The organism is Streptomyces sp. NPDC052101 (genome assembly GCF_040680235.1).
GTDB lineage: Bacteria > Actinomycetota > Actinomycetes > Streptomycetales > Streptomycetaceae > Streptomyces.
Genome location: NZ_JBFAWH010000001.1, coordinates 170,965 through 228,635, shown reverse-complemented (window position 1 = coordinate 228,635; position 57,671 = coordinate 170,965). Strand labels below are relative to the sequence as shown.

Here is a 57,671-nt window from a genome sequence, read left to right as displayed (position 1 = left end):
CGAGAACTACGAGGCCGCGGTCTTCCATGCCGGGCCGCGGCCCCTGGCCGGCGGCGGGCTGCGGATCACCCGGCTGGAGTTCGCGCCGGCGGACGCGGATCTCGCCGTGGACACCTTCCATGCCGGTGTGCTGCCCCGGCTGGAGGCCCTGCCCGGATTCGCCGGGGCGGCCCTCTTCCTGGACCGCGAACGCGGCCGCGGCATGGTCGGGGTCCTCTTCGCCGATCGCGCCTCGCTCACCGCGTCCCGGGCCGGCCAGTCCGCGATCCGCCGCGAGGGCACGGCAAAGGCGCACGTCGCGGTGGTCGCGCTGGAGGAGTTCGAGATCGTCCACGCGGATGTACGGGGCGACTGAAGGGGCGGTGGCGGTGCGCCCGCCCCTGCGGGCCCCCTGAAGCGGCACTCCGTCGTCCCCGGAACAGCACGCTGCCGTCCGTCTCACTGTGCGGGTGGGACGGACGGCAGAGTGGCGTGGCGAGGGCGTCAGGCCATGTCGAAGGTGGCCGGGTCCGGGCCCAGGCGCCGGTCCTCGTTCAGCGCGCTGATCGCCGCGAGATCCTCGTCGTCCAGGCTGAAGTCGAAGACCTCGATGTTCTCCTTGATCCGCGACGGCGTCACGGACTTCGGGATCACGACGTTGCCGAGCTGGATGTGCCAGCGCAGCACGACCTGGGCCGGCGTACGGCCGTGCTTCCGCGCGATGGCGACGATCGCCGGTACCTCCAGCAGGCCCTTGCCCTGGCCGAGCGGCGACCAGGCCTCGGTCGCGATGCCCTGCTCGGCGTGGAACTCGCGGGCGGCGTGCTGCTGCAGATGCGGGTGCAGCTCGATCTGGTTGACCGCCGGGACGACCGAGGTCTCGGAGATCAGCCGCTCGAGGTGCTCGGGAAGGAAGTTGGACACGCCGATGGCGCGGACCCGGCCGTCGGCCAGCAGCTTCTCGAACGCCTTGTAGGTGTCGGTGTAGGTGCCGCGCGACGGCAGCGGCCAATGGATCAGGTACAGGTCGACGTGGTCGAGACCCAGCTTCGCCAGTGACGCGTCGAAAGCGCGCAACGTGGCGTCGTACCCCTGGTCGCTGTTCCAGAGCTTGGTGGTGACGAAGACGTCCTCGCGCGGCAGGCCGGAGGCGGCAATGGCCTTGCCGGTGCCCGCTTCGTTGCCGTAGATCGCCGCTGTGTCGATGCTGCGGTACCCGGCCTCCAGCGCCGTGGCGACGGACCGTTCGGCCTCGTCGTCCGGTACCTGCCAGACGCCATAACCCAGCTGGGGCATCTCGACGCCGTTGTTGAGGATGATCGGGGGGACCTGGCTGCTCACGAGCTTGTTGATCCTTCGGTTGTCGACAGGTGGTACTCCCATGGTCAACGATCACACACCCTGCTGCATTCCCGACCGGCCGATCGATCTCGACTGACCGGTCAGTCAGTCCTAGGATCGGGAGATTGGCCGGAAACGCATCCGACGTTTTCGGTCCAGACCATTGACCGTGGCTCGTCGCCCCGCGACTCTGTATCGCGCCACCGGACGTGTCGATGAACCCGGTGCATACATGTGAACCGGCCCTGACCGTGGCCGCGACATCACTCCTGACTCCCTTCTGAGACACCCCACCCTCGGGAAAGCGAGTACGCACCCATGAACGAGAGCCCTTTGCTGTCTGCTGCGACGCATCGCCTCGAACCCCAGGCATCGGATGAATTTGAACCCCAGACATCGGATGAAAGGGTCTGGCGAAGCCCTGGCTACCGCATCGTGGAGACCGCGCTGGAGGCAACCGCCTACGCGCTCGCCGACCGTCGTCCGCCCGAGCCGCCCCCGGCCGCATGACCGCGGCGCCACCCCGACCCGACGGCCGCGCCGCCTGGCCGGCCGCCGAGTTCACCGCGAGGCTGCGCGCGGTGACCACGACGCGCTACCACGACCGGCACCCCTTCAACCGGCGGATGCACGACGGCGAGTTGACCCCCGCCGAGCTGCGCCGCTGGATCGCCGCCCGCTTCCACTACCAGCGGCACATTCCCGTGAAGGACGCGCTGATCCTCGCGGGGCTCGACCGGCCCGAGGAGCGCCGCGCCTGGCTGCGCCGCATCCACGACCAGGACGGTACCGACGCCACGGGGGGCGGTATCGAGCGCTGGCTGCGGCTCGGCGAGGCGGCCGGGCTCGCCCGCGAGGAGCTGTGGGACGCCTCCCGGGTGCCGGCCGGGGTGCGGTTCGCGGTGGAGGCGTACGTGACCTTCTGCCGCAGGCGCCCGGTGCTGGACGCCGTCGCTGCCTCCCTCACCGAGCTGTCCGCCCCGGACCTGATGCGCACCCGCATCGCCGCCTTCGAACGCCACTACCCGTGGATCGACCCGGCGGGCCTCGCCTACTTCCGCACCCGCGTCACCCAGGGCGCCCGCGACGCCGAGCAGGCCCTCGCCCTGGTCCTCGCCCGCGCCCGCACCCCGAGGGAGCAGCAACGGGCGGTCGCGGCACTGGAGTTCAAGTGCGAGGTGCTGTGGGCCCTGCTGGACGCGGTGGACCGGAGCGACCCATGAGGGGCGCTCCGATGGCACCGGTGCCGAAACGGCCGGCCGGGTCATGGCGTCCCGTGCTCGCCCGAGGCGTGCTGTTCCGGTACGACCCGGTCCGGGGCGCCGGTCTGTTGCTGCTGCCGGAGCGGGTGGTGGTGCTCGACGGCAGCGCGAGCGGTGTGCTGCGGCTGTGCGACGGCGTCCGGGACGTGGCCTCGGTCGTCACCGAGCTGTCCGTACGCCACCCAGGCGCACCGGTCGCCGCCGAAGTCCCGGAATTTCTCCACCGGTTACGGAAGGAGGGCTGGCTGAGATGACTCCGTCCCCCGATCCTCCCTGGGCCCTGCTCGCCGAACTCACCCACGCCTGCCCGCTGCGCTGCGGGTACTGCTCCAACCCCGTCGAACTGACTGGCCGGTCAGCAGAGTTGACGACGGAGCAGTGGTCGGAGGTCTTCCGGCAGGCGGGTGCCCTCGGCGTCGTGCACACCCATCTGTCGGGAGGTGAACCGCTGCTGCGGCGCGATCTGCCCGAGCTGGTGGCCGCCGCGGACGGCGCGGGCCTGTACACCCAGCTCGTCACCAGCGGGGTGGGACTCGGCGAGCGGCGGCTGGCCGCGCTGACCGGGGCCGGGCTGCGCAGTGTGCAGCTGTCGGTGCAGCACGCGGACCCGACGGCCGCCGAACGCATAGCGGGGGCACGGTCGTACGCGGCGAAGGAACGTGCCGCCCGGCTGATCCGCGAGGCGGGACTGCCCCTCGGGCTGAACGCCGTCCTGCACCGCGAAAACCTGGACGACCTCGACGGTCTGGTCCGGCTGGCGCTCGACTGGGGCGCCGACCGGATCGAGCTGGCCAACACCCAGTACCACGGCTGGGCCGCCCGCAACCGCGCCGCCCTGCTGCCCACCTCCGCCCAGGTCGAGCGGGCCCGCGCCCGAGTGGCCCGCTGGCGTGAACGGCTCGGCGAGGCACTGGAGTTGGTGTGGGTCGCTCCCGATCTCGTGGACGCCACCGCGAAACCCTGCATGGGCGGCTGGGGCGCCATCTCGCTCACCGTCGCCCCAGACGGCACGGTGCTGCCCTGTCCGGCCGCCGGAACCCTGCCCGACCTGGATCCGCCGAATGCGAAGGACCGCCAACTCGGCTGGATCTGGCGGGAGTCGAGAACCTTCAACGCCTTCCGGGGCGAGGCCTGGCTGCCCGAGCCGTGCCGCGGCTGCGCCCTGCGCACGGTCGACCACGGCGGCTGCCGCTGCCAGGCGTACGCCCTGACCGGCGACGCCGCCCGCACCGACCCCGCCTGCCGGCACGCCCCGCAGCGCCACCTCGTCGACGCCCTGCTGCGCGGCGCCGCAGGTGCCGCGCACCCGCCCGCACCCGCCTACCGGGAAGGAGCACCATGAGACACCGACGCCGACGCCGACGCCTGCGCGCGGCGATGACCTCCGCCGTGCTCGCCACCGCCACCCTGGCCGCGCTGCCCGCCGCCGTCCCCCCGGCGAGCGCCGCCCCGGCCGCACCGGTCGGCGCGTCCCGCCCGGCCGCCGCCCGCGACTGGTCCACGGCCGTCGTCGACTCCACCATGGCGCGCTACACCCCGGCCACCATCGGCGGCTGGTCGTACCCGGTGGGCCTGTACCTCTACGGCCAGTACCTCGTCTACCGGCGCACCCACGACCCGCGCCTGCTGGCGTACATCAAGGCCTACGCCGACCGGTTCGTGCACAGCGACGGAACGATCGGCCAGTCCTTCGACAGTCTCGACAGCATGCAGGCGGGCCGGCTGCTGGTGATCCTGCACCACGAGACCGGCCAGGACCGCTACCGCAGGGCCGCGCAGCAGATCCGCGACCGTCTGAAGAGCTATCCGCGCACCTCCGACGGCGGCTTCTGGCACGCCGACACCGGCAGCCGGGCGCACCAGCTGTGGGCGGACGGCGCCTACATGGTGAACCCGTTCCTGGTCGAGTACGGCAAGGAGTTCGCCGACAGCGCCTACGCCGACGACGAGGCCGCCCGGCAGCTCTCCGTCTACGGCAGCCATCTGCAGGTGGCGAACGGCCTGCTGCGGCACGCCTACGACGAGTCGAAGTCGGCGAGCTGGGCCGATCCCTCCACCGGGCTCGCCCCCGAGCACTGGTGTCGTGCCGTCGGCTGGTACGCCATGGCACTGGTGAACGTTCTCGACGCGATTCCCGCGAACCAGCCCCGGCGACCCCAACTGCTCGGCATCCTGCGGACCTTGGCGTCGGCGCTGGAGAAGTACCAGGACCCGGCGTCCGGGCGCTGGTTCCAGGTGATCGACAAGGGCGGCCGGCCGGACAACTGGACCGAGACGTCCTGCTCCAGCATGTTCGCCTACGCCCTGTCCCGAGGCGCCCGACAGGGCTATCTGGACCCGCGCTTCACTGCCGTCGCCCGGCGCGGCCGCCAGGGCGTGCTGGCCCGGCTGTCGGTCGGCGCGGACGGCCGTACCGACCTGGCCGGCATCTCCGTCGGCACCGACGTCGGCGACTACGCGTACTACGTCGGCCGCACCCGGGCCACCGACGACTTCCACGGGCTCGGCGCCTTCCTGATCATGAACGAGCAGATGCGGGACGAGGGAATGTCATGAGCACATCTAGAAGGGCTGTGCTGGGTGCCGCGTTCGGCGGTGCCGTGGCGGCCGCGACCGGCCTGCCCGCGACCGCCCAGCCCGCCAACGCGGCCCACGCCGCGTCCTGGCAGCTGAAGTGGTCGCCGTCGGCGCGCTCCGACGGGCTCGGCGCCTTCGAGACCGTCGAGGACGACCGGGCCCACTCCCACCCGGCCGGCCATCCGCACATCTTCGCCACCGGCGACGACTGGCGCTTCAACATCCATACGGTCGACCGGGACATCTCCACCGACCGTCAGCGCCAGGAGGTCACCGGTCTGCGCACCGGCACGGACAGCTATCTGAAGTGGACCGAGGGCCAGACCTGGCGGATCACCTACTCGATGTACATCCCGAGCACGCTCAAGGCGACCACCGCCTTCACCCACATCATGCAGATGAAGCAGCCCGGCACCGGCACCTCGCCGATCGTCGTGCAGTCGCTGCGACGGGACGCCGAAGGCAGGCAGACCATCGAACTCCGGCTCGCCACCGACGACATCCTCGTCGGCCGCACCGGCCTCGACCCGCTGCACGACAAGTGGCCCGACGTCGACTTCCAGATCAAGGTCGGCAACGGCTCGGCCGGTTCCGTCCGGTGGATCCTCAAGAGCGGTTCGACCACCGTGATCGACACATCCAGGACCGGTGTCGACACCTTCCTCGCCGACCGGGTGCGCCCGAAATGGGGCATCTACCGCTCCCTCGGCGACACCTCCGGTTCCCTGCAGGACACCTACCTCCTGCTCACCGACCTGCGCGGCTACCGACTCGCCTAGAGGAGCCGTCCCGTGAAACCTCCCCGCACCGGCCCGGGCCGGGCGGCGGCGATCGTCCTGTGCGCCCTCGCCGTCGTCCTCGGCCTCGCTCACCCCGCCGCCCTCGCGGCGCCGCATCCCGCCACCCCCCGCCCCGTAACCGTGTACGACGTGCGCGACTACGGCGCCAGGGGCGATGGCTCCGCCAACGACACCCCCGCCATCGACAAGGCCGTATCTGCCGCGGCCGCGGCAGGCGGCGGCACGGTCCGCTTCCCGGCCGGCACCTACAAGTCCGCGAACACCATCCACATGAAGAGCCATGTGACGCTCCAGGTCGACCCGGGCGCCACGATCCAGGGCTCCTCCACGAACTCCTATGACCCGCCCGAGCCCAACCCGAACGACAAGTACCAGGACTACGGGCACAGCCACTTCCACAACGCGATGATCTACGGCGACAGGCTGACCGACATCGGCTTCACCGGCGGCGGGGTCATCGACGGCGCGGGCAGCCTGATCACCGGCAACCCGAGGTCCGGGCAGGCCGACAAGATCCTTTCGCTGACCCGCTGCGACGGGCTCCGGCTCGGCGACGGTCTCACCCTGCGGCGTGGCGGCCACTTCGCCGCCCTGATCAACGGCTGTAGGAACGTCGTCTCCGACCGCCTGACCATCGACACCGCGAGCGACCGCGACGGCTGGAACGTCATCTCCACCACCGACGTGACCATCACGGGCGCGCACATCGCGGCCAACGACGACGCCCTGGTCTTCAAGAGCGACTACGCCCTCGGCGCCAAGCTCCCCAACGGCCATGTGCGGGTGAGTGATTCGGTGCTGTCGGCGCGCTGCTGCAACGCCCTGATGTTCGGCTCGGAGACCTGCGGCGACTTCACTGACTACCGGTTCGAGAAGATCCGCATCGACGGCGCCGACAAGTCCGGGCTCGGCATGGTCTCCATGGACGGCGCGAAGATCTCCGACGTCCACTACCGCGACATCACCATGGCGAACGTCCACTCGCCGATCATGGAGAAGATCGGGACTCGTAAACGGTGTGGTGGCAGCCCCGGAATCGGATCGATCAGCAATGTCACGTACGACAACGTCACCGCCACCGGCGCCAGCCCCTCCTTCAGCCCGACCCTGTGGGGCGAGAACGGCCACCGCATCAGCGATGTCACCTTCACCGACGTCGACATCACCGTCCCGGGTGGCAGCGGCACCATGTCCACCGCCGTGCCCGGCAACGACCCGAAGGACTACAACCCGAAGAGCATCGGGATCCGGCCGGCCTACGGCTGGTATGTGCACAACGCCGACGGCATACAGTTCACCGACAGCGGGGTGCGGTACGGCGCCGACGACGGACGGCCCGCCTTCATCGCCGACGCGGCAAGCGATGTCCGGCTGACCCGGTTCACGGCCCAGCGGGGCACCGCGTCACCCCACGACATCGGCTTGCGGGACGTGACCGGTTACTGCCTGACCGACAGTCGCACCACCACCGGCGGAGCCCTGCGCGTCTCGGCGAGCGGATCGAGCCGGCACTGCGGTACACCGGTCCGTCCGCGCGATGTGGAGAACCCCCGCCAGGCCTTCCTGCGCGCCTCCGTCGGCGGCCTCTTCCTGCACTGGGGGCTGCGCACCGCGCCCGCCCACACCAGCTGCAGCGCCTGGGAGAAGGACGTCACCAGCGGCGGCTGGACGCCGGACTACTGGGTGAACGAAGCCAGAAAACTGCACACGCAGTACCTCGTGCTGGCGACCTTCCACAGCCGGCTCGGCTACGCCCGCCCCTGGCCGTCGAGGATCCCGGGCTCCTGCTCCACCAAGCGGGACTTCCTCGGCGAACTGATCGGCGCCGCCAAGGCCAAGGGCATGAAGGTCATCCTCTATATGTCGGACGACCCCCAGTGGCACGACGAGGGCGGCCACGAGTGGCTCGACTCGGCCGCCTACTCCGCCTACAAGGGCCGGCATGTCGACCTGACCACCCGCGACGGCTTCGGGGAGTTCGGTTACGACAACTTCTTCGAGGTCATGGACCGCTACCCGGACCTCGGCGGCTTCTGGATCGACAACGACAACGCCTACTGGGAGAGCCACCACCTCTACGCCCAGATCTATGCCAAGCGCCCCGCCTACACGCTCAGCAACAACAACGAGGACACGCCGATCATGGACATGATCAGCAATGAGCAGAAGACGGGGATGACGCCCGCATACGACTACCCGCAGGCGATCTACACCGCCCAACCCCGCCTGACCGAGGCCGACTTCAAACTGCCGTCGACCGGCGCCTGGTGGCACGACGGCTCCGACCCCACGGTCGACCGCAGGCTCGCCCTCGGCCGGCTCATCAGCAACGCCGGTTCCTCGGTGAAGGCCCTGATGGCCGAGACCGCCCAGGTCAACGGCAGGTTCCCGGCCAACCAGGCCGCCTTCAACACCTTCGCCGACGGCTACCTCGACCCCATCTGGGAGTCCCTGCACGGCACCGAGGGCGGCGGCTATATGTACGGCGGCCTCGAGCCCGGGTTCTGGAACGACGGCGCCCACGGTGTCACCACCCTCGCCAAGGACGACCCGGACCGCCAGTACATCCACGTCCTCACCCCGCCGAGCACCTCCACCCTGCGCATCCGCGACAACGGTTACCGCATCGCCTCCGTCACCGACCTGCGCACCGGCAAGCCCGTTTCCTGGTCGCAGTCCGGCGGTGTGCTGACCCTCACCGGCCTGGGCGGCTGGGACCCGTACGACACCGTCTTCAAGGTGATCACTGCCGGCCGCCAGGGCATCGCCACCGGCGTCAAGGTCACCGCGAGCGCTTCCGCGACCGGGCACCCCGGCTCCGCCGCCGCAGACGGCGATCACCTCACCTACTGGGACAACGACAAGGCCCTGCCCGTCACCCTCACCTTCGACCTGGGCGCGGCGCGGCAGGTGCAGTACCTCGGACTCAACCAGCGCGAGGACTCCGTCGCCTACGCCCGCTCGGCCACCGAACAGTCCGCGCGGATCAAGGCCTACAAGGTCTACCTCAGCGACGACGGCAAGCACTGGGGCAGCCCGGTCAGAACCGGCCAACTCCCCAGTGCGCGCGGTGTCCAGGACATCGACCTGACCGCCACCACGGCCCGCTACGTCCGCCTGGAGGCCGACTCCACCTGGGCCGTCTCCACGGACACCGCCCGCTACCAGCGGCTGCGGATCGAGGAGGCCTGGATCGGCACCTCCTACGCCACGCCGGCGGCCGCCTTCGCCGATGCGTACAGCGCGACGCCGCGGCCGGGCGGGGCCCGGCTGATCCGTGTGACCCCGGTCAACAGCTAGCCGAGAGGACCCTCGTGAAACACGAAAGAGCAGTCGTCCGCGTTCTCTGTCTGGCCCTCGCGGTGCCCCTCGTCGCGCTGAGCCGGGGCACCGCGAGCGCGGCCACCGACTACCAGGCCGAGGACGCGCTGATCTCCCAGGGCACCGTCGCCACCAACCACACCGGCTACACGGGAACCGGTTTCGTCGACTACACCAACGTCAAGGGCTCCTCCGTGGAGTTCACCGTCGGCGCGGCCTCCGCCGGACCCGCGTCGGTCACCCTGCGCTACGCCAACGGCACCAGCACCGACCGGCCGATGGACCTCTCCGTCAACGGGACCGTCGTCGCGCCCGCCGTCTCCTTCCAGGCCACGGCCGACTGGAACACCTGGGCGTCCAAGTCCGTCGGCGTCACCCTGAAGGCGGGCAGCAACAAGATCCGGGCGACCGCCACCACGGCCGGCGGCGGCCCCAACCTCGACCGCATCACCCTCGGCGCCCCGGCCGACACCCAGGCCCCCACCCGCCCCGGGCAGCCCTCCTGCTCGGACATCGGCGAGGACCGTCTGACCCTGACCTGGGGCGCGTCGACGGACGACGTGGGCGTCGCGGCGTACGACCTGTACGAGCACGGCAACAAGTTGGGCGAGGCGCCGGGCGACACCACCTCCAGGACGCTGACCGGGCTCGCCCCGAACACCACCTACGACCTCACGGTCATCGCCCGCGACGCGGCCGGCAACACCTCGCCCGCCAGCCCGGTCGTCGACTGCACCACCGAGCCCAGCTCCGACACCACCCCGCCGACCGCACCCGGCACATTGCATGCAGCCGACATCACATCGAATACAGTCGGCCTCACCTGGGGTGCCTCCACCGACGACCGCGCCGTCACCGCCTACGACATCCGCAGCGGCACGACCGTCTACAAGACCGTCACCGACGGCACGTCCACCACGCTCACCGGGCTCGCCTGCGACAGCCCCTACAACTTGAATGTCGTCGCCCGCGACGCCGCCGGCAATGTCTCCCCGCCGAGCAGCACGGTCTCCTTCACCACCAGGGCCTGTGCCACCGACGGCGGTGTCCCGTCCTCCATCGCCACCCTCTCCACCGGCTGGACCATCCCCTGGGGCACCTACTGGCTGCCCGACGGCAAGACGGCGCTGGTCACCGAGCGGGACGACTTCCGGGTCTGGAAGGTCACCAAGGACGGCACCAGGACCCAGGTCGGCACCGTCCCCGAGGCCGTCACCACCAACGGCGAGGGCGGTCTGCTCGGCGTCGCGGTCGACCCCAAGTGGGAGACGAACCACTACGTCTACTTCATGCACACCGCCGCCGAGGGCAACCGGGTCGTGCGCATGACCTACGACGGCACCGAACTCGGTGACTACAAGGTCCTGCTGCAGGGCATCAGGAAGAACCGCTACCACAACGGCGGCCGCCTCGCCTTCGGCCCCGACGGCTATCTCTACGTCTCCACCGGCGAGGCCCAGCAGCCCGACCTGGCGCAGGACAAGAACTCCCTCAACGGCAAGATCCTGCGCATGACGACCGACGGCAGGCCGGCCCCCGGAAACCCGTTCGGCAACTACGTCTACTCCTACGGTCACCGCAATCCGCAGGGCCTCGCCTTCGACCGCGACGGCCGATTGTGGGAGGCGGAGTTCGGCAACAGCTCCAAGGACGAACTCAACCTCATCAAGCCCGGCGCGAACTACGGCTGGCCCACCTGCGAGGGCAGCTGCAACGTCGCCGGCATGACCAACCCCAAGGCCACCTGGAACGTGAACGAGGCCTCGCCGAGCGGCATCGCGATCGTCCGCAACGTCGTCTACATGGCCTCTCTGCGTGGCGAACGCCTGTGGCGCGTCCCCATCGACGGCGACACCGAGAGCGTCGGCACCCCGACGGCGTACTACGTCGGCACCTACGGCCGGCTGCGCACCGTCACCAAGGTGCCGGGCGCCGACCAGCTGTGGCTGTCCACCACCAACTGCGACAACAACGGAGGCGCCGCGGACGGGTCCGACAAGATCTTCCGGGTGACCATCAGCTGACCGCACCGGAACTGACGTGGCGTCAGGTATGGTAGAGGGCCTCGACCTCGTTGCCGTAAGCCTTCTCGATCGCTTTCCGCTTCAGCTTCAACGACGGTGTGAGCAGGCCGTGTTCCTCGGTGAAGGGCTGCGCGAGGATACGGAAGGTGCGGATCGACTCGGCCTGGGAGACGAGGGTGTTGGCGGCGACGACCGCCCGCCGCACCTCCGTCTCCAGGTCCGCGTCGCGCACCAGCTGGGCGGGGGTCATCCGCGGCTTTCCGCGCATCTGCAGCCAGTGCTCGACGGCCTCCTGGTCGAGGGTGACCAGGGCGGCGATGTAGGGGCGGTCGTTGCCGACGACGATGCACTGGTTGACCAGCGGATGGTCGCGGACCCGTTCCTCCAGCACACCCGGGGAGACGCTCTTGCCGCCGGAGGTCACCAGGATCTCCTTCTTGCGGCCGGTGATGGTCAGATAGCCGTCCTCGTCGAGCGAGCCCAGGTCGCCGGTGGCCAGCCAGCCGTCGTGCAGGGTCTCGTCGGTGGCCTTCGGGTTGTTGAGATAGCCCTGGAAGACGTTGCCGCCGTGCAGCCAGATCTCCCCGTCGTCGGCGATGTGCACGGTGACACCGGGGATGGCCTGGCCGACGGTGCCGTAACGCGTGCGCTCGGGCGGGTTGGCGGTCGCGGCGGCCGTCGACTCGGTCAGCCCGTAGCCCTCGTAGATCTGCACGCCGGCGCCCGCGAAGAACAGCCCGAGCCTGCGGTCCATCCCCGAGCCGCCGGACATCGCGTTGCGGATCCGGCCGCCCATCGCCGTGCGGACCTTGGCGTAGACGAGTTTGTCGAAGAGCTGGTGCTGCATGCGCAGCCCCGCCGACGGGCCGGGTCCGGTGCCCCATGCCTTGGCCTCCACGGCCTCGGCGTACTTCACCGCGATGTCGACCGCCTTCTCGAACGGTCCCGCCTTGCCGTCCTTCTCCGCCTTCCGGCGGGCCGCGTTGAACACCTTCTCGAAGATGTACGGCACCGCGAGGATGAACGTGGGCCTGAACGCGGCGAGATCGGGGAGCAGGGCGGCGGCGTGCAGCTGCGGCTGGTGCCCGAAGCGGACCCTGCCACGGATCGCGGCGACCTCCACCATCCGCCCGAAGACATGCGCGAGCGGCAGGAAGAGCAGCGTGGAGGCCTCGTCGCCCTTCTTGGAGTGGAACACCGGCTCCCAGCGCTCGATCACGGTGTCCGCCTCGAACATGAAGTTGCCGTGCGAGATGACACAGCCCTTGGGGCGGCCGGTGGTGCCCGAGGTGTAGATGATGGTGGCGACCGACTCCGGGGTGACCGCCTGCCGGTGCCGGTGCACCAGCTCGTCGTCGAGGTGCGCCCCGGCGTCGTACAGCTCCTGCACGCAGCCCGAGTCCAGCTGCCAGAGCTGGCGCAGTTGCGGGAGCCGGTCGATGACGGTGGCGATGGTCATCGCGTGGTCCTCGTGCTCCACGATCGCCGCGGACACCTCGGCGTCGTAGAGCATCCAGAAGCACTGCTCGGCCGAGGACGTGGGGTAGACCGGGACCACCTGGGCGCCGATCGCCCACAGCGCGAAGTCGAACAGGGTCCACTCGTACCGGGTGCGGGACATGATCGCGACGCGGTCGCCGAAGCGGATGCCGCGCGCGAGGAGGCCCTTGGCGAGGGCCAGGACCTCGTCGCGGAACTCGGCGGAGGTCACGTCCCGCCACTGCCCGGAGGTGTCCTTGCGGCCGAGGGCGATATGGGTGGGATCCGTCCGGGCATGGTCGAAGACCACGTCGGCCAGACCGCCCACCGGCGGTGCCGACGTGACCGGCGGGTTGGTGAACTCGCGCAAACCTCGCTCCCCGATCCTTGCTGCTTGGTCACGCCCGTGATGCTCGGCACAGCGCGGTGAAAGCTACCCCACGCCGTCACCGGGCGGGAGGGGGTCGGAAACCGAGCAAACCTCACGTTTCCCTCCGATGATGGCCGGAAAATGCCCGCACATGGGGAAGGGCCGGACACAATACTGACGGGTCAGTAAGTTTCGGTGCCGTAATCTCCACCGAATCTGTACGCGGCGATTACGGCGCACACCCTCACAAAGAGCGTATACGGGGCATGTCCTGGCCGGGCGGAAAAGCAGGCGCGGGGGCGGTCCCGGAGCACTGTCCGGGACCGCCCCCGCGAAGACGCGCCGTGGTCAGCGGCGGGCCGGCACCGGCTGCTCCTCCCGCGCGCCGGACTCCTTCCGCGGCGCGGGCCGGTCCGTGCGCACCAGCAGCAGCACCAGCGCCCCCGCGACCAGGCCCGCCAGTCCCGCCGCCACCAGCGCGCCGTTCAGCCCCGAGGCGAACGCGGCGCGCAGCGTGTGCTCCGGGAAGCCGCCGCGCAGCGCCCCGGCGCCCCCGCCCGCCAGCGCGTGGGCCGCGCCGCTCGGCAGCGAGCCGGTCATCCGGGAGGTGAGCAGGGTGCCGAAGACGGCCACGCCGAGCGCGTATCCGAGCTGCCGGACCGTGTTCACCGCACCGCCCGCCATCCCGGCCCGCTCCGCCGGCACCGCCGCGAGCGCGGCCCCGGCGACCGTCGGCGAGATGAACCCGGTGCCGACGCCCACCAGTGTGAAGCCCGGCACCAGCGCGGTCCAGGAGGCGCCCGCGTCCAGTACGGCCTGGCACAGGCTTCCGGTGCCGATCAGCAGCAGGCCGCCACCGATGGTGAGCCGCGCCGGCACACCGTGCAGCAGCCGGCCCACCAGCACGGCGACGATCATCGCCGCGACCGTCATCGGCAGCAGCGTGAGCCCTCCGCGCACCGGCGACATCCCCAGCAGCGTCTGCATCCAGATCGACTCGTACGGCGTCACCCCGAACGCCACCCCGTTGAAGGCGAACGCTCCCAGCATCACCCCGACGAACGCGGGCCGCCGCAGCAGCGCCAGATCCAGCAGCGGATGCGCCGCCCGCTGCTCCACCAGCACGAAGACCACGAGCGCCAGCGCCGCGCAGCCGAACGACACAAGCGTCGCCGGCGCCGTCCAGCCGTCCTCACCCGCCCGCACCACCGCGTACGTCACACCGCCACCGAAGCCGGCGAACGCGGCCATGCCCGCCCAGTCGACGCGCATCCCGCGCGGCCCCCGAGACTCCGGCACCACCCGCAGCGTCAACCACACCTCGACCACGCTCACCGGCAGATTCACGAAGAAGATCCACCGCCAGCCAGGTCCCTCAGCCAGCAGACCGCCCACCACCGGACCGACCGCCGCGGCCCCGCCGCTCACCGCACCCCACACACCGAGCGCCGACGACCGCTGCCGGCCCTGGTAGACCGAGGCCAGCAGCGGCAGCGTCGTCGCGAACATCGCCGCGGCGCCCACACCCTGCAGCGCCCGCGCCGCGACCAGCACCGCCGGCCCCGTCGAGACCCCGCACAGCAGCGAGGCCACCGCGAACAGCACGACACCCGCCACATGCACCCTGCGGCGCCCGAGAATGTCGGCGGCGGCCCCCGCCGCGAGCAGCAGCGCGGCCAGAGCCAGCGCGTACCCGTCCACCACCCACTGCAGATCGCTCAGCGAGGCGTGCAGCGAGTCGGCCATGTCCGGCAGCGCCACCACCACGATCGTCACGTCCAGCAACAACATGAACGTGCCCAGGCACACGGCCGTGAGCGTCCCCCATCTGCGCATGTCCTCACTCCCTGCGTTCCTCCGGACCGATTGTCCGTCGCTCCGTACGATGGCCCGAGTGCGGCAGATTGGACGGCCACACTGTGCGTGATCGATGGAATCCGACTGGGGAGCACATGCTGAAGATGGAATCCGACACCTTCGACCAGGTCGATCTGCGGCTGCTCTCCGCGCTGGCCGTCGACGGCCGGGCCTCCTTCAGCCGGATCGCCGCGGTGCTCGGTGTCTCCGACCAGACGATCGCGCGCCGCTACCGGCGCCTCGCCGCCCAGGGCGGCCTGCGGGTCGTCGCGATGCGCGACGCCTCCCGTCTCGGCCAGGACCAGTGGATGCTGCGGATCCGCTGTGCGCCGGACAGCGCCCTGGCCATCGGGGAGGCCCTCGCCCGGCGGCCCGACACCTACTGGATCGGGCTCGCCTCGGGCGGCACCGAGGTGCTGTGCCTGACCCGGCCGCTCACCCCGGGCGACCACGACGAGCTGCTGCTCGGCAAGCTGCCCCGCACGCCGAACGTGGTCGAGATCCGCGCCCACCAGCTCCTGCACCGCTTCTACGGCGGTGCGGACTCCTGGATCAGCAAGTTCGCCGCGCTCACCGACGACCAGATCGCCGCCCTGCGCCCCGCCGGCGAACCCGTGCCCGGACCGGCCCGCCTCGAACCCGGGGACGAACCCCTGCTGGCCGTCCTGGAGCAGGACGGCCGGGCCGCCTACCCCGAACTCCAGCGGGCGACGGGCCGCTCGGAGTCCTCGGTCAAGCGCCGGTTGGCCGCGCTGCGGGCCTCGGGGGCGGTGTACATCGATGTGGAGTACCGCTCCGAGGTCCTCGGCCACCCCGTCGCCGCCACGCTGTGGGTCACCGCCGCGCCCGCCGCGCTGCACTCCGTCGGTGAGGCCCTGGCCCGGCACGAGGAGACCGCCTGGGTCTCCGCGACGGCCGGACCGTCCAACCTCGCCGTCACCGCGCTGTTCCGCAGCACGGCCGGCCTGTACGCCTACCTCAGCGGCCCCCTCGGCGGCCTGGCAGGCGTCCAGCACGTGGAGACCACGCCCTTCCTGCGCCAGGTCAAGAAACTCACCTACCCGATGCCCCGCTGACGTACCTCGGGCGGCGGACCTCAGCCGCCTTGCCGGCTGAGGCGTTCTCCGCCCGCCAGGATCGCCGCCGCCAGCGCGTTCGCGGCCTCCTCGGCGGCGGCCCGGCGGCGGCCGTGGACGAGCACGAAGTCGATCCGGCCCAGGTCGGGCAGGACCGCGCGGTCCGGGAGCCGGAAGAGGCCGGGCGGGATCAGCCGCCGGGAGTGGGCCATCACGCCGAGCCCGGCGCGGGCCGCCGCGATCAGCCCGTTGAGGCTGCCGCTGGTGCACACGATCCGCCAGTCGCGGCCCTCGCGCTCCAGCACCTCCAGCGCACGGGCCCGGGTGATGCCGGGCGGAGGATACACGATCAGCGGGACGGGCCGGTCGGCGTCCAGACGCAGCCGCTCGGCGCCGATCCACACGAGGTCGTCGCGCCAGACCAGTTCGCCGCGCTGGTCCTCCGGGCGCCGCTTGGCCAGCACCAGGTCCAGCTTCCCGGCGGCCAGCTGCTCGTGCAGGGTGCCGGACAGCTCCACCGTCAGCTCCAGGTCGACCTCCGGATGGTCGTGGCGGAAGCCCTCCAGGATCTCCGGCAGCCGGGTGAGTACGAAGTCCTCCGACGCGCCGAACCGCAGCCGGCCGCGCACCCGGGTGCCGGTGAAGAACGCCGTCGCCTGCTCGTGGACCTGCAGGATCCGCCGGGCGAAGCCCAGCATCGCCTCGCCGTCCCCGGTCAGCTCCACCGCATGGGTGTCCCGGGTGAACAGCTGCCGTCCCGCCGCGTCCTCCAGCCGGCGCACATGCTGGCTGACCGTGGACTGGCGCAGCCCCAGCCGGTGCGCGGCCTGCGTGAAGCTGAGCGTCTGGGCCACGGCGAGGAAGGTCCGCAGCTGCGTCGGGTCGTACACGCCAGGCAGCCTACCTCGGTCATCGCATTTCATGATGACAGTAAGAACGGTGTACGGGATTCCTGATCGATCATCCGAGGAGGACGATGGAGAGGGGCCCTGCGGGTCTGCCGGGGACGAGATGTCAACAGACGCGTACTGACACGCGCACAGCAATCGGAGCACTGTGAAACGCCTGCGCCGGCCGAGTCGGATGCCGATCGACCCGTACATCGTCCTGCTGCTCGCGACCGTGGGCCTCGCCGCGCTCCTGCCGGCCCGGGGCACCGCCGCCGATGCGGCCTCGGGCGCGTCGACGGCCGCGATCGCCCTCCTCTTCTTCCTCTACGGCGCTCGCCTGTCCACCCGTGAGGCGCTGGACGGACTGCGCCACTGGCGGCTCCATGTCACGGTGCTGGTCTGCACCTTCGTCCTCTTCCCGGTGCTCGGCCTCGCGGCGCGCGGACTGGTGCCGGCGCTGCTGACCCAGCCGCTCTACCAGGGACTGCTGTTCCTGACGCTGGTGCCGTCGACGATTCAGTCGTCCATCGCCTTCACCTCGATCGCCCGCGGAAACATCCCGGCGGCGATCTGCGCGGGCTCCTTCTCGTCCCTCGTCGGCATCGTCGTCACCCCGCTGCTGGCGGCCGGACTGCTGGGCAGCAGCGGGGGCGGGTTCTCGGCCGACTCACTGGTCAAGATCGTGCTCCAGCTGCTGGTGCCGTTCCTCGCGGGACAGCTGCTGCGGTGCTGCGAAGTCAAAAGGGGCCGCGCGAAGCGCGTCGAGCAGGGTGGTGGTGGGCGACGGGTGGGCGGATTCATCGTCCGGCACAAGAAGGTCCTCGGGCTGGTCGACCGCGGCTCGATCCTGCTGGTCGTCTACACCGCCTTCAGCGAGGGCATGATCCGGGGCATCTGGCACCAGGTCAGCCCCGCGCGGCTCGGCGCGCTGCTCGCCGTCGAGGCCGTTCTGCTCGCGGTGATGCTCCTGCTCACCTGGTACGGCGGCAAGGCGCTCGGCTTCGGCCGGGCGGACCGGATCGCCATCCAGTTCGCGGGGTCGAAGAAGTCCCTCGCCTCCGGGCTGCCCATGGCCGGCGTCCTGTTCGGCGCCCACGCCTCCCTCGCCGTGCTGCCGCTGATGCTGTTCCACCAGATGCAGCTGATGGTGTGCGCGGTCATCGCCAAACGCCGCGCCCGGGACCCGGAGCAGGCCCCGGACGCCGTCGCCGGTTCAGCCGCCCACCTGGTCCAGGGGCAGCCACAGGACCGTGTCCTTCGGTGACCGCAGTGCCCTCGGATCCGACAGCTCCTCGTCGCTCAGGGCCCGGTCCCAGACATGCACCTCGTCGATCGCGCCGGTGAAGGAAGCCCTGCTGTCCATGCGCTGACCGATGTGCACGCCGAAGGGCGAGTCACGGCTGACCGACCCCGGTACGTCGGCGACGGACGTCTCCGCGCCGTCCACGAACAACGACAGCCGGCCGTGTCCCCGGCGCAGCACGACGTGGTGCCACTCGCCGTCGTTGTATGCGGTATCCGTGCGCACATACGCGGTCTGCGGCGCGATGGCCCCGTCCCGTACCGTGATCAGTGCCTGGATACGGCCGTTCGCCGGCTCCCCGCGCATCCACACCTGCGGCTGGGTGGTGCCGGTCCCGCCCATCCACAGCAGCGGCTGCTCACCGCTCGTCGCCGTGTACCGGAACCACAGGGACGCCGTGAAGTCCTTGGTGCCGAGCGGTAGTTCGCTGCGGTACGGCAGGCGTACGGCGTCGTCGACACCGTCGAACTCCAGCGCGCCGCCGAAGACCCCCTCGGTCTCCGTGGCGCCGCCGAGCACCGCGGCCGGGCGGGTATGCGGGGACCGGTCCGGGGTGACCGGGTCGGGGCCGCGGCGCGGGGTGAGCCAGTCCTCGGTGAACCGGGCGAAGCGGATCTCGTCGCGGGCGTCCACCGCGCCGCCCTCGTAGACCAGACCCACCGTGTCGCCGTCGACGCGCGCCATATCCGAGTAGCCGGACCAGTCGGTGGTGACGACCGTGCCGTGGTCCACGCTGTCCCAGGTGCGGCCGCCGTCGTAGGAGGACCGGATCATCATCGTCCGCCGCCGGTCCGGATCCGCGGGGCAGGCCAGCAGCAGCCGGTCGCCGAGGCGCAGCAGCGAGCACTGCACCATCGGGGCGTACAGATCGGGCAGGCCGTGGAAGGGCGCGGTGAAGCTGCCGCCGCCGTCCCGGCTGACGGCCTGCGTGCGATGGCCCAGGTCGGTGCCGTCCTGCTCCCGGCCGCTGACCAGGATCGAGCCGTCCGCGCGCTCGGCCATGGTCAGCTCGGACGGTTTCTGCCGGAAGGTGCCGTCATCGGCTATGGGCCAGGTGTCCTGGGCGCCGATCCGCCAGTGGCCGCCGTGGTCGTCGCTCACGATCAGCGCCGCGTGATTGGCCGTCGTCCGGCTGCCGTCCCAGGTCTCGGTGTTGACCCCGAAGACCAGCCGGCCGGCGTAGCGGCCCCCGGTGAGCTGGATGCCGTGCACCGGCCCGGTCGCGTACCAGGAGTTCCAGTCGGCGGGCAGGATCTCCGGGCTCAGATCGCGCGGCGCGGACCAGGTCCGGCCGTCGTCGTCGCTGTACTGCAGGTGCGGGGTGCGGTCGCAGGGGATCGAGCAGCTGGCGCTGTCGCTCCGGCCGGTGTTGTAGGTCTCCGCGAGCCAGACCCGGCCCGTCTCACGGTCCACGATCGGCGCCGGGTTGCCGTGTGTGTCGCCGCCCCCGTCGGTGACCACCTGCAGCGGGCCCCAGGTCCGGCCGCCGTCGGTGGAGCGCTTGAGTACGACGTCTATGTCGGCGGCGTCCCCGCAGTTGAGGACCCGGCCCTCGGCGAACGCCAGCAGGGTGCCGTCGGCGCTCCGCACGATCGCCGGGATGCGGAAGCACGCGTAGCCGGGATCCCGGGAGGCCTTGAACAGGGTCTGCTGGTCGAACCCGGGGGAATGTGCCGAGGGTTGGGCATGTGCGGGGTGGAGGGTGGCGAGAGGCAGTACGAGCAGGGCCGCCGCCGTGCAGACGGCGGCGAGTGCGGTTCTCGGACGGGCGCGGAGACCTGACGGCATGGAGCGACCTGCCCTTTGTCGGCCGGACATCTGGACATCGGGACATCCCATGTGCAACGTGCGCCCCATCGAAGGTAGTTGGGGGCAGGTCGCGTCACAAGAAGCGTGCGGCACGCGGCGCGTCTGAACGCTCTACGGGCGCAGCACGACCTTGCCGAGGTTCGCCCGCGTCTCGATCACCTCGTGTGCCTTCGCCGCGTCGTCCAGCGCGAACTCGGCATGGACGGCGGGCTTCAGCACGCCCTCGGCGAAGAGCCGCCACAGCTCCTGGCGCCACTGCTCGTACAGGTCCGGCCGGCCGCGGGCGATCAGGGCCATCTGGAAGCCGATCACCGACTTGGCGCCCACCAGCAGGTCGTACGCCTGCAGGGTGCCGCCGCCCGAGCTGTAGGCGACCAGGCGGCCGTGCGGGGCCAGGGCGGCGACGGCGGGGGTGAGCAGTTCACCGCCGACGGCGTCCAGCACGCAGTCGAAGGGCTCGCCCCAGCTGGCGTCGTCATACTGAATACAGTCGTCCGCGCCGAGCGAGCGCACGAAGTCCGCCTTGCCCGGGCCGGACACGGCTCCCACCACCCGGCCCGCGCCCCGGACCCGCGCGAGCTGCACGGCGAGGTGACCGATCCCGCTCGCCGCCGCCGTGACGAGGACCGCTTCGCCGGGTGCCGGGCGCGCCGCCTCCAGCGCCCCGTACGCCACCAGGCCGCTGCGCACCAGCGCGATCGCGTCCACGGCGTCGGCGCCGTCCGGTATGGGGGAGGCCATGGCCTCGTGCAGCAGGGCGAAGTCGGCGTACCCGTGCCCGAAGCACATCCCCGTCACCCGGTCGCCCGGCCGGAAGCGGGTCACGTCCGCGCCGGCCGCCACCACCTCGCCGGCGATCTCTCCGCCGAGGGCGATCGGCTCGGCGGCCTCGGTGACCTTGCGGACCACGGGCAGGGTGACGCCGACCGCCGAGCAGCGCACCAGCAGCTCGCCGGGGCCGGGCTCGGGGACCGGGACCTCCTCGACGAACAGCGCGCCGCCGGTGGATTCATAGCGGACACGACGCATCGCACACACCTCCAGTACCGGGCGGGCCCGGCCGTCGTTCGTCGGACATACCCATGAATTCGTTGGGAGCCCCAACGATAGCCGAGATTCGTTGGGAGGTCCAATGATTGTCGGATAGGCTGTCCATATGGCCGAAGCACCCCTGCCCGCGATCCGCTCCCTGCCCAGCTGGCTCCTCGGCCGCGCCGCCGCCCGGGGGCGCGCTCTGGTCGCGGACGCGCTCGCGGCCGAGGGGCAGAAGATGTGGCACCACGTCGTCCTCTCCGCCGTCCGCGACCTCCAGCCCGTCGCCCAGGCCGACCTCGGCCGGAGCGTGGGCCTCGACCCCAAGGACCTGGTCGGCGTCCTCAACGACCTGCAGTCCGCCGGTCACGTCCTGCGCGCCCCCGACCCCGGGGACCGGCGCAAGAACGCCGTGACCCTCACCGACGACGGCGCCCGTCTCCTCGTGCGCTGCGAGCGGGCGGCGCGCGAGGCCAACGACGCACTCCTCGCCCCGCTGTCGGCCGCCGAACGCGATCAGTTCATGGGCCTGTTGATCCGGATTTCCGGCACGGACGGCTGACGGCGGCTAACGTTCCGTCATGACCGCAGCTCCCGTGCTCGATCCGCAGCGCACCGCCCTGATCCTCGTCGATCTGATGGAACGCATCGTCGCGCTGCCCCTGGAACCCCGCAAAGGCGCCGAAGTGCTGGCCACCGCCGAGGAGTTGGCGGGCGCCTTCCGCGCCGCAGCAGCGCCCGTCGTCCTCGTCCGGGTCGAACGCCCCTCGGTCGCCGAGCAGCCACCGGGCAGCACACTCGTGCCCGGCCTCGCCGCGGACGGCGACCTGGAGGTGGTCAAGCGGACCATCGGCGCCTTCCAGGGCACGGGCCTGGACGAGCGGCTGCGCGAACGCGGCGTCACCACCCTGGTGTTCGGCGGCATCGCCACCAACCTCGGCGTCGAGTCCACCGCCCGCGCCGCCGCCGACCTCGGCTACGACCTCGTCTTCGTCGAGGACGCCATGGCCGCCTTCACCGCGGCCGAGCACGAGGCCTCGGTGCGACTGGACTTCCCCCGGCTCGGCACGGTCGTGACCGCCGCCGACGTACACCTCGCCTCCGCCTGAACCAAGCCCCCGACACCCCTCGGCGGGGCCCGGTGGCGCAGGGGGCGCTCCCCGCCGGTCCGGGCCCCGCTGCCGTGCCGCGGGGAGGGCCTCAGCCCTGGGCGGCCGCCTCGTGCAGGGCGATGCGGTCCTCGCCCGCGTACACGTTCATCGAGCTGCCCCGCAGAAAACCCACCAGGGTCAGACCGGTCTCCGCGGCCAGATCCACCGCCAGCGACGACGGCGCCGACACGGCCGCCAGCACCGGGATGCCCGCCATCACCGCCTTCTGCGCCAGCTCGAACGAGGCCCGGCCGGAGACCAGCAGGACGGTCCGCGACAGCGGCAGCTCGCCGTTCTGCAGCGCCCGCCCGACCAGCTTGTCGACCGCGTTGTGCCGGCCGACGTCCTCCCGTATGTCCAGCAGCTCCCCGTCCTCGGTGAACAGGGCCGCCGCGTGCAGGCCCCCGGTCCGGTCGAACACCCGCTGGGCCGCCCGCAGCCGGTCGGGGAGGCTCGCCAGCAGCCGGGGGGTGACCCGGACCGGGGGAGTGTCGGCGATCGGGAAGCGCGCGGTCGTCCGTACGGCGTCCAGGCTGGCCTTGCCGCACAGACCGCACGAGGAGGACGTGTAGACGTTGCGCTCCAGGGTGAAGTCCGGGAGGGCGACGCCGGGCGCTGTCTTCACGTCGACCACGTTGTAGGTGTTCGAACCGTCCGCCGTCGCCCCCGCGCAGTAGACGATGTTCCGCAGATCGGACGCCGTGGCCAGGACGCCCTCGCTCACCAGGAACCCCGCCGCCAGCGCGAAGTCGTCGCCCGGGGTGCGCATCGTGATCGCGAGCGGCTTGCCGTTCAGCCGGATCTCCAGGGGTTCCTCGGCGACGAGTGTGTCCGGCCGGGTGGAGAGCGCCCCGTCGCGGATGCGGAGGACCTTGCGTCGTTCCGTGACTCGTCCCATGTCCTGATCAGCCCCGGTTCTGTACGTGCTGGTAGCCGAAACGGCCCTTGATGCAGAGATTGCCGTGGGTCACCGGGTTGTCGTGCGGAGAGGTGACCTTCACGATCTCATTGTCCTGCACGTGGAGCGTGAGGGTGCAGCCCACTCCGCAGTACGCGCACACCGTGGACGTCTCCGTCTGCCGGGACGCGTCCCAGGTGCCGGCCGCCCGCATGTCGAACTCCCGCCGCGGCGACAGCGCCCCGGTCGGGCACACCTCGACGCAGTTCCCGCAGTACACACAGGCCGAGCCGGTCAGCGGCGCGTCGTGCTCGACGGCGATCCGGGCATCGAAACCGCGCCCGGCGACCGAGATCGCGAACGTGTTCTGCCACTGGTCGCCGCAGGCGTCGACGCACTTCTAGCACAGGATGCACTTGTCGTAGTCCCGCACATACAGCTCGTTGTCGATCTTCGGTTCCTCGTTCAGCCGGGCCGCGTCAGGACCGAACCGGTCCGGCTTCGCCTCGTACTCCTTGATCCACTCGGCGGCTCTCGGCGTGGTCGACAGGTCGACCGACGACGCGAGCAGTTCCAGGACGATCTTCCGGCTGTGCCGGGCCCGCTCGGTGTCGGTGCGCACCTCCATCCCCGGCTCGGCCGTGCGCGAGCAGGCCGGCACGAGCGTCCGTGAGCCCGCGACCTCCACCACGCACACCCGGCAGGCGCTCTTCGGGCGCAGCGTGTCGCCCTGGCACAGCGTCGGGATGTCCTTCCCCGCCGCCCGGCAGGCGTCCAGGACGGTCGAACCCTCCGGGACCCGGGCCGGCTCGCCGTCGATCGTGAACTGCAGCAGCCGGCGCGGGATCCCGAGCGGTGTGACGGTCATGCGTACGCCCCCAGTCGGTCGATGGCGGATTCCACGGCGTTCCACGCGGCCTGCCCCAGGCCGCAGATCGAGGCGTCCCGCAGGGCCCGGCCGACCTCCCGCAGCAGGGCGATGTCGCCTGCGGCCGCGGCTCCGGTGCGCTCGGCGATCCGGCGCAGCGCCTCCTCCTGCCGGACGGTCCCGACCCGGCACGGCACGCACTGCCCGCAGGACTCCTGCCGGAAGAACTCGGCGATCCGCAGCAGCAGCCGGGGCAGCGGCACGCTGTCGTCGAAGGCCATCACCACCCCCGAGCCGAGCGTCGCGCCCGCCTCCCGCGTGCCCTCGAAGGTCAGCGGGATGTCCAGCTCGTCGGGCCGTACGAAGGAGCCCGCCGCACCGCCCAGCAGCACCGCCCGCAGTCCCTCCCGCACCCCGGCCAGCCGCAGCAGCTCACCGAGCGTCGCCCCGAACGGCAGCTCGTACACGCCGGGCCGGGCCACGCTGCCGGAGACGCAGAACAGCTTCGGCCCGGTGGAGCGCTCGGTGCCGATCGCCGCGTACGCCGGGGCGCCCCGCATCAGGATCGGCACCACGTTGACCAGCGTCTCCACGTTGTTCTCGACCGTGGGCTTGCCGAACAGGCCCTTCTCCACCGGAAACGGCGGCTTGGAGCGCGGCTCGCCCCGGTAGCCCTCGATCGAGTTGAACAGGGCGGTCTCCTCGCCGCAGATGTAGGCGCCGGCGCCCCGCCGGATCTCGATGTCGAAGGCGTAGCCCTGACCGAGGACGTCGTCGCCGAGGAAGCCACGCGCGCGTGCCTGGGTGATCGCGTGCTCCAGGCGGCGCAGGGCGCGCGGGTACTCGCCGCGCAGATACAGGTAGCCCCGGTCGGCGCCGGTCGCGTACGCCGCGATGGTCATCGCCTCGACCAGCGCGTACGGGTCGCCTTCCATGATCACCCGGTCCTTGAAGGTCCCGGGCTCGGATTCGTCCGCGTTGCACACCAGGTGGTGCGGATGGTCCGGCTGACAGGCCGCGGCCTGCCACTTGCGGCCGGTGGGGAAGGCGGCGCCGCCGCGTCCGAGCAGGCCCGAGTCGGTCACCTCGCGGATCACCCCGGCCGGGCCCAGCGCGAACGCCCGGCGCAGCGCCGTATAGCCGCCGTGCGCCCGGTAGTCGTCCAGCGACGACGGGTCCACCACGCCGACGCGCCCCAGCAGCACCAGGGACGCGTCCCCCGCCTGCGGCACCGCCGCCACGGCCGGCGGCTCCTCGGGCGCCGCGTCCGGCGCGCTCGCGGCACGCACCGCCTCCGTCACGGACGCCGGTGCCGCGACCGCCGTGCGCACCTGCTCGCCCGCCCGGATCGCGAGCGCGGCCGGGGCGCGTTCGCACAGCCCGAGGCACGGGCTGCGCTCGACGCTCACCCCGCTGCCGAGACGTTCCGTCACACCGGCGCACAGGGCGTCGGCCCCGGCCGCCGTACACGCCAGGTCGGTGCACACATGCAGCACGGTCGCGGGGCGCGGCCGCAGCGAGAACATGGCGTAGAAGGTGGCCACCCCATATGCCTCGGCCGGCGGCACGGTCAGCCGGCGGCACAGATGGCCGAGGCCGCCCTCGCTGATCCAGCCGACCCGGTCGTTGAGCGCGTGCAGCCCCGGCAGCAGCAGATCGCGCCGGTCACGGGCCGCCCGGCCGCCGCGCGCCCAGCGCAGGTCGGCATCGCTGCGCTCGGCGCCCTCCCAGGAGGACTCCGGCGGGCCCAACAGGGCGTCCACGGCAGCCCGTTCCTCATCCGTCGGCTTGCTGTCGCCGAAGTGCAGATCCACGCCCTCACCTCACATAGGTCACAGCCGGCAGCTTCTCGATGCGGATCGCCGACGCCTTGAACTCCGCCGTCCCCGCGATCGGGCAGTTCGCCTCGATCGTCAGCTGGTTGGTGTCCACCTCGTCGGGAAAATGCATGGTCATGAAGGCGAGGCCGGGCCGCAGCGCGGTGTCGATCCACACCGGCGCCACCACCGACCCGCGCCGCGAGGTGACCTGGACCTCCTCGCCGACCACGACCCCGTACCGCTCGGCGTCCTCCGGGCACAGCTCCAGGTACTCGCCGCGCCTGAGCGGGGAGGCGAAACCGCCGCTCTGCACACCGGTGTTGTACGAGTCCAGGCGCCGCCCGGTGGTCAGCCGGATGGGGTACTCCTCGTCGGTGAGGTCCACGGGCGGATCGTGCCGCACCAGTCCGAACGGCGCCGGCGCACCGCGCCTGTCCGGGTCGGGCTCCCACAACCGGCCGTGCAGATACGTCGGTTCGAGCCGGTCGGTGCGCGGGCAGGGCCACTGGATGCCCCGGTGCTCCTCCAGCCGCGCGTATGTCATCCCGTAGTGGTCCGGGGACACCGAGCGCAGCTCGTTCCAGACGGCCTCGGCGCCGGCGTACTTCCACTCGTGGCCGAGCCGGGCCGCCAGCGCGCAGATGATGTCGATGTCCTCGCGGGCCTCACCGGGCGGGGCGACCGCCCGCCGTACCCGCTGCACCCGGCGCTCGCTGTTGGTGGTCGTGCCGTCCGTCTCCGCCCAGCCGGCGGTCGCCGGCAGCACGACGTGCGCCAACTCGGCCGTACTGGTGCGGAAGATGTCCTGCACGACGAGGAAGTCCAGCTGGCTCAGCCGCCGTACGGCCTGTTCGCTGTCGGCCTCCGACTGCGCCGGGTTCTCCCCGACGCAGTACACGGCCCGCAGACCGCCGTCCTCCATGGCCTCGAACATCTCCGTCAGGTTCAGCCCGTGGTACGGCGGGATGACGGTGTCCCACGCCGACTCGAACCTCAGCCGGGCGTCCGCGTCGAGGATGTCCTGGAAGCCGGGCAGCCGGTTGGGGATGGCGCCCATGTCGCCGCCGCCCTGTACGTTGTTCTGCCCGCGCAGCGGCTGCAGCCCCGAGCCGTAGCGGCCGATGTGGCCGGTGAGCAGGGCCAGGTTGATCAGCGCACGGACGTTGTCGGTGCCGTTGTGGTGTTCGGTGATGCCGAGCGTCCAGCACAGCTGGGCCCGCTCGGCGCGGGCATACGCGTGCGCCAACTCCCTTATCGCGCCTGCCGGTACGCCGGTCACCTTCTCGGCGAGCGACAGCGTCCACGGCTCGACCAGCGCGCGGTACTCCTCGAAGCCGGTGGTCGCCCGCTCGATGAACGCCTCGTTGGCCAGCCCGGCCCGGACGATCTCACGGCCGATCGCGTGCGCCAGCGGGATGTCGGTGCCGACGTTCAGCCCGAGCCAGCTCTCCGCCCACTGGGCGGTGGACGTGCGCCGCGGGTCGACCGCGTACATCCGGGCGCCGCTCCGGATGCCCTTCAGCACGTGCTGGAAGAAGATCGGGTGCGCGAAGCGGGCGTTGGACCCCCACATCACGATGGTGTCGGTGTGCTCGATCTCCTCGTACGACGACGTGCCGCCGCCGGAGCCGAACACCGCCGACAGGCCCGCGACGCTCGGGGCGTGACAGGTCCGGTTGCAGGAGTCGACGTTGTGGGTGCCCATGACGACCCGGGCGAACTTCTGCGCCACGTAGTTCGTCTCGTTGGTGGCGCGGGCGCAGGAGAACATCCCGAACGCGCCCCGGTGGCGGGCGAGGCCCCGGGCCTCCCGGTCCAGCGCCTCCTCCCAGCTCGCCTCCCTCAGCGGCTCGTCGCGGGAGTCCCGGACCAGCGGGCGGGTCAGCCGGGTGTAGGTCTTCGGTCGCCGTTGCCTCATGCGGCGCTCCTCAGCGCGAGCAGGTCCGAGATGGCGTGCACGGTGCGCAGCGTGGGCACCTCGACGCCGGTGATCTCCGCGAGTTCGACCACGGCCGCGAGCAGCACGTCCAGTTCCAGCGGCTTGCCGCGTTCGAGGTCCTGGAGGGTGGAGGTGCGGTGGTCGCCGACGCGTTCCGCGCCCGCGAGCCTGCGCTCGACCGAGACGCCGACCGGGCAGCCCAGCGCCTCGGCGACGCACAGGGTCTCGCGCATCATCGTCTCGATGACCCGGCGGGTGCCGCCGTGCTGGCACATCTGCCGCATGGTGGCGCGGGACAGGGCGCTGATCGGGTTGAAGGAGATGTTCCCGAGCAGCTTGATCCAGATGTCGCCGCGCAGCTCCGGCTCCACCGGGCACTTCAGTCCGCCGGTCCGCATGGCCTCGCTCAGCTCCTTGCAGCGCGGCGAGACACTGCGGTCCGGCTCGCCGAGGGAGAACCGGGTGCCTTCCAAGTGCCGTACGACTCCGGGGTACTTCAGCTCCGCGGCCGCGTAGACGACACAGCCGATGGCCCGCTCCGGGGCGAGGACCCGGCTGACGGCGCCGGCCGGGTCGACGCTGTCGAGGCGGTGGCCGTCGTAGGGGCCGCCGTGCCGGTGGAAGTACCACCAGGGGATGCCGTTCTGTGCGGCCACCACCGCGGTGCGCTCGTGCAGCAGCGGTGCGATCAGCGGCCCGCACGCCGCGTACGCGTTGGCCTTCAGGCCGAGGAAGACGTAGTCCGCCGGACCGACCTCGCCGGGATCGTCGGTGCAGTGGGGGTGCGCGGTGAAGTCGCCGCGCGGGCTGAGTACGTGTACTCCGTGCTGCCTCATGGCCGCGAGATGCGGTCCACGGGCGATGAGATGCACCTCGGCGCCGGCGCGATGGAGCGCGGCACCGACGTAGGCGCCGATGGCACCGGCGCCGAGAACTGCCACTTTCACGGGGCACTCCTTCGGTTGAGGGATACCGCGGAGGTCGAAGACCGAATCCTGTCGACGAAATATTGTCTACAGTATGGAGTTGGGCGCGACAAGGGTTCGGACACCGGCCGTTCGGCGTCCGGGTCCCACCCCCTCGCATACGATCGAGCCGTTGTCTTCTCAACTACCTTGTGCGGACGTACCGTTCGGGTTCATGAGCAGCCCCCCTGTGGCACCCCCGGGCTGGAGCCGCTGGCTCGTTCCGCCCGCCGCCCTCTCCGTCCATCTGTCCATCGGGCAGGCCTATGCCTGGAGCGTGTTCAAGCCGCACCTGGAGTCCGCCCTCCACCTCGACGGCACCAAAAGCGCGCTGCCCTTCCAGCTCGCGATCGTGATGCTCGGCCTGTCGGCCGCGTTCGGCGGCACCCTCGTCGAACGCAACGGACCGCGCTGGGCCATGACCGTGGCCCTGGTCTGCTTCTCGTCGGGCTTCCTGATCGCCGCGCTCGGCGCCGGGACCAGGCAGTACTGGCTGATCGTCCTCGGCTACGGCTTCGTCGGCGGGATCGGCCTCGGCATCGGCTACATCTCGCCCGTTTCCACCCTGATCAAGTGGTTCCCGGACCGGCCCGGCATGGCCACCGGCATCGCCATCATGGGCTTCGGCGGCGGCGCGCTGATCGCCTCGCCCTGGTCCGCGCAGATGCTCACGTCCTTCGGCGGTGACAACGATGGCATCGCCCTCGCCTTCCTGGTGCACGGGCTGTCGTACGCCGTCTTCATGACCCTCGGCGTGCTGCTGGTCCGCGTGCCGCGCACCGAGGACCGCGGCAGCACGGCGCCGGACGCGCCGGGCCCCGCCTCGGGCGTGCAGGTGTCCGCGCGCAGCGCGGTGCGCACTCCGCAGTTCTGGTGCCTGTGGATCGTGCTCTGCATGAACGTGACCGCCGGTATCGGCATCCTGGAGAAGGCCGCCCCGATGATCACGGACTTCTTCGCCGGCAGCTCCGCCCCGGTGTCGGCATCCGCGGCCGCCGGATTCGTCGCCCTGCTGTCCGCCGCCAACATGGCGGGCCGCATCGGCTGGTCGTCCGCCTCGGACCTGGTCGGACGCAAGAACATCTACCGCCTCTACCTCGGTGCCGGCGCCCTGATGTACCTGCTCATCGCCCTGTTCGGCGACGCGTCCAAGCCGCTGTTCGTCGTCTGCGCCCTGGTGATCCTCTCCTTCTACGGCGGCGGCTTCGCCACGGTCCCGGCGTACCTGAAGGACCTGTTCGGCACCTACCAGGTGGGCGCGATCCACGGCCGGCTGCTCACCGCCTGGTCCACGGCCGGAGTGCTCGGACCGCTGATCGTCAACTGGATCGCCGACCACCAGACGGGCGCCGGCAAGCACGGCGCGGCCCTGTACACCCTGTCCTTCGGCATCATGATCGGCCTGCTCGTCGTCGGCTTCGTCGCCAACGAACTGGTCCGGCCCGTCCACGCCCGCCACCACATCCCCGCCCCGAGGGAGGCCGTCGATGCCGATGCGCAACGACAGCAGTCCGCCTGACCTCTCCCGCTCCCGGCTTCGCCCGAGCGGGGGGAGCCCCATGTGGCTCGTCGCCTTCGCCTGGGTCTGGGTGGGGGCGCCCTTCGGCTACGGGGTGTACGAGCTGGTGCAGAAGGCGACACAGCTGTTCAACGGGTGAGCCAAGAGGAAGGTCGGGCGTCCGAGGGTCTGCAAGAAGCCGACAACTCGGACGCCCGATTCCTGTGGCTTCACCTGCCGCCGTACCGGTGGGTCACTGATCAGACTGGTGGATCCCGCTACCCACGGCAACAAGGGGGATCCCGCCATGAACGGCTCGCGCATCGCCGCCATCGGTCACTATCAGCCCGCCCGGGTGCTCACCAACGAGGACCTGGCCGGCATGGTCGACACGAGCGACGAGTGGATCAGCAGCCGGGTCGGCATCCGGACCCGGCACATCGCCGGCCCGGACGAGCCGGTCGACGAGCTGGCCGCGCACGCCGCCGCCAAGGCCCTGGCCGGCGCCGGTCTGACCCCCGGCGACATCGACCTGGTCCTGGTCGCCACGTCCACGGCGATCGACCGCTCCCCGAACACCGCCGCCCGGGTCGCGGCCCGGCTCGGCATCCCGCGGCCGGCCGCGATGGACGTCAACGTGGTGTGCGCCGGGTTCACGCACGCGCTGGCCACCGCAGACCACACCGTCCGGGCCGGCGCCGCCACCCGGGCGCTGGTCATCGGCGCCGACAAGATGTCCGACGTCACCGACTGGAGCGACCGCACCACCTGCGTCCTCGTCGGCGACGGAGCCGGGGCCGCCGTCGTCGAGGCGTGCCCGGCGGGCGAGGAGCCGGGGATCGGACCGGTGCTGTGGGGGTCGGTGCCGGAGATGGGGCACGCCGTGCGGATCGAGGGCACCCCGCCGCGGTTCGCGCAGGAGGGACAGAGCGTCTACCGCTGGGCCACCACCCAGCTGCCGGCCATCGCGCGCAGCGCCTGCGACAAGGCGGGCGTGGCCCCCGAGGAGCTGGCCGGGGTCGTCCTGCACCAGGCCAACCTGCGCATCATCGAGCCGCTGGCCGAGAAGATCGGGGCCGTCAACGCGGTGGTCGCCCGCGATGTCACCGAATCGGGCAACACCTCGGCGGCCAGTGTCCCGATGGCCTTCTCCAAGCTGGTCGAGCAGGGAGCGCTCAACTCCGGCGACGCGGTGCTGCTGTTCGGCTTCGGCGGCAACCTGTCGTACGCGGGGCAGGTCGTACGCTGCCCTTGAGCGGTGTGCCGCCGGGGGGCGCCGTAGACTGCGGGCAATCTGCGCGCCGTGGACTGTAGACAAAAGACAATCGATACTGGGTGTCCAGCGTTCACGCGTCAGACCTGTCCAGGAGGGGGACCGCGATGTTGCCGACCGGACTGCCGCAGGGGGCGGTGCCCAGGCTCGAACGACCCGGCCCGCTGCGCGACCGCGTCTACGAGGCGCTGCTGGAACTCATCACCACCCGCGCGCTGCGGCCCGGCCAGCATCTGGTCGAGAGCGAGCTGGCCGGACACCTCGGGGTCTCCCGGCAGCCGGTGCGCGAGGCGCTGCAGCGGCTCAACACCGAGGGCTGGGTCGATCTCAGGCCCGCGCAGGGCGCGTTCGTGCACGAGCCCACCGAGGAGGAGGCCGACCAGCTGCTCACGGTCCGCACCCTGCTGGAGGCGGAGGCGGCCCGGCTGGCCGCCGCCCACGCCGGCGTTCCCGGGATCAGCGCGCTGGAGGAGCTGTGCGCCGAGGGCGAGAAGGCCGTCGCCGCCGACGACGTGGACCGCGCGGTCGCCCTCAACGCGGCCTTCCACGCCAAGGTCATGGAACTGGCGGGCAACGCGGTCCTCGCCGAACTGGCCGCCCAGGTGGACCGCCGGGTCCGCTGGTACTACACCCCGGTGGCCCGGCAGCGCGGCCGCCAGTCGTGGATCGAGCACCGGGAACTGATCACCGCGATCGCCCGGCGCGACGAAGAGCGGGCCGCCTTGCTGATGCGCAACCACACCGAACACACCCGCCGCTCCTACCACGAGCGCAACGGGTCCTGATCACACCGGCTCCTCGACCGGCCGGGCCGCCGCGCAGGACCGCGCCTCCACGGCCAGCATGCCCACCAACACGGCCACCAGCAGCAGGAGTTCGCCGTAGACGGGCATACGGACGCCGGCCGCAGCGGTGGCGAGGGCCAGCGGTGCGGCGGCCGCCCGGAAGCGGACCGGCCGCAGCCGCAGCGCCGCACGGAATGCGGCGTCGCCCGCGAGGAACAAGGCCACCCCGCCCGCGAGTGCCAGCGCCGGCCCCGGCCGCGGGTGTCCGGCCAGATGCCCGAGGGTCGTCTTGAGGCCGGCCGCGAGGTAGGCGATGCCGAGCAGCATCGGCAGGAAGGCGTAGTAGTACGCGTTCATCGCCAGCCGCCAGCGAGCCGCCGGCGGTGTCGCCCGGAACGCGGCCTCGGCCGCCTCCTCGTCCCGCACGAAGTACGTCCACCACAGTGCGACCGACAGCGCCAGGGCCAGGAACGCGCCGCCGAACAGGCCCGGAGTGAGGGGCAGATCGCCGATGCCGACACCGATGGAGATCACGGACTCGCCGAACGCGATGATCAGCAGCAGCCCGTGCCGCTCCACGAAGTGCGCCGGATCCAGGGCGCCCAGCTGCACCCGCAGCGCCTCCGCACCGCGGCCGCCGCCCTGCTCGGCCGCGCTCGCGCGGGGCAACCTCCATCCGCGGCCCGGCCCGTGCTCGGCCACCAGGGGCGTCACGAACTGCAGCGCGATCGCGAGCAGCCAGAAGCCGTCCGCCGAGAGTCCGTCGACCGTTCCGGCGGCGGTCACCGACAGGGCCGCCAGCGCGTTGGGGACGCCGTACCAGATGGAGTCCCGGCCGTGGCCGCGGGTGTACAGGGCCGTGTGCACGATCACCACGCCCAGGAAGCCGAGACCGAAGACCACGCCGGTGTCGACGAAGACGCGGGGGACGGCGAGGGCGCACACCAGGAACGCGCCCATGCCGAGCATCAGCAGCAGCCGCCGCGAAGGACGGTCGGGCGGCACCTGGTTGGTGAGGTAGGCGTAGGCGCCGTACATCCAGAACAGGACGACGAGGATCAGCGCCACCCGGCCGGCCGTGGCGAACGTCAGATCGTGCGCGAGCAGCACGGTGAGCTGGGTGAGCGTGAAGACGAAGACCAGGTCGAAGAAGAGTTCCAGGGTGGTGACCCGGCGCCCCGGCTCCTCGGCCGCCGTGTCCAACGGCGTGGCGTGCATGTGTGTTCCCCCTCCGGCGATCGGTGAGCAGATCGTAGAGGGGGAACACCGCGGGCCTGCTCAGGACGTCGGCTGCGTCCGGCCGTCCCAGCGGGGCCGGCGCAGCAGCAGCGCGATCGCCGCCGCCGCCATCGACACGCCGCCGGCCAGCGCGTAGGCGCCGTTGTAGCCCCAGGCGTGGACCACCAGGGAACCGAGGCCGCCGCCGAACAGGCCGCTGACCAGCTTGCCGCTGTAGACGAGGCCGTAGTTGGTGGCGTTGTAGTTCTCGCCGAAGTAGTCCGGGGTCAGTGCGGCGAACATCGGGTAGAAGGCGCCGCCGCCGAAACCGGAGAGGAAGGCGAAGAACAGGAACAGCCACTCGCTCCTGATGTCACCGGCCCAGATGACACCGAACTGGGCCAGGCCGAGAACGACGATGACGAAGACCAGGGCCGGCTTGCGGCCCCACCGGTCCGACAGCCAGCCGACCGCGGCCCGTCCGACGCCGTTGATGACGGCCATCACACCCATCGACGAGGCCGCGACCAGCGGGCCGAAGCCGACCTTCTTGGCGAAGTCGACCTGGAAGGAGATCCCGAAGATCGATACCCCGGCGGTCATCACCACGGTGATCCACATCAGCGGCAGCATGCCGGTCCGGATGGCTTCCATGGGCGTGAACTGCCGTACCGCGGGCGGGTTCTTGGCCAGGCTCGCCGCGCTCCTGCCGGTCCCGGAGTACGACAGCGGGTCGATGTCGGCCGGCCACCAGTTCTTCGGCGGGTCCTTGAAGAAGAACGCGCACACCGCGACCACGATCAGCACGTACACGCCGATCAGGTCCAGCACCTCGTCGTAATTGCCGGTGTCGAAGGCGTAGTTGAAGATGAAGATGAAGGGCAGGGAGCCGTAGGCGAAGCCGCCGTTGACGAAGCCGGTCTTCGCGCCGCGCCGCTCGGGGAACCACTTGCCGACCATGTTGATGCAGGTCGCGTAGATCAGCCCGGAGCCCGCACCGCCGACGAGACCGAAGCCGACAATGGCGAGGATCACATGGTCGAGGTGGGACAGGGCCAGGAAGCCGAGCAGGCACATCGCGGCGCCGAGGAACATCGCGCGGCGTGCCGGGAGGATGCCCTTCTCGCGCAGCCAGCCCGCCGGGAAGGCGATACCGGCCTGGAAGAACACCCAGACGCTGAGGATCCAGAAGGTGTTGCTCTGGGTCCAGCCGTGCGCGTCGGACAGGGTGTCCTCGGCGGAGCCGTAGGCGTACTCGGAGACGCTGATGGCCATCATCGAGATCCATGGCAGGTACACCATGAGCTTGCGCGAGTGGCCGAGGATGTCGCGGTCCGTCTCACCGATGCGGTAGACCCGCCCCCGGGGGTCGGTGACTTCACGGTAGGAGCGGTTCGCCGAGCCGGGATCGGCCGGCGTCTTCCGTGTTGTGGGATCAGCCGTCATGTCAGGCCACTCCTCGCCGAGGGGGTGCGGATTGGGAACGATGCGCCGGACGCTGGGCCTGCCCGGCGCGCGGAGGAACAGCGCCACCACGGCGCAGAGGAGCCCGGTGCAGCCCGCCAGGAGGAGCGCGGAGTGCGGGTGCCGGGCGGCGTGGGCGGCGGCACGCGTACCGGCGCCGACGGCGAGCGGCAGCAGCCAGGCGCCGGTGAGCAGTCCGTGGACGCTCGGGCTGTGGTTCTCCCCGAAGTGGTCGGCGGCCAGCGCGGTGACCAGCGCCAGGACCGCCACGCCGGCGGCCGCGGTGGCGGCGGCACAGCCCAGCAGCAGCGCACCGCTCGCCGTCCGGGCCGCGAGCGGCACCCCGAACTGCGCCGCCGCCAGCAGCAGACAGGCCGTGACCAGGGCGGTACGCCGCCCCGAGCGGTCCGACAGCGCGCCGGCCACGGCCGCCGCGGCACCGCCCGCGACGGTCACGGACCACACCGCCTCGGGGGAGAGGCCCAGCTGCCGGCCGTAGCGTGCCTGCAGGACGATGCCGAGCACGGTGGCGCCGGCCGCGCCGAGCAGACAGAGCCCCGTCAGCCACAACGCCGGGCAGCGGACCGCCTCGTGGAGGGGGCGGTGGCGTACGGCGGGCGGGTTCTTCTCGCGTGCGCGCCGGGCGACGGGGCCGGCCGGCAGGGACAGCGGGTCGGGACGCGGCGGCCACCAGTTCCGCGGCGGATCCCAAAAGAGGCGGCCGACGCCGGCCACGGTCAGGGCCACCGCGCTGCCCGTGACCGCGAGCAGGCCCCGCGGGTCGGCGCCTCGCACCGAGGGCAGGAGAAACGGTACGGCCCCGAGGGCGAGCCCGCTCGCCACCACTCCCGTGGGCCCGCCCCGGCGCTCCGGCCACCAGCGGCCCGGCAGCGTCAGGCAGGTGGTGTGCACCAGCCCGGCCCCGGCCCCGGCGCAGACGGCGAACGCCAGCCGGGCGGCGGCGAGTTCCGGAGCGGCGGCGAGCGTCAGATACCCGGCCAGGGTGCCGAGCGCCCCGGTCGTCATGGCCGCGCGGGCGGAGAATCGGCCGCTCTCCCGCAGCCGCCCGGCCGGGACGGCGACGGCCGCCTGGGACAACACCCACAGGCCGGTCGGCCAGGACAGGTCCCCGCCCCACCGATGAGCTGCACGGAGACCGTCCTGCGCCGCGACGAACGCGTACGCGGCACCACTGATGCCCGCCAGGCCCGCCCAGGGCAGGACGACCATCCAGATCCGGCCACGGCCCAGCAGATCGACGTCGCTCTCGCCGACCCGGTACACGCGGCCCCTTCGGTCCCTCACCTCCCTGCACAGCACGGAGGCGGGGGAATCGATCGTTTCCATCTCGCGACTCGCACCCCTTGCGTCGAAAGTTCTGGCCAGCGCCCCCTGTCCCATGCCTTTCGTGCTCGCCCGGGTCCCGGGGCCGTCCGACGCGCACCGCGGCCCGGCCCCGTGTCACTCACCTCATGAACCACCCCCCAGCAGCCCCGCCGCCCGCGCCCACCGGTACTTCGCGCCCAGCGCGGCAACCGGTTTCTCCGTCGTGTACGGGTACGCCACGACCCCCCGCTCGAACAGGTACTGACAGGCCTCCTCGACCTCGACGTCCCCCGCGAGCGAGGCCACGACCGGCTTCTCGACGCCCCGCTCGCGGAACTCCGCGACGACGCGCGCCGTCAGCTCCGCGAACACCATCGGCGGGGTGACGACGGTGTGCCAGTAGCCGAGGACGAGCGCGTGGATCCGCGGATCCTCCAGCCCCAGCCGGATCGTCGCCTCGTACGTCGACGGCGGCTCGCCCCCGGTGATGTCGACCGGGTTGCCGGCCGCGCCGAACGGCGGGATGAACCGGCGGAACGCCTCGTCCAGGTCGGGCGGGATCTCCATCAGGGACAGCCCGTTGTCGGTCACCGCGTCCGACAGCAGCACCCCACTGCCGCCCGCCCCGGTGATGATCACGACGTTGTCGCCCCGGGGCGCGGGCAGCACGGGCAGCGCACGGGCGTACTCCAGCATGTCGTTGAGCCCCGGCGCCCGGATGACCCCCGCCTGCCGGAGGATGTCTTCGTACACCGCGTCGTCGCCCGCCAGCGCCCCGGTGTGCGAGCCCGCCGCCTTCGCGCCCGCCGCCGTACGGCCCGCCTTCAGCACCACCACCGGCTTCTTCGGCACCGTCGCGCGGGCCGCCGCCACGAACGCCCGCCCGTCCTTGAGGTCTTCGAGATGCATGGCGATGCACTCGGTGTGCGGGTCCTCACCGAACCAGGTCAGCAGATCGTCCTCGTCCAGGTCCGACTTGTTGCCGAGGCCGACGATCGCCGACACACCCGTCTTCGTGGTACGGGCGAAGCCGAGGATCGCCATGCCGATACCGCCGGACTGCGAGGTCAGCGCCACACCCCCCTTGACGTCGTACGGCGTGCAGAACGTGGCGCACAGGTCGTGCCAGGTGGAGTAGTAGCCGTAGATGTTCGGGCCGAGCAGCCGGATGCCGTGCCGCTCGGCGATCCGCACGATCTCCTCCTGGAGTTCGTGCTCGCCGGTCTCGGCGAAACCGGACGGGATGAGGACGGCGTTCGGGATCTTCTTGCGGCCCACCTCCTCCAGGGCCGCGGCCACGAACCTGGCGGGGATGGCGAAGACCGCCACATCCACCTCACCGGGCACGTCCGTGACACTCTTGTACGCCTTGCGGCCCAGAATGTCATCGGCCCTGGGGTTCACCGGATGGATCTCCCCGGAGAAACCGCCGTCGACGAGATTGCGCATGACCGAATTGCCGATCTTGCCCGGCTCGTTGGACGCGCCGATCACGGCGACGGAGGACGGCTGCATCAGCCGGCGCATGGACGCGAGGATGTCCTGGCGTGCATACGACTTCCTCCGTGCCGGCTGCCGCTCGGCGAGGATCACCCGGATGTCGGCGGCCGTCGCCCCGTCGGGCGTCGCGATCACCGGATTGAGGTCCACCTCGGCGATCTCCGGGAAGTCCGCGACCAGTTGGGAGACCCGCCGGACCTGTTCGGCGAGGGCCCACCGGTCCACGCCCTCCTGCCCGCGCACCCCCCGCAGGATCTCCGCCGCCCGGATGGAGTCCAGCATCGACAGCGCCTCGTCGGCGGTGACCGGCGCCAGCCGGAACGTCACGTCCTTCACCACCTCGACCAGCACACCGCCGAGGCCGAGCGCCACCACCTTCCCGAACGTCGGGTCGGTGACCGCGCCGACGATGACCTCCTGCCCCTTCGGCAGCAACTCCTGCACCTGCACGCCCTCGATACGGGCCTCGGCGTCGTAGGCGCGCGCGTTCTCGATGATCCGGCGGAACGCGGCCCGTACCTCCGCCGCGCCCTCGACGCCCACCACGACCCCGCCGGCGTCGGTCTTGTGCAGGATGTCCGGTGAGACGATCTTCATGACCACCGGCTTGCCGAAGCGTGCCGCGGCGGCCACCGCCTCGTCCACGTCCGTCGCCAGTGCCTCGCCCGGTACGGCGATCCCGTACGCGTCGGCGATCACCTTGCCCTCGGGCGCGGTGAGCGCGATACGTCCTTCCGACCGCACGGAGTCGAGGAGTTCGCGTACTCGCAGCTCCCGGTCCTCTGCCGCCACGTCAGATCACTCCGTTCGACTTGAGCAGGCGCAACTCCTCGTCACCGAGGCCGAGTTCGCCGACGTACACCTCTTCGTTGTGCTCGCCGAGCAGCGGTGAGCGCTCGACGGTGACGGGGGAGTCGGAGAGCTTGATCGGGCTGCCGACGGTGACGAACTCGCCGCGTTCGGGGTGCGGAACGCGTACCACCATCTCGTTGGCGGCCAGTGAGGGATCCTCGATGATCTCCTTGGTGGACAGGATCGGCCCGCACGGGATGTCGTGCGCGTTCAGCTTCTCCAGCACCTCCCACTTCGGGAGGCCGGCCGACCACTCCTCGATCAGCTGGAACATCTTGCTCAGCTTCGGCAGCCGTGCCTCGGGGGTGGCCCACTCGGGGTCGTCGGCCAGCTCGGGCCGGCCGACCAGCTCGGTGAGCGGCCGCCAGCCGACTGGCTGGACGATGACATACACGTAGTCGTTGGGGCCGCCGGGCGCGCACCGGACCGCCCAGCCGGGCTGACCGCCGCCGGAGGCGTTGCCCGAGCGGGGCACCTCGACGCCGAAGTCGTCGTTCGGGTACTCCGCCAGCGGCCCGTGCGCCAGGCGCTGCTGGTCGCGCAGCTTGACCCGGCACAGGTTGAGCACGGCATGCTGCATGGCCACGTTGACCCGCTGACCGCGCCCGGTGCGCTCCCGCTGGAAGAGCGCCGCCAGGATCCCGGCTACGGTATGCACTCCGGTGCCGGAGTCGCCGATCTGCGCGCCGGTCGCCAGCGGCGGCCCGTCCTCGAAACCCGTGGTCGCCATCGAGCCACCCATGGCCTGCGCGACCACCTCGTACGCCTTGAAGCCGGTGTACGGCCCCTCGCCGAAGCCCTTGATGGAGGCGTATACGATCCTCGGGTTGATCTCCTTGATCCGCTCCCAGGTGAACCCCATCCGGTCCACCGCTCCGGGCCCGAAGTTCTCGACCAACACGTCCGAGCGGCGGATCAGCTCGGTGAGGAGCTCCTTGCCGCGCTCGGTCTTGGTGTTGAGGGTGATGCTGCGCTTGTTGCAGTTGAGCATCGTGAAGTACAGGGAGTCCACGTCGGGCAGGTCGCGCAGCTGCCTGCGGGTGATGTCACCGGTGGTTGCCTCGAGCTTGACGACGTCGGCGCCGAGCCAGGCCAGCAGCTGGGTGGCGGAGGGCCCGGACTGGACGTGGGTCATGTCGAGGACGCGAATGCCCTCAAGTGCCCTGTCGGTCATGGGTGTTCACCTCACTTGTACATGGTCTGGTTCATGGTTCCGGGGGCGTAGGCGTCCGGGTCGACCCAGACGTTGACCAGCGACGGCTTGCCCGACTCGCGGGCCCTGCGCAGGGCGGGGCCGATGTCGGCGGGGTCGCGGACCTCCTCGCCGTAACCGCCCAGCATCTGGGCGAACTCGTCGTAGTGGACGTCCCCGAGGGTGTTGCCGACCCGTTCGCGTTCCTTGCCGTACTTGGCGGCCTGGCCGTAACGGATCTGGTTCATCGAGGAGTTGTTGCCGACGATGCCGACGAAGGGCAGGCCGTAGCGGACCAGGGTCTCGAAGTCCCAGCCGGTCAGGGAGAACGCGCCGTCCCCGAACAGGGCGACGACCTCCTTGTCAGGGCGGGCCTGCTTGGCGGCCAGCACGAACGGCACACCGACGCCGAGGGTGCCCAGCGGGCCGGGGTCCATCCAGTGCCCGGGCGACTTGGGCTGGACCACCTGACCGGAGAAGGTGACGATGTCACCGCCGTCACCGATGTAGATCGAGTCCTCGGTGAGGAAGTCGTTGATCTCGCTGACCAGCCGGTAGGGGTGGATGGGGCAGGCGTCGGACCTCAGCTGCGGCAGGCGCTTGTCGATCGCGGCCTGCTCGGCGGCGCGCAGTTCGTCCAGCCACTCCTTCCGCCGGGACGCACCCCCGTCGACCCGTCCGGAGGCGGCCTCGGTCACCGACTTCAGGACGAGCCCCGCATCCCCGACGATGCCGAGGCCGATATCCCTGTTCTTGCCGACCGTGCGGTAGTCCAGGTCGATCTGGACGACCGTCGCCTGCGGCGACAGGCGCTTGCCGTAGCCCATGCGGAAGTCGAACGGCGTGCCTACGATCACGATCACGTCGGCGTTCGAGAACGCGTACCGGCGCGAGAGCTGGAAGTGATGCGGGTCGCCGGGCGGGAGCGTGCCGCGTCCGGCGCCGTTCATGTACGCGGGGATGCCGAGGGCGCGCACCAGCTCGACGGCGGCCTCGGTGCCCCGGGTCGTCCACACCTGGCTGCCCAGCAGGATCGCCGGCTTTTCGGCGTGGACCAGCAGGTCGGCGAGGGTCTCGACCGCCTCGGGGTCGCCGGCCGAGCGGGTCGAGGCGCGGTAGGCGCCCGCCTTCGGAATGCGCGCCTTCTCCGCCGGGACCTTGGCGTCCAGGACATCGCGCGGGATCTCCAGGAAGGAGGGGCCGGGCGCGCCGTGGTAGCACTCGCGGAACGCCATCGACACCATGTCCGCGGCGCGGGCGGTGTCCGGCACCGTCGCCGCGAACTTGGTGATCGGCGTCATCAGGTCGACGTGCGGCAGGTCCTGCAGGGACCCCATCTTGTGCTGGGCGAGCGCGCCCTGGCCGCCGATCAGCAGCATCGGGGACTCCGCCCGGAAGGCGTTGGCGACCCCGGTGACGGCATCGGTCGTGCCGGGACCGGCGGTGACCACCGCGCAGCCCGGCCTGCCGGTGATCCGGGCGTAGCCGTCGGCGGCGTGCGCGGCGACCTGCTCGTGGCGTACGTCGACGACTTCTATGCCCTCGTCGACGCAACCGTCGTAGATGTCGATGATGTGGCCACCGCACAACGTGTAGATGCGCTCGACCCCCTCGGCCTTCAGCGCCTTGGCGACGAGATGACCACCGGAGATCACGTCCTGGGTGTCGTCGGGCATGGCGAACTCCTGTCCCTTTCGTAGGGGTTGGGCTGCTCGCATTTGTCCTGTATGCGTCCTACGGTACGCTCTTCACGGCAGATTGCATACAGTCGACGAATACTGTATGAAGCTTGTTATCCCGCATCCCGGTGGACGGTGTCCAGAGGGCGTACATACTTTTCGGTCATCGAAATCCGGCCACTCTCCGTCACCGGGGCTGACTCCGCGGTGATTCACCGGCCTACGCGCGGGTGTCGCGCCATCGCGACGATCCGGCAGACAGGAGCCGCACATGGACCTGTACGAACACCAGGCACGGCACCTCTTCGAGGAGCACGGCATCCCCGTGCCGCGGGCCGAGGTCACCGACTCGCCCGGTGGGGCCCGTGCGATCGCCCGCCGGCTCGGCGGTCGGGTCGTGGTCAAGGCCCAGGTGAGGACGGGTGGGCGCGGCAAGGCGGGCGGAATAGGGTTCGCCGCCGATCCGGCCGCCGCCGAACTGACCGCGCGCCGGATACTGGGCATGGACATCAAGGGCCACCGGGTCGGCGCGGTGACGCTCGCCGAACCGGTCGACGTGGCCGAGGAGTTCTACGTCTCCTACGTCCTCGACCGCACGACGGGCGGCTTCGTCGCCATCGCCTCCGCACAGGGCGGCATGGAGATCGAGGAGGTGGCCGCGACCCGGCCGGAGGCCGTGGCCCGGATCCCCGTCGACCGGGCCGAGGGCGTCAGCTCCGCCAAGGCGGCGAAGATCGCCCACGCGGCCTGGCTGCCGCCGCAGACCGCCGACGTCCTCGTCCGGCTCTGGCAGGTGCTGGTCCGCGAGGACGCCCTGCTGGTCGAGGTCAACCCGCTGGTGCGCACCGCCCGAGGACGGATACTCGCCCTCGACGGCAAGGTCACCGTGGACGACAACGCCCGCTTCCGGCAGGCCCGTTGGGGCGGATGGGACGCGGAGCACCAGGACCCGCTGGAGGCGGCCGCCGCCGACCGCGGCCTCACCTGCGTCCGGCTCGACGGCGAGGTCGGGGTCATCGGCAACGGCGCGGGGCTGGTCATGTCGACCCTGGACGTCGTCGCCGGCTGCGGCGCCCGCCCCGCGACCTTCCTCGACATCGGCGGCGGGGCCTCCGCGCGGGTGATGGCCGACGGGCTGTCGGTGGTCCTCGGCGACCCGGCCGTGAAGTCCGTCCTCGTCAACGTCTTCGGCGGGATCACCGCCTGCGACGCGGTCGCCGAGGGGATCGTGGCGGCCGTGGACACCGTCCGGCCGACCAAGCCGCTCGTCGTCCGCCTCGACGGCAACAACGCCGCGCGCGGACGCGCCGTCCTCGGCGAACGCGCCCATCCGCTCGCCGAACAGGCCACCACCATGGACGCCGCCGCCCGCCGGGCCGCCGAACTCGCCCACACCGCCTGAGGAGCCGGGACATGGCCATCCACCTCACCAAGGAGAGCAGAGTCCTCGTCCAGGGCATGACCGGGGGCCAGGGCATGCGGCACACCCGGCGCATGCTCGCGGCCGGCACGAACGTCGTCGGCGGGGTCAACCCGCGCAAGGCCGGGCAGACCGTCGACTTCGACGGGCAGGCCGTACCCGTCTTCGGGTCGGTCGCCGACGGCATACGGTCGACCGGCGCCGATGTCACGGTCGTCTTCGTCCCGCCCGCCTTCGCCAAGGACGCCGTCGCCGAGGCCGCCGACGCCCGGATCCCCCTCGCCATCGTCATCACCGAGGGCATTCCGGTCCACGACACCGTCGCCTTCACCGCGCACGCCCGGCGCACCGGCACACGGATCATCGGCCCCAACTGCCCCGGCCTGATCACCCCCGGCCAGTCCAACGCGGGAATCATCCCCGCCGACATCACCAAGCCCGGACCCGTCGGCCTGGTCTCCAAGTCGGGCACGCTGACGTACCAACTCATGTACGAACTCCGCGACATCGGCTTCTCCACCTGCGTCGGCATCGGCTGCGACCCGGTGGTCGGCACCAGCCACATCGACTGCCTGGCCGCCTTCCAGGACGACCCCGACACCGAACTCGTCGTCCTCATCGGGGAGATCGGTGGCGACGCGGAGGAGCGAGCCGCCGCCTACATCCGCGACCACGTCACCAAGCCGGTCGTCGGCTACATCGCCGGGTTCACCGCTCCCGAGGGCCGGACCATGGGCCACGCCGGCGCGATCGTCTCCGGCTCGACCGGCACCGCCCGCGCCAAGCAGGAGGCCCTGGAGGCGGCCGGAGTCCGGGTCGGCCGCACCCCGACGGAGACGGCCGGCCTGGTCGCGGAGACCCTGGGCGCCCGCTGACACCGCCTGCTTCGCGCACCCGAAGACGGCGGCCTCACCCCACCTCGTCCCAGCTCACCCCACCCCCACCCGACCTCACCCCGCCCCGACCGTGCACCGAGAGCGGAGCTGACCCATGCCACCCACCCTCACCCCGAGTCCGCCGCCCCCGACCGCTGCGCTGCTCAAACCCGGCACGGCCTACGCCGACGCCTGGCAGCGCTGTCTTGCCACCGCGCCGGAGGCCTTCCGGGACGAGCGTGTCCTCAATCTCTGGGGCGCCGTCTGGCATGCCGACGGGCGCACACTCCCCGCGACCACTCCGGTGGACGGCAGCCCGATCGCCGGTGCCCCACGCCTCGACGGCGTCACCGCCCAGCAGGCCGTACGCGCCGCGCTCGACCAGCACCGCGCCTGGCGGCACAGCCCGCTGCCCGAGCGGCGGGCGCGGATCGCCGCCGCCCTGGACGCGCTCACCGCGCACCGGGATCTGCTCGCCCTGCTGCTCGTCTGGGAGATCGGCAAGCCCTGGCGGCTCGCCGCGGCGGACGTGGACCGGGCGATCGACGGCGTGCGCTGGTACGTCGAGGGCATCGAGCCCATGCTCGCCGGCCGGACCCCGCTGGACGGGCCCGTCTCCAACATCGCCAGCTGGAACTATCCGATGAGCGTGCTGGTGCACGCCGCCCTGGTACAGGCCCTGGCGGGCAACGCCGTGATCGCCAAGACCCCGACCGACGGTGGTGTGGCGTGCCTCACCCTCGCCATGGCACTGGCCGCCCGCGAGGGGGTGCCCGTCACCCTGGTCGGCGGCAGCGGCCGCGAGCTGAACCAGGCGCTGGTGCGGGCGCCGGAGATCGGCTGTGTGTCCTTCGTCGGCGGCCGCGACACCGGTGCCGACGTCGCCACCGCCGTGGCCGGCCTCGGCAAACGGCACATCCTGGAACAGGAGGGGCTCAACACCTGGGGCGTCTGGGACTTCTCCGGCTGGGAACAGCTCACCGCCGTGATCCCCAAGCTCTTCGACTACGGAAAACAGCGCTGCACCGCTTACCCGCTCTTCGTCGTCCAGCGCTCCCTGTTCGACGCGTTTCTCACGGCGTACCTGCCCGCGGTCCGCTCGGTCCGCGTCGGCCACCCCCTCGCGGTGGCGGACCCCGCAGACCCGCTTCCCGAGCTGGACTTCGGGCCCCTGATCAACGCGGCGAAGGCCGAGGAACTCACCGACCAGGTGGCGGAGGCCGTCGACCGGGGCGCCGTACCGCTGTACCGCGGCCGCGCCGACGACGCGCGGTTCCTGCCGGGCCAGGACGCCTCCGCATACGTCCACCCCGTCACCCTTCTCAATCCGCCGCCGTCGTCCCCGCTGCACCACGCCGAACCCTTCGGCCCCGTCGACACGATCGTCCTGGTCGACACCGAGGCCGAGCTGCTGGCCGCCATGAACGCGTCCAACGGCGCGCTGGTCGCCGCGCTCGCCACGGACGACCGGGCCACCTACGACCGGCTCGCCCCGCAGATCCGCGCCTTCAAGACCGGGCACGGCGTCCCACGCTCCCGCGGCGACCGCGCCGAACTGTTCGGCGGCTTTGGCCACGCCTGGCAGGGCGCCTTCGTCGGCGGTCACCTTCTGGTGCGCGCCGTGACCCAGGGGCCGACGGGGAGCGACTCCCCGGTAACTTCCCGGAGTACCAGCTCATGCCCTGATTCTCACGGTGTGTACACAGAATCTCGCATACTGCATACCTTCCCCTCATCCTGGCGGCCCGGCTCCTCCGGGCCGCCGCCCACGGCGGATACGCAGGTGAAACGCACTCCGAAACCTTGGTATTGTTGTCCATGTCGCCGCGGGGAACACCCCGGGCAAGGCGGCAGACACCTAGTCCGGGTGGCGGAATGGCAGACGCGCTAGCTTGAGGTGCTAGTGCCCTTTATCGGGCGTGGGGGTTCAAGTCCCCCCTCGGACACCAGCTGAGACCCCTGTTCATCAGGGGTTTTCTGCTTTTCTGGGCAGTGGCGTGACCAACCACGTGACCAACGGCCCAGAGAGTTACCTGGTCAGACCAGGGATGACAGGCCGAGTCGGCCCGCACCGGAGGCGGCGAGCTTCCGCGCTCCGTCCTTACGTGAGTGCCCGTACCGGGCCATCGTGTAGCCCGGCGAGTGGTGCCGGACGTTTGCCGAGACCTCTACGGGGTTCTCCCCGGCCTCCAGGTCGTTCGTGACCTTGCTATGCCTCCAGTCATGGATTCGGAAGTCCCCCGGCAGGTGCAGGCGCGTCCGGAGCGTGCGCCACCGGGCAGAGACCTTCTCGGGGTCCTGGGGCCCACCTGCCTCCCCTCGGTAGAGCTTGAAGCCGTCCCGGGCGAACACCAGGTCATGATCAACCCACGCGGGCCCGAGCCGCGTCCGCTCGGCGTCCTGGCGTTGCTTCTGCCACTTGAGAACGTTCATCACGGACTGATCCACGTAGATCCGAGCGTTGGCGTCACCGTCCTTGGTCAGCTTCCGAAGCCGATAGGCATTGCCCTCCTCGACTACCACCCAGCCCAGTTCGATCGACCCCTCGTCCCAGTGGACGAGTGACCACTTCATGCCCAGGGCCTCACTGCGCCGAACCCCGGTCGCGGCATAGACGGTCCACAGTGGGGCGTCCCGGAGGCAGTGGTGAGTCAGGCCGCCGTCGCAGGCTCGGTTCTCGCACGGCTCCCACACCGACCCCAGGAAGCGGGAAGTCTGCCCGTCGTCCACGGTGGGGAAGTCGCGTTCCTGCTTGCGGATCTCTCGGGCGGTTGGAGGGTGCGCGGTGGCCGCCGGGTTGGCGGGTATCAGCTTGGGCACAGCAGCGCCGAGGGCACCCGACAGGATGTTGTGCACGTGCCGGACAGTCTTGGCCCCGAGGGGCTTGCCCTTGTTCGTCGGACACGGGACGGATTCCAGCAGCCGATACAGGTCGTCAAGCGTGTCGTCCGTGACCTCGCATAGCTTCACGCCGCCGATGTGCGGCTTGATGTGCAGACGGATCTTCGTCTCGTACCCGGCCACGGTTGTTCCCTCCTTCCTGTGATTACTCAGCCACTTGTCGAGCCAGTCACCCAGCTTCATGTCCGAGCGGGCCGCGACCTTCCCGGCCTCGTGGTCGTTGTGCCACTGCCGTAGCGCCTTCTCCGCCTCGGTCTTGGTCTTGTACTCCCGGCCTATCCAGTAGCGCTCCTGCTTCCCGCTCGCCTTGTTGAAGTGCAGGGGCGTGCGCACACCCCAGGTGTTCGGCCGGCCCTTGCGCGGGATCTCCACCGGAGTTCCCCCGAGCCCGTTACCGCGCTTTGCCACGTGGGTTAGTCGCCTTCCTTGCCGGTGTCGATAAGGCCGCGCTTGCGGAGCTGCGCGAGCCGAGTGGATACGGAGGACTGCGCCATGCCTGTGTGGTCCATCAGCACCTTGACCGGGGAGGTCTTGCTGATGCGCTGCACGAGCGTCCAGGCAGCTGCCCACAGGGCGTAGTCGTCGTCCGTGCGGCAGCGTTGCGGCAGGTCGCTGAGCGGCACGCCGAGTACCTCCTCGCTGACCTTCTGGAGCCGGATGCGGCCCATGATCGTGCGCGCCTGCGCCTTGATCTCCCGGAGAGGGAAGGAACGCAGGGCGTCCACGGGCACGCCACCGTCCGGCGCGTCACTGGGTGGCCCGCCCAAGGTCACCATGACTTCCGAGGGCCCCTCGTAGTGCGCCCATAGCGGGCAGGTGGCCCGCAGGAGCCACGGCCCACGCCGCTCCTCCCAGACGAGTGTCTGGGGGACGCCTTCGTCGTCGTGGTCGAGCCGCCATCCGGGCGGCAGGTCTGTGTTGTCCATACCGGCAACGTATCACGATGTGAATTGACAGATCGCATCGACATGCGAGTAACCTCGGGCCCTGCCAGACAGGGCCGGAGGAGGAAGATGCGCACGAAGTTGATGACCGTGGACGAGGTGGCCGACTACCTGAACGTCCCTGAGTCCTGGGTGTACGGGAACTGGAAGCGCAAGGAGATCCCGTTCCGGAAGGTGGGGCAGTCCCTTCGATGCCGCCCCAATGATCTTGAGAAGTGGCTCGACAAGCAGAACTGAACAGCAAGACCAACTACGCCCCCGAGGCAGCCGGGGGCTTTCTTATTTTCTGAGAGGACTGTGTGAGCACACCCCGCGAGGACTACGTGAACGAGATCATCCCGCCGTCCGACGACAGGAAACGGGATCGGCTGGAGCGGAAGGCGGACGCCCTCCTAGAGGCGGCTGGCGACCACGTGGCGGATGGCTGGCCAGGCTCGTGGCCGCGACAGGAGGAGACGGAGTTCGACCGAATAGCGGCGGCGCACGCCGGAATGGTCCCGTTGGCGGCAGTGTCGCTCATAGCATCACTGCCCTCCTTTGCCCCAGAGGAAGGCGGCCACGCGATACGAGATTTGATGCAGGAGCGTCCGGGAGTTGGAGAGCCTGACCCCCTTTCAGAGATCCTTGAGGCCACTGCGGACGCGACCCCCTACGGATCAGGCTTCGCTTTGGAGCGTCGCAACTTCCCTCCAGACGAGTGCCGGTGGGACGGCTGTGATGAATCGCTGTACGCCGCAGGGAAGACGCGTAAGCCTGGCAGGCCAGGTAAGTACTGCGCGCTTCACAAAAAAGCCGCCAAGGCCCGTACGCGGCGCCGGAGGTACGCAGGCGTGCGCGTTGGCAAGAACAGGAATCTGCTTTACGGATTCAACGGGCTGAAGGATCAGGACCTGTCGGGCTACCGGCAGATATGGGGCACGGTCAACACGGCTCGGCTGTGATCGGACGGGGCCACCTACGGGTGGCCCCTGCGTCTGTGTCGCATTAATTCAGAACTAGTGGAGGAGCGATCCTCCGGGGCCATGCACACTCGGCGGTGTGCCTCTGGCACGGCCTACGGGCCGGGCAGTTCCTAAGTCGTCATGAGGCTCTGCGGACACCTCCCTGTGAGAGGGGGCAGCGTAGAGAAAGACTCCTCCCCTTGCTCCCTACTGAACTCGTCCACAGTGGGGGGTAAGGGGGGGCAGTGTTTCTCTTACGTTGTCCTCTTGTGAGGGTGATAGGCCGCATGAGAGCGGCCCTTTTCAGTCCCCCTTCTAGCTTGATTAGATCTTAAGGAGGTGTCGCCTGTGAGCGACCCCCAGGCAGATTCCCATTCTCAGACCGCCGTGCCGGCCGACCCTTCCCATGCGGTCCGTGTCGAGGTTCAGCGGGAGTACGCCGCCAAGCTCGCCAAGGCAGAGTTCAAGGCTCAGGCGGCCCAGGCTGGTGCCACCCTCGGCGAGGGGTTCACTGAGTATCTGGATACGTCCAAGCTCCTCGGGGAGGACGGCACCCCTTCCGCCGAGGCAATCACCAGGGCACTGGCCCCAATGATCCCTGAGCGGCCAGCGGGGTTTCCCCAACTCGCTGGTGCTGGATTTCACCGCAGCGGCGACCGCGTGCAGCAGCACCCGCGCATTTCCCTTGATGTCCGTAAGCGTTAACTAGGAGTACCCATATGACCTTTGCCTACCAGAACCCTGCTACTCACACCTTCGTTCCGGAAATTTGGAACGCCGATCTACTGACCCAGTTCGATCCGCTTTTGGTCTGGGCTTCGCCGATCGTCTCCAACAATAAGTATGAGGGAGACATCACCAAGCAGGGAGATGTTGTCCACATCAACTCGCTTCTGCGGCCCTCGGTCGGGGACTACAAGCTGCCGGACGGTATGACCTCTCAGCGGCCGGAGACTGTCGATCAGAAGCTCCCGATCACCGAGGCCAAGTACCTCCAGGTCCTCATCGAGGACGCCGAGCGCATCCAGGTCGCGAGTGGCAACCTCAACTCACCGATCAATCAGCAGATGATTCGGTCCCTCGCCCGTGAGGCTGACACCTTCATGGGCAACGTGATCGCGAACAGCGCCACGGCCCTCCCGAACGTCAAGGCGTCGGCCGCCACGGCCCCGCAGGCGCTCTACAGCGCCATCCTGGACATGATGCTGGCCCTGGACGACAACGACATCCCGGCAGGCGGCCGGTACGTGGTCGTCTCGCCCTGGGTGAAGCGGTACCTCATCGAGCATCCCGCCGTGGCCAACGCCGCCGCGTACGGCGAGGGCGGGGTAACCGCGAACGGTGTTGTGGCGCGTCTTGCTGGCTTCACCATTCTGACGACCACGGCCATGCCCAAGGGCGTGGACATCGTGGCCGGACACTCGGAGTTCAGCACCTACGCAAGCCAGTTCAGCGGCTTCCGTGAGGGTCAGTCGGAGAAGTACCGGGCTAATTACATAGATACGATCCACCTCTACGGCGGGAAGATTGTTAGGTACCCCGGCCTGGACACGAAGAAGGCCGACAATACCTTTGACGAGTCGAAGCCGACTAAGGGCATCGTCCGCGCGGCCGTGGAATGGGTCGCGGCGGCTTGATTCATGGATTAGTTCGGGCCCCCGCCGATGCGCGGGGGCCCTTCGCCGTTCACTCTTCCGCGGCCGTGAGTCCGCGCTGGCATCCTCGGAAGTGGCGGTCGGCGGTTGCTGCCCGTTTCCTGCGGAACCGGGATTAGGGCGGCGTAGCCTGCTCGGTGTGGAGATTATTTCTTCGTTGCTCCCTGGCTCTTCTTGCCCTTCACTGAAGGCTCTTCTTCACCACCCCAATTGGAGTGGCTGTAGAAGTCCTGTGGTGCGCGCAACACCTCGTCCAATTCAGCCTCTACCACGCGGAAGTCACACGGCGCGTGCTGCTTCTTCGGCTTTCGTTTATCGGCGCGTACGAGGACCAGACCACCGACTACCAGGGGCTTCTTGAAGGTCGTCGGGATGCGTACCTCCAACTCCTTTGGGAGGCTATCCCTCTTCCTGGTTCCATTCCGAACATATGTAGCCTTGAAGGTCCGCGCGTCCACTTTTGTGACCTGCGCGAGATAGTGCGGACCACGGCAATCAAAGCGGCGGCCCTTACGGGAACCCTGGGACGATTCCCCACTGGGAGCGTCCAGGGGGGATTCGTAGCCCATCCACGCCACGGTTGTCAGGGACCGGGGAAACCTCTGCTTTGCCACTGACTTCACATCCTCTGCTGTCCACCAGCCAAGCGGCTCACGGCCAAGCATGGAGAGATCACGACACAGAAGCACGCCACGCCACAGAGATTGCACCCAATCAGGTGATGGGGAATCGATCCTGCGCACCGGCCCCGCTGGGGGCCACTTGCATCCCCATGTCAGGGATATATAGAACCCCCTCGCAGAAAATGTAGGCGTGATCCGCCCCAGATTGGCGCGCTCGACCTGCGAAGAGTGGGCCACATCACGCTAATGATTCATTCATCCACCGCGACAGGGATGCGCGGACCCCATAAGTGCCGACAAAGCCGCTCGGCAGCGCTCTGCCGGCCTCAATTAGAGGCGACGGCACAGTTAGGTGAGTGCGGGTTCCCAAGTCGCCAGGGGGACGCCTGAAAGTTTCATACCCGTACACGGCTTGAGGAAGGCGCCCCCGGTGGGTCCTATTCGAACCATCTAAGGTGTTACCCCCGTCTATGCATTTCTGAGAGTAATTATTCAGTTATCTGTACGTTACTGTTTCGTGATTCGGGACGGCCAGGGTTGATCTTGCACCGCAGCAACATGAGCGGATGGCCGTCAGAGCAACGCTCCGGCCGCGCAACGACTTAACTCTGACCGACTCGAATCAAAGGATTGCCGCGCTATGCGTAAGACAGTGCTCATGCCCGTGGAAAAGGTTCTGTGCGATGCCCACATAGCGCGTGACGGTTCCGAGGAAGACGCGACGGACACACTGACGCTGGGGCGCCATTCCTGGGACCTGTGCCTGGAACACAACGTCGTCTTTGGCCGATACCTCGTGGACGCGTTGGGGGTGCCGTCGGAGGGAGTGGTGGCGGGACCCGATCCTGTACCGGTTGATGAGCCTGCGCCTGTTGTGGTCGAGCCCGAGCCTGCGGCCGTGGTGGCGACGGATGCCGAGGCGGAGCACGAAGACGACGACGTGAGCGAAGAAGCGAGCGAGCCTGAGCCTGTGCGGTCCGTGATGCTCGCTGGTGAAGTTCCGGGCTACGACTGGGAGTCGGCCCGTGCGGCGCTGCGGAACATGGGCTACGAGGTAGTGGGCCGCGCTGATGAGTCCACTGTCTTGCTGGTCTTGGGTGAGGGCGGTGAACGCAACGGGACGAAGCTGAGGGACGCCGCCGAGCGTGGCATTCCGTGCATGGACGTGCGGGAGCCGGGTCGTTTCAAGTCGGCTGTTCTGACTGGTGAGTTGGCCGGTGGTGATCCGCTTCCGGAGCCTGCCAAGGTTGGCCCCAGGATCATGTCCGAGCGTGAGCGCAACAAGGCCGTCCGCCGCTGGGCCGTGGCCCAGGGCTACACCGTGCCCGCGCGGGGGCGCCTCCCGATGCATGTGAAGCACGCGTACGTCCTGGCCCACAAGGATGTGTTGGAGGGAAAAGCGGTAGCGGCCTGAATGCCGCGCCCCTGGTGACGGCTGCCATGTGCGGCCGTCACCCCGGGCCCCGTGACCTGAACGTGTGGAAAGCCGCCAAGGGGTACGGGGCCGAGTCGAAGCCGTCCAAGGGGGGCTGCACCCCCGGTTCCTGGGTCACCTGGACCACGCCAAGGGGTCAGGATCGGACGGGGGTCGTAAGCAGCGATCCGCTGTCCGTGGCCGCCGCAAGGCGCCACGTGCCCATGGACAAGGTGGCCCGCTGCACCGCCGTGATCATCCCGGCGGACGGGGGCGACGTGCTCCCCCTGTTGCGGAAGACAGCCAAGGAACCCAACTTCCAGACAAAGGACGGGGGTCGTTGGCGGTCCGTCGGCACCCATGATCGAAGCAACTCCCAGGAAGCGACAGCAGCATGAACACCCCCGATTTCCGCACCATGACTACGGGCCGACTCCGGTCGGTCGTGGCTTTGCTGGCTCCCCATGTGGAGTGGTCCCCTGTCGGGTTGCTCGGCGGTCTGCTGTGCGTGTTCTCCGCGATGCTGCCGCAGACCCGTGTCCAGCGCGGTTCTGGGTCCATGCCGCTCATGCTTCACGTGTTGCTGTGCGGCGGCACAGGTGAGGGCAAAGGCCAGTCCTGGGGCGTCGCTGCGGCGGTGGCCAGGGACGCGAACAGTACGTTCATGGCGGGCCATGTCATCAACGGCGTGGTCGGCGGAGCCGGACTCATCCAAGCTGTGGCCGACCGCGATGGACAAGCGCTCATCGTCGATACCGAGTACGCCCGTGTGCTGCGGGCGGGACGCCGCCAAGCAAACCTGTCTCAGGTGCTCCGCGACCTGTGGGACGGGGCAACGGTCGCCACGTCCAGGGCCAAGGAACCAGTACAGGTCGATGACCCTCGCGTGTCGATCATGGGCCACATCACCCCAGAAGAATTCCGGGCCAGCATGAGCGCCACCGAACGCGACGGCGGAAGCTACAACCGCCTGCTGATCCTGCCCGTCACTCAGGTCCGTTGGCTAAGCGAACGTGACCAGATGCCCGGCCACCTGATCCCCGAGGCCGGGGAGGCCATGGCCCGCGCCGTCCGCCACGGCCAGCGCGCCGAACTGGTCACCCTCACCGAGGACGCTTACGACACCGCCGACATCATCCGGCGCGACCTGCTGAACAAGGCCAGGGAATCGGCAGGGCTGAAGGCGTTCGCCGCACGCTGCAACGAACAGGTACGCCGCATCGCGGCCCTGTACGCCCTGTTCGACCTCCGCTCCCAGGTCACCCCGGAGGATCTGGAGGCTGCCGCAGCTCTGGTCAGGTATGCCATGGAATCGGTCGAAGAGATCACCGGTGGCACGGACACCGCCAAGGGAAAGCGTCAACCGCGCAGCCTCGCGGAGAAGGTCCGAGCCCGGATCGAACTGCACGGCGGACGGGCCACGTCCTCCCAGGTCCTCCCGTACGTCGGGGCGAGTGCCGAAGAGGTTAAGGCACTGCCCGAAATCGTCGTCACCGTAGAACGGTCGGGAAAGACCGGCCGACCGGCGACCGTTTTCACGCTCCGCAGTGACAGTTCCCCACACCCCCAGGAACCGTCCTCGCATTCTCAGACGCCCACGCCGGCCGATCCGGATCGCGACGTGAACCGCGCCACGGTCGTCCAGCTCGACGCCTACCGCCCGACACCCAAGCAAGCCCCAGAGCAGGTACCCGAACCCGTGAAGCGGTCGAACCCGCTCGCCAGTTCCAACCCGTTCATGGCGTTGCTCTGACCAACGAAAAAAACGCCCCGGCCCAAAATTGGGCCGGGGCGTTCTTACTTTGCTTCGACACAGGCGCCGGGGCGGTCGGGCCCGCCCTACCTCTCGGCGCGCACAAGCAGCGTCCCTACTCGTCCGCCCGCCGGGGGCTCGATGATCTCCGCTTTCGCGCATGTAAAACCGGCCGATGCCAGCAACTCCGCCCACTCCTCGGCCGAGTAGTCCCATCGAGTAACCGCCCGAGCCTCCCGCAACGAAGCCCTCGGCCGTCCCGGGGCCATGGCTGGCTTGTGGGAGAAGACGAACATGCCGCCCGCAGTCAAGCTGTCCCTTACGAGCGGCAGCAGGATGCTGGGGTTGGTGAACCACACAGGACCGAAGATCGACAGGACCACATCGAAACTGGCGGGGCTACCGGCCAGGAATTCCATTGCTTCTGCCGTTCGGAAGGAGAGGCCGGGGATGTCTCCCCAGCGTGCTTCCGCCTTGACTCGTTGGCTGGGAGCAATGTCGATGCCGACACATTCGGCTCCTAGCGTCGCAAGATGGGCGAGGTTGCAGCCGGTACCGCACCCCAGCTCCAGCACTCGGCGACCACGTACCGCCCCGAGTAGCGACTCGTCCGGGCCGTGGTCGGGATACTGGGTCCAGTTCAGCCACGTAGAGGCACCGGCAGCGTTTATGGGCCTTCTAGGTGTCCGTCCGGCCGCGTACCGCTCCCACGCTGCGGCGACTGCTTCCATGCCGTTCCTTTCACGTCATGCGCGATGGCTCCCCCCATTGTCGGGGGGAGCCACATGGTTTCGCTGCTACTTGCCGACGGGGCTGTCTGTGCACCCGGCATGGCACTGGGAGCAGTCCGCTGCCGTGGCGTTCCACAGTTCGTGGTCGACAGCGAATCCGGCTTCCCTGATGGCCTGAACGGTGCTCTTCAGCGGGGACGGCGAATTACCCGCCTCTGGCAGGTGGGGGACGTGGTGCACGTACTGTCCCGCAACCATGACGCAGAAGTCCGTGTAGTTGATCGAGTCGAGTACGAATGAATGCACGCCGAGGTCCACGCGCGGGGCAGGTGCCAAGTGTGCATCGGGGTGTTCGGCGCTAGTGACCAGGTAGGCCACGGTCTGGCCGAAGGTGCGTTCGGCAAGCTCACGGTCCATCTCGTGGTCACGCATGATGAGCCTTACTTCGCGCTCCCAGACTTCGGGACTCACACACGTTCGGGGGTCCCGTGTTTGAACTGCTGTTGCCATCGTGCGTCTCCTCCTGTTTGTCGGAGTGGTGCACTGCACTTGCTGACCCGGTCGGCCGTCTCCGCTTCACGGTGGCGTGCGACCAGCCGGGCGTTGTGCCCCGCTCCCCGCTGGGGAGCCTCACTGACCAGTGGGGAACGGGAACTCATGGATGCGCTGAGGTGAGCTTTCCGGCGGCCGCCATGACCAGGAGCGCCACGGCTGTTCCCCAGGTCAGCAGGGCCAGGATTCCGCCCCAGAACGACCCGTCGCGGCTGACCTTCCAGCCCCGTAATCGGCTCACCGACTGACACCGAGCGAGGCGAGGCCGCGCACATGACGGTTGTGCTTGACCAGAGCTCTTAGCTGGATCAACTCCCGGTCATTGGCGGCACGGACGGCCACGGTGCGGGTGTGCCAGCGAAGCCCTGAAGGACGCGTGAGGGTCAACTTCGTGCCGTGCTGCGCGTGGACCACGCCCACCAACTGGCTTCCCCGATCGAACACCGCCGCGCCCCGTTTCCAGTCCGCTACGGGGGCCGTCCTGGGCTTAGGTGAGTTCGTCATCCTCAATGCCTCCGGTCCGCTTCATCTCTTGCGGATACGGTGCAACCGGACGCGATCTCAGCCCAGGGACAGGGTGTGCGAGTGCTCAAATCAGGTAGGACGTAGCGTCCTAGTTACCTCTCGATCTCCAAGCGAACTGCTAGATCCCTGATGGGGGAACTACGGCGACGTTCGCGTTCCCGCAGCTCCGCTACGAGGTGCCGGGACGTGGAGTGGTAGCGCATCCACTCAGGGGCTGTCTGTTCAGCGGCGAGCAGGGCCCTTGTCGCTTCGGAGTCGCGGTTCATCTCCGCGTAGGCCAGGGCACGATCCAGATGGTGCCGGGCAAGCCAAGTGGGAGGCAGGCCAGCCACGTTGGTAATGCGCTTGGCGTGACGTAGGGCCTTGTCCGGTTTCCCCATGTCCACGTACGCGTTCACCGCCGCGACTCCGGCATTCGTTGGGCCGAAGGGTGTTGCGTAGTCGAGTCGGTCAACACCGATGCGCGCGGCCGCTGCCGTGGCCAGCGAGAGCAACTCTTCGGCACTGTCAGTGCGTTCCGCTCGAACTGCGGCACTGGCACCACGAAGCAAGAGAATCCCCCACAGAGACAGATCGATAGGGGCCGACCTGAAACCGGGCTCGATGCGCTCCGCCATCCGAACCGCGACCTCTTCGGCGTCCGCCACTCGCCCCTGCTTGGAGAAGATCCAAGAGAGGGAGGAGACACCGATGATCTCCAAGCGCGGGTCGTCGGACTGCTGTGCCGCAACCATGGACCGCTCCAGAGCCGTGTAGGCCGCATCCTCCTTGCCGAACGCAGTGAGGGTTGTAGCGGCTACCTGATACGCCTCAGCGAGCACTGCGTAGGCTGCTGCGCGGTCGGTACCCGTGTACTCATGGACAGCAGCGCGAGCGTCGGCCAGCAGTGTTGGCAGTAGGGCGATGATCTTTGTTAACTCGCCTTGGCGACGGATGCGTTCGGTGCTTCGAATGCTGTCGCGTAGCTGAGCAATCGTCGGAGGTGGTGCGCCCTCCGAGTCGCCGAGTCCGGGGAACCCTGAGAGAGGCGTAACCGCTTGACGCAGCGTAAGGAGGCTCGGCGGCTCCGCTCCGTTGCTCGGCTCCAGCACCCGGGGCGCTCCAAGAAGCACGGAGGTCTCCACGTCCAGAGCCCGTGCGAACTTGTTGAGCGTGGTCATGCGCGCGGTCATCCGCTGGTTCTGCTCCAGCTTCCGCACCGTGTCCACGCTTAGCAGCGCCTTCTCGGCAAGCTGCTCCTGAGTCAGACCACGCCGCATGCGCAGCTCGACCAGCCGTTCCCCAAGTGTTGTCGCCATGGCCCTGCCTGTCGGGAGAGTGAAGCGCCTGGAGCTACGGTACGCCCGCACCGCTGAGGCTGTCGGAGATCACCGGACGGCCGGGTTGGTCACGTGACCAACGCATGACCAACAGCGGTCCGAAACGGCCCGAAACAGCAGGAACGCATGACCAACAGGAGTCGTCAACTCTGCGGCGTGTCAGCCGTGTTCTTGCAGGTCAACTGGCTAAAGTGCTGGTGCCCGAGTGGAGAGTTCAAGTCCCCCCTCGGACACTTACCGTAGCGATACGGATACGAGGGCCTCGATCTTATGATCGGGGCCCTCGTTGCGTTGTCGTAGGTGACCCGCTCCCTGGTCGCCTTCGATCACTGATCACATCGGACTCATTCGTCCAGGGGGAGGGACGCACCCGGTGTGTGCTGCCGCGGGAGCGGGGGTCAGTGGTGTGCGGCAGACGTAGTGGTGTAGGGGGCCGCGGCGTGCTGGGCGGCGTAGAGGAGGGCAGGTTT

General features: G+C 69.9%; 46 protein-coding genes, 1 tRNA gene and 4 pseudogenes (2 of these 51 only partly in view). 26 read left to right on the top strand and 25 right to left on the bottom strand.

The features are described from left to right. A protein-coding gene (locus AB0L75_RS01015; protein WP_365173602.1) for a hypothetical protein crosses the window boundary here: on the top strand, positions 1–355 show its 3' portion. Its footprint begins 257 nt before the window's first position; the window shows 355 of its 612 coding nt (coding positions 258–612); the start codon falls outside the window, past its left edge; its stop codon occupies positions 353–355. A 128-nt stretch (positions 356–483) separates the two neighbouring features. Here AB0L75_RS01015 and AB0L75_RS01010 read toward each other — a convergent pair whose 3' ends face one another. Further along, positions 484–1,320 carry an aldo/keto reductase gene (locus AB0L75_RS01010; protein WP_365173600.1) on the bottom strand — a complete coding sequence of 279 codons (837 nt, stop codon included), beginning with the start codon at positions 1,318–1,320 and terminating at the stop codon, positions 484–486. Between the two features lie 384 nt (positions 1,321–1,704). Between AB0L75_RS01010 and pqqA the strand changes: the two are divergent. From pqqA to AB0L75_RS00970, 8 genes and pseudogenes are all read left to right on the top strand, one after another. Then, positions 1,705–1,830, top strand: a pseudogene (gene pqqA, locus AB0L75_RS01005) (pyrroloquinoline quinone precursor peptide PqqA); the annotation flags it as partial. Next, the gene (pqqC, locus tag AB0L75_RS01000) at positions 1,827–2,543 is read left to right on the top strand and encodes a pyrroloquinoline-quinone synthase PqqC (protein ID WP_365173598.1); all 717 of its coding nucleotides are present in this window, start codon (positions 1,827–1,829) and stop codon (positions 2,541–2,543) included. The pseudogene pqqA and the gene pqqC, both read left to right, overlap by 4 nt. A gap of 11 nt (positions 2,544–2,554) precedes the next feature. Next, a complete protein-coding gene (gene pqqD, locus AB0L75_RS00995) occupies positions 2,555–2,836 on the top strand; it encodes a pyrroloquinoline quinone biosynthesis peptide chaperone PqqD (RefSeq protein WP_365173596.1) in 282 nt (93 codons plus the stop codon). Then, positions 2,833–3,924: a pyrroloquinoline quinone biosynthesis protein PqqE gene (gene pqqE / locus AB0L75_RS00990; protein WP_365173593.1), complete on the top strand. Its 1,092-nt coding sequence runs from the start codon at positions 2,833–2,835 to the stop codon at positions 3,922–3,924. The genes pqqD and pqqE overlap by 4 nt, the downstream gene beginning before the upstream one ends. Next, positions 3,921–5,138, top strand: a complete 1,218-nt coding sequence (locus AB0L75_RS00985; RefSeq protein WP_365173591.1) for a glycoside hydrolase family 88 protein — start codon at positions 3,921–3,923, stop codon at positions 5,136–5,138. Before pqqE ends, AB0L75_RS00985 begins: the two co-directional genes overlap by 4 nt. After that, a complete protein-coding gene (locus AB0L75_RS00980; RefSeq protein WP_365173588.1) occupies positions 5,135–5,938 on the top strand; it encodes a heparin lyase I family protein in 804 nt (267 codons plus the stop codon). Before AB0L75_RS00985 ends, AB0L75_RS00980 begins: the two co-directional genes overlap by 4 nt. A gap of 12 nt (positions 5,939–5,950) precedes the next feature. Beyond that, complete coding sequence (locus AB0L75_RS00975) at positions 5,951–9,259, top strand: glycosyl hydrolase family 28 protein (RefSeq protein ID WP_365173586.1); 3,309 nt, start codon at positions 5,951–5,953, stop codon at positions 9,257–9,259. Between the two features lie 14 nt (positions 9,260–9,273). Next, positions 9,274–11,304 (top strand): PQQ-dependent sugar dehydrogenase, encoded by a 2,031-nt coding sequence (locus tag AB0L75_RS00970; RefSeq protein ID WP_365173583.1) that lies wholly within the window; start codon positions 9,274–9,276, stop codon positions 11,302–11,304. A 22-nt stretch (positions 11,305–11,326) separates the two neighbouring features. On the opposite strand, the gene AB0L75_RS00965 is transcribed toward AB0L75_RS00970, so the two are convergent. Together AB0L75_RS00965 and AB0L75_RS00960 are read right to left on the bottom strand one after the other, a co-directional pair. Then, positions 11,327–13,153 carry an AMP-dependent synthetase/ligase gene (locus tag AB0L75_RS00965; RefSeq protein WP_365173581.1) on the bottom strand — a complete coding sequence of 609 codons (1,827 nt, stop codon included), beginning with the start codon at positions 13,151–13,153 and terminating at the stop codon, positions 11,327–11,329. A 348-nt stretch (positions 13,154–13,501) separates the two neighbouring features. After that, the gene (locus AB0L75_RS00960; protein ID WP_365173579.1) at positions 13,502–14,989 is read right to left on the bottom strand and encodes an MFS transporter; all 1,488 of its coding nucleotides are present in this window, start codon (positions 14,987–14,989) and stop codon (positions 13,502–13,504) included. A 116-nt stretch (positions 14,990–15,105) separates the two neighbouring features. On the opposite strand from AB0L75_RS00960, the gene AB0L75_RS00955 reads away from it, so the two are divergent. Then, positions 15,106–16,086: an AsnC family transcriptional regulator gene (locus tag AB0L75_RS00955; RefSeq protein WP_365173577.1), complete on the top strand. Its 981-nt coding sequence runs from the start codon at positions 15,106–15,108 to the stop codon at positions 16,084–16,086. A 20-nt stretch (positions 16,087–16,106) separates the two neighbouring features. On the opposite strand, the gene AB0L75_RS00950 is transcribed toward AB0L75_RS00955, so the two are convergent. Further along, positions 16,107–16,976, bottom strand: coding sequence for a LysR substrate-binding domain-containing protein (locus AB0L75_RS00950; RefSeq protein WP_365173575.1), 870 nt, complete (start codon positions 16,974–16,976; stop codon positions 16,107–16,109). A gap of 193 nt (positions 16,977–17,169) precedes the next feature. Here AB0L75_RS00950 and AB0L75_RS00945 point away from each other — a divergent pair, with 193 nt between their 5' ends. Beyond that, a complete protein-coding gene (locus AB0L75_RS00945) occupies positions 17,170–18,240 on the top strand; it encodes a bile acid:sodium symporter family protein (RefSeq protein WP_365173573.1) in 1,071 nt (356 codons plus the stop codon). Here AB0L75_RS00945 and AB0L75_RS00940 read toward each other — a convergent pair. Beyond that, positions 18,190–20,067 carry a sialidase family protein gene (locus tag AB0L75_RS00940; RefSeq protein ID WP_365173571.1) on the bottom strand — a complete coding sequence of 626 codons (1,878 nt, stop codon included), beginning with the start codon at positions 20,065–20,067 and terminating at the stop codon, positions 18,190–18,192. The two genes, AB0L75_RS00945 and AB0L75_RS00940, sit on opposite strands and share 51 nt — an antisense overlap. A gap of 132 nt (positions 20,068–20,199) precedes the next feature. After that, positions 20,200–21,117 (bottom strand): zinc-binding dehydrogenase, encoded by a 918-nt coding sequence (locus tag AB0L75_RS00935; RefSeq protein ID WP_365173568.1) that lies wholly within the window; start codon positions 21,115–21,117, stop codon positions 20,200–20,202. Between the two features lie 127 nt (positions 21,118–21,244). Here AB0L75_RS00935 and AB0L75_RS00930 point away from each other — a divergent pair, with 127 nt between their 5' ends. Further along, positions 21,245–21,682: a MarR family transcriptional regulator gene (locus AB0L75_RS00930; protein WP_365173565.1), complete on the top strand. Its 438-nt coding sequence runs from the start codon at positions 21,245–21,247 to the stop codon at positions 21,680–21,682. A gap of 19 nt (positions 21,683–21,701) precedes the next feature. Then, positions 21,702–22,229: an isochorismatase family protein gene (locus AB0L75_RS00925; protein ID WP_365173562.1), complete on the top strand. Its 528-nt coding sequence runs from the start codon at positions 21,702–21,704 to the stop codon at positions 22,227–22,229. A 91-nt stretch (positions 22,230–22,320) separates the two neighbouring features. On the opposite strand, the gene fdhD is transcribed toward AB0L75_RS00925, so the two are convergent. The 5 genes and pseudogenes from fdhD to AB0L75_RS00900 form a co-directional block, all read right to left on the bottom strand. Then, complete coding sequence (gene fdhD, locus AB0L75_RS00920) at positions 22,321–23,169, bottom strand: formate dehydrogenase accessory sulfurtransferase FdhD (protein ID WP_365173559.1); 849 nt, start codon at positions 23,167–23,169, stop codon at positions 22,321–22,323. A gap of 7 nt (positions 23,170–23,176) precedes the next feature. Then, positions 23,177–24,037: pseudogene (locus AB0L75_RS00915) on the bottom strand (2Fe-2S iron-sulfur cluster-binding protein). After that, the gene (locus tag AB0L75_RS00910; protein ID WP_365173557.1) at positions 24,034–25,851 is read right to left on the bottom strand and encodes an NADH-ubiquinone oxidoreductase-F iron-sulfur binding region domain-containing protein; all 1,818 of its coding nucleotides are present in this window, start codon (positions 25,849–25,851) and stop codon (positions 24,034–24,036) included. The pseudogene AB0L75_RS00915 and the gene AB0L75_RS00910 overlap by 4 nt, the downstream one beginning before the upstream one ends. Positions 25,852–25,855: 4 nt before the next feature. After that, complete coding sequence (locus tag AB0L75_RS00905; RefSeq protein ID WP_365173554.1) at positions 25,856–27,775, bottom strand: molybdopterin-dependent oxidoreductase; 1,920 nt, start codon at positions 27,773–27,775, stop codon at positions 25,856–25,858. Continuing rightward, the gene (locus AB0L75_RS00900; RefSeq protein WP_365173551.1) at positions 27,772–28,743 is read right to left on the bottom strand and encodes a 2-dehydropantoate 2-reductase; all 972 of its coding nucleotides are present in this window, start codon (positions 28,741–28,743) and stop codon (positions 27,772–27,774) included. Before AB0L75_RS00900 ends, AB0L75_RS00905 begins: the two co-directional genes overlap by 4 nt. A gap of 193 nt (positions 28,744–28,936) precedes the next feature. Here AB0L75_RS00900 and AB0L75_RS00895 point away from each other — a divergent pair, with 193 nt between their 5' ends. The 3 genes from AB0L75_RS00895 to AB0L75_RS00885 all read left to right on the top strand — a co-directional run bounded on the left by AB0L75_RS00895 (position 28,937) and on the right by AB0L75_RS00885 (position 32,317). After that, positions 28,937–30,280: an OFA family MFS transporter gene (locus AB0L75_RS00895; RefSeq protein WP_365173549.1), complete on the top strand. Its 1,344-nt coding sequence runs from the start codon at positions 28,937–28,939 to the stop codon at positions 30,278–30,280. Positions 30,281–30,566: 286 nt separating this feature from the next. After that, on the top strand, positions 30,567–31,514 hold the full coding sequence (locus AB0L75_RS00890; RefSeq protein WP_365173547.1) for a beta-ketoacyl-ACP synthase III: 948 nt from the start codon (positions 30,567–30,569) through the stop codon (positions 31,512–31,514). 125 nt (positions 31,515–31,639) lie between these two features. Continuing rightward, positions 31,640–32,317 (top strand): GntR family transcriptional regulator, encoded by a 678-nt coding sequence (locus AB0L75_RS00885; protein WP_365173545.1) that lies wholly within the window; start codon positions 31,640–31,642, stop codon positions 32,315–32,317. Here the strand turns inward: AB0L75_RS00885 and AB0L75_RS00880 are convergent, their stop codons facing one another. The 6 genes and pseudogenes from AB0L75_RS00880 to AB0L75_RS00855 all read right to left on the bottom strand — a co-directional run bounded on the left by AB0L75_RS00880 (position 32,318) and on the right by AB0L75_RS00855 (position 41,545). Then, positions 32,318–33,535 carry a low temperature requirement protein A gene (locus AB0L75_RS00880; protein ID WP_365173543.1) on the bottom strand — a complete coding sequence of 406 codons (1,218 nt, stop codon included), beginning with the start codon at positions 33,533–33,535 and terminating at the stop codon, positions 32,318–32,320. It lies immediately after the preceding gene. Between the two features lie 60 nt (positions 33,536–33,595). Further along, positions 33,596–34,981, bottom strand: a complete 1,386-nt coding sequence (locus AB0L75_RS00875; RefSeq protein ID WP_365174810.1) for an OFA family MFS transporter — start codon at positions 34,979–34,981, stop codon at positions 33,596–33,598. Between the two features lie 15 nt (positions 34,982–34,996). Then, positions 34,997–36,229, bottom strand: a pseudogene (locus tag AB0L75_RS00870) (MFS transporter); the annotation flags it as partial. Positions 36,230–36,469: 240 nt separating this feature from the next. Further along, positions 36,470–38,617 (bottom strand): acetate--CoA ligase family protein, encoded by a 2,148-nt coding sequence (locus AB0L75_RS00865; RefSeq protein ID WP_365173541.1) that lies wholly within the window; start codon positions 38,615–38,617, stop codon positions 36,470–36,472. 1 nt (position 38,618) lies between these two features. Beyond that, positions 38,619–39,851: a formyl-CoA transferase gene (gene frc, locus AB0L75_RS00860; protein WP_365173538.1), complete on the bottom strand. Its 1,233-nt coding sequence runs from the start codon at positions 39,849–39,851 to the stop codon at positions 38,619–38,621. A gap of 11 nt (positions 39,852–39,862) precedes the next feature. Then, positions 39,863–41,545: a thiamine pyrophosphate-binding protein gene (locus AB0L75_RS00855; protein WP_365173535.1), complete on the bottom strand. Its 1,683-nt coding sequence runs from the start codon at positions 41,543–41,545 to the stop codon at positions 39,863–39,865. Between the two features lie 274 nt (positions 41,546–41,819). On the opposite strand from AB0L75_RS00855, the gene sucC reads away from it, so the two are divergent. From sucC to AB0L75_RS00835, 4 genes and pseudogenes are all read left to right on the top strand, one after another. Then, positions 41,820–42,950, top strand: coding sequence for an ADP-forming succinate--CoA ligase subunit beta (gene sucC / locus AB0L75_RS00850; protein WP_365173533.1), 1,131 nt, complete (start codon positions 41,820–41,822; stop codon positions 42,948–42,950). A gap of 11 nt (positions 42,951–42,961) precedes the next feature. Continuing rightward, on the top strand, positions 42,962–43,843 hold the full coding sequence (gene sucD / locus AB0L75_RS00845) for a succinate--CoA ligase subunit alpha (RefSeq protein ID WP_365173530.1): 882 nt from the start codon (positions 42,962–42,964) through the stop codon (positions 43,841–43,843). 115 nt (positions 43,844–43,958) lie between these two features. Beyond that, positions 43,959–45,529, top strand: a pseudogene (locus AB0L75_RS00840) (aldehyde dehydrogenase family protein). Between the two features lie 175 nt (positions 45,530–45,704). Beyond that, positions 45,705–45,792 (top strand) — tRNA-Leu (locus AB0L75_RS00835). An 88-nt stretch (positions 45,793–45,880) separates the two neighbouring features. Here the strand turns inward: AB0L75_RS00835 and AB0L75_RS00830 are convergent. Next, positions 45,881–47,152 (bottom strand): tyrosine-type recombinase/integrase, encoded by a 1,272-nt coding sequence (locus tag AB0L75_RS00830; RefSeq protein WP_365173528.1) that lies wholly within the window; start codon positions 47,150–47,152, stop codon positions 45,881–45,883. A 5-nt stretch (positions 47,153–47,157) separates the two neighbouring features. Next, positions 47,158–47,670, bottom strand: a complete 513-nt coding sequence (locus tag AB0L75_RS00825) for a helix-turn-helix domain-containing protein (protein WP_365173526.1) — start codon at positions 47,668–47,670, stop codon at positions 47,158–47,160. A gap of 87 nt (positions 47,671–47,757) precedes the next feature. Here AB0L75_RS00825 and AB0L75_RS00820 point away from each other — a divergent pair, with 87 nt between their 5' ends. From AB0L75_RS00820 to AB0L75_RS00805, 4 genes are all read left to right on the top strand, one after another. Then, on the top strand, positions 47,758–47,925 hold the full coding sequence (locus AB0L75_RS00820; RefSeq protein ID WP_365173523.1) for a helix-turn-helix domain-containing protein: 168 nt from the start codon (positions 47,758–47,760) through the stop codon (positions 47,923–47,925). 86 nt (positions 47,926–48,011) lie between these two features. After that, positions 48,012–48,629, top strand: coding sequence for a hypothetical protein (locus AB0L75_RS00815; RefSeq protein WP_365173520.1), 618 nt, complete (start codon positions 48,012–48,014; stop codon positions 48,627–48,629). Positions 48,630–48,977: 348 nt separating this feature from the next. Then, entirely contained in the window at positions 48,978–49,334 is a 357-nt protein-coding gene (locus AB0L75_RS00810) for a hypothetical protein (RefSeq protein ID WP_365173518.1), read from the top strand. A gap of 14 nt (positions 49,335–49,348) precedes the next feature. Then, entirely contained in the window at positions 49,349–50,266 is a 918-nt protein-coding gene (locus tag AB0L75_RS00805; protein WP_365173516.1) for a hypothetical protein, read from the top strand. Between the two features lie 164 nt (positions 50,267–50,430). Here the strand turns inward: AB0L75_RS00805 and AB0L75_RS00800 are convergent, their stop codons facing one another. Continuing rightward, entirely contained in the window at positions 50,431–50,670 is a 240-nt protein-coding gene (locus tag AB0L75_RS00800) for a hypothetical protein (protein WP_365173513.1), read from the bottom strand. Between the two features lie 877 nt (positions 50,671–51,547). Between AB0L75_RS00800 and AB0L75_RS00795 the strand changes: the two genes are divergently transcribed. Both AB0L75_RS00795 and AB0L75_RS00790 read left to right on the top strand, forming a co-directional pair. Further along, entirely contained in the window at positions 51,548–52,321 is a 774-nt protein-coding gene (locus tag AB0L75_RS00795) for a histone-like nucleoid-structuring protein Lsr2 (RefSeq protein WP_365173510.1), read from the top strand. A 394-nt stretch (positions 52,322–52,715) separates the two neighbouring features. Continuing rightward, positions 52,716–54,074: a DUF3987 domain-containing protein gene (locus AB0L75_RS00790; RefSeq protein WP_365173508.1), complete on the top strand. Its 1,359-nt coding sequence runs from the start codon at positions 52,716–52,718 to the stop codon at positions 54,072–54,074. A gap of 86 nt (positions 54,075–54,160) precedes the next feature. Here the strand turns inward: AB0L75_RS00790 and AB0L75_RS00785 are convergent, their stop codons facing one another. The 5 genes from AB0L75_RS00785 to AB0L75_RS00765 all read right to left on the bottom strand — a co-directional run. Beyond that, positions 54,161–54,805 carry a class I SAM-dependent methyltransferase gene (locus AB0L75_RS00785; RefSeq protein WP_365173505.1) on the bottom strand — a complete coding sequence of 215 codons (645 nt, stop codon included), beginning with the start codon at positions 54,803–54,805 and terminating at the stop codon, positions 54,161–54,163. A 66-nt stretch (positions 54,806–54,871) separates the two neighbouring features. Beyond that, positions 54,872–55,237 (bottom strand): hypothetical protein, encoded by a 366-nt coding sequence (locus AB0L75_RS00780; RefSeq protein WP_365173503.1) that lies wholly within the window; start codon positions 55,235–55,237, stop codon positions 54,872–54,874. Between the two features lie 223 nt (positions 55,238–55,460). Beyond that, a complete protein-coding gene (locus tag AB0L75_RS00775; protein WP_365173500.1) occupies positions 55,461–55,598 on the bottom strand; it encodes a hypothetical protein in 138 nt (45 codons plus the stop codon). 376 nt (positions 55,599–55,974) lie between these two features. Next, positions 55,975–57,180 (bottom strand): helix-turn-helix domain-containing protein, encoded by a 1,206-nt coding sequence (locus tag AB0L75_RS00770; RefSeq protein WP_365173497.1) that lies wholly within the window; start codon positions 57,178–57,180, stop codon positions 55,975–55,977. A gap of 419 nt (positions 57,181–57,599) precedes the next feature. Next, on the bottom strand, positions 57,600–57,671 hold the 3' end of the coding sequence (locus AB0L75_RS00765) for a M14 family zinc carboxypeptidase (RefSeq protein WP_365173494.1). It continues 1,356 nt past the right edge of the window; 72 of the gene's 1,428 nt are visible here — the last part of the coding sequence; the start codon falls outside the window, past its right edge; the stop codon is at positions 57,600–57,602.

Bases quoted from the DNA above. Each gene is read 5' to 3' on its own strand.
- pqqC (WP_365173598.1), top strand. From the start codon at position 1,827: ATGACCGCGGCGCCACCCCGACCCGACGGCCGCGCCGCCTGGCCGGCC.
- pqqD (WP_365173596.1), top strand. From the start codon at position 2,555: ATGGCACCGGTGCCGAAACGGCCGGCCGGGTCATGGCGTCCCGTGCTC.
- pqqE (WP_365173593.1), top strand. From the start codon at position 2,833: ATGACTCCGTCCCCCGATCCTCCCTGGGCCCTGCTCGCCGAACTCACC.
- AB0L75_RS00985 (WP_365173591.1), top strand. From the start codon at position 3,921: ATGAGACACCGACGCCGACGCCGACGCCTGCGCGCGGCGATGACCTCC.
- AB0L75_RS00980 (WP_365173588.1), top strand. From the start codon at position 5,135: ATGAGCACATCTAGAAGGGCTGTGCTGGGTGCCGCGTTCGGCGGTGCC.
- AB0L75_RS00960 (WP_365173579.1), bottom strand. From the start codon at position 14,989: ATGCGCAGATGGGGGACGCTCACGGCCGTGTGCCTGGGCACGTTCATG.
- AB0L75_RS00955 (WP_365173577.1), top strand. From the start codon at position 15,106: ATGCTGAAGATGGAATCCGACACCTTCGACCAGGTCGATCTGCGGCTG.
- AB0L75_RS00945 (WP_365173573.1), top strand. From the start codon at position 17,170: ATGCCGATCGACCCGTACATCGTCCTGCTGCTCGCGACCGTGGGCCTC.
- AB0L75_RS00940 (WP_365173571.1), bottom strand. From the start codon at position 20,067: ATGCCGTCAGGTCTCCGCGCCCGTCCGAGAACCGCACTCGCCGCCGTC.
- AB0L75_RS00935 (WP_365173568.1), bottom strand. From the start codon at position 21,117: ATGCGTCGTGTCCGCTATGAATCCACCGGCGGCGCGCTGTTCGTCGAG.
- AB0L75_RS00930 (WP_365173565.1), top strand. From the start codon at position 21,245: ATGGCCGAAGCACCCCTGCCCGCGATCCGCTCCCTGCCCAGCTGGCTC.
- AB0L75_RS00925 (WP_365173562.1), top strand. From the start codon at position 21,702: ATGACCGCAGCTCCCGTGCTCGATCCGCAGCGCACCGCCCTGATCCTC.
- fdhD (WP_365173559.1), bottom strand. From the start codon at position 23,169: ATGGGACGAGTCACGGAACGACGCAAGGTCCTCCGCATCCGCGACGGG.
- AB0L75_RS00905 (WP_365173554.1), bottom strand. From the start codon at position 27,775: ATGAGGCAACGGCGACCGAAGACCTACACCCGGCTGACCCGCCCGCTG.
- AB0L75_RS00895 (WP_365173549.1), top strand. From the start codon at position 28,937: ATGAGCAGCCCCCCTGTGGCACCCCCGGGCTGGAGCCGCTGGCTCGTT.
- AB0L75_RS00890 (WP_365173547.1), top strand. From the start codon at position 30,567: ATGAACGGCTCGCGCATCGCCGCCATCGGTCACTATCAGCCCGCCCGG.
- AB0L75_RS00885 (WP_365173545.1), top strand. From the start codon at position 31,640: ATGTTGCCGACCGGACTGCCGCAGGGGGCGGTGCCCAGGCTCGAACGA.
- AB0L75_RS00880 (WP_365173543.1), bottom strand. From the start codon at position 33,535: ATGCACGCCACGCCGTTGGACACGGCGGCCGAGGAGCCGGGGCGCCGG.
- AB0L75_RS00875 (WP_365174810.1), bottom strand. From the start codon at position 34,981: ATGACGGCTGATCCCACAACACGGAAGACGCCGGCCGATCCCGGCTCG.
- frc (WP_365173538.1), bottom strand. From the start codon at position 39,851: ATGACCGACAGGGCACTTGAGGGCATTCGCGTCCTCGACATGACCCAC.
- AB0L75_RS00855 (WP_365173535.1), bottom strand. From the start codon at position 41,545: ATGCCCGACGACACCCAGGACGTGATCTCCGGTGGTCATCTCGTCGCC.
- sucC (WP_365173533.1), top strand. From the start codon at position 41,820: ATGGACCTGTACGAACACCAGGCACGGCACCTCTTCGAGGAGCACGGC.
- sucD (WP_365173530.1), top strand. From the start codon at position 42,962: ATGGCCATCCACCTCACCAAGGAGAGCAGAGTCCTCGTCCAGGGCATG.
- AB0L75_RS00825 (WP_365173526.1), bottom strand. From the start codon at position 47,670: ATGGACAACACAGACCTGCCGCCCGGATGGCGGCTCGACCACGACGAC.
- AB0L75_RS00820 (WP_365173523.1), top strand. From the start codon at position 47,758: ATGCGCACGAAGTTGATGACCGTGGACGAGGTGGCCGACTACCTGAAC.
- AB0L75_RS00805 (WP_365173516.1), top strand. From the start codon at position 49,349: ATGACCTTTGCCTACCAGAACCCTGCTACTCACACCTTCGTTCCGGAA.
- AB0L75_RS00795 (WP_365173510.1), top strand. From the start codon at position 51,548: ATGCGTAAGACAGTGCTCATGCCCGTGGAAAAGGTTCTGTGCGATGCC.
- AB0L75_RS00790 (WP_365173508.1), top strand. From the start codon at position 52,716: ATGAACACCCCCGATTTCCGCACCATGACTACGGGCCGACTCCGGTCG.
- AB0L75_RS00785 (WP_365173505.1), bottom strand. From the start codon at position 54,805: ATGGAAGCAGTCGCCGCAGCGTGGGAGCGGTACGCGGCCGGACGGACA.
- AB0L75_RS00780 (WP_365173503.1), bottom strand. From the start codon at position 55,237: ATGCGTGACCACGAGATGGACCGTGAGCTTGCCGAACGCACCTTCGGC.
- AB0L75_RS00770 (WP_365173497.1), bottom strand. From the start codon at position 57,180: ATGGCGACAACACTTGGGGAACGGCTGGTCGAGCTGCGCATGCGGCGT.